At 69.6% G+C, this 56379-nt stretch carries 53 protein-coding genes and 1 riboswitch (1 of these 54 running past the window's edge); of the genes, 28 read left to right on the top strand and 25 right to left on the bottom strand.

Annotated features, from left to right (window positions below):
* Positions 1–83 precede the first annotated feature (83 nt).
* Both ACZ1DY_RS39840 and ACZ1DY_RS39835 read left to right on the top strand, forming a co-directional pair.
* Positions 84–839, top strand: coding sequence for a GntR family transcriptional regulator (locus tag ACZ1DY_RS39840; protein ID WP_465482717.1), 756 nt, complete (start codon positions 84–86; stop codon positions 837–839).
* Between the two features lie 91 nt (positions 840–930).
* Complete coding sequence (locus ACZ1DY_RS39835; protein WP_465482716.1) at positions 931–2448, top strand: MFS transporter; 1518 nt, start codon at positions 931–933, stop codon at positions 2446–2448.
* A gap of 79 nt (positions 2449–2527) precedes the next feature.
* Here ACZ1DY_RS39835 and ACZ1DY_RS39830 read toward each other — a convergent pair whose 3' ends face one another.
* Positions 2528–3466 (bottom strand): threonine ammonia-lyase, encoded by a 939-nt coding sequence (locus ACZ1DY_RS39830; RefSeq protein WP_257484008.1) that lies wholly within the window; start codon positions 3464–3466, stop codon positions 2528–2530.
* Positions 3467–3615: 149 nt separating this feature from the next.
* On the opposite strand from ACZ1DY_RS39830, the gene ACZ1DY_RS39825 reads away from it, so the two are divergent.
* Positions 3616–4320 carry a hypothetical protein gene (locus ACZ1DY_RS39825; RefSeq protein ID WP_465482715.1) on the top strand — a complete coding sequence of 235 codons (705 nt, stop codon included), beginning with the start codon at positions 3616–3618 and terminating at the stop codon, positions 4318–4320.
* 79 nt (positions 4321–4399) lie between these two features.
* On the opposite strand, the gene thiE is transcribed toward ACZ1DY_RS39825, so the two are convergent.
* Positions 4400–5065, bottom strand: a complete 666-nt coding sequence (gene thiE / locus ACZ1DY_RS39820; protein ID WP_465482714.1) for a thiamine phosphate synthase — start codon at positions 5063–5065, stop codon at positions 4400–4402.
* Between the two features lie 30 nt (positions 5066–5095).
* Positions 5096–5203: riboswitch (TPP riboswitch) on the top strand.
* Between thiE and thiO the strand changes: the two genes are divergently transcribed.
* From thiO to ACZ1DY_RS39800, 4 genes are all read left to right on the top strand, one after another.
* A complete protein-coding gene (thiO, locus tag ACZ1DY_RS39815) occupies positions 5197–6267 on the top strand; it encodes a glycine oxidase ThiO (RefSeq protein ID WP_465482713.1) in 1071 nt (356 codons plus the stop codon). It overlaps the preceding riboswitch by 7 nt.
* On the top strand, positions 6267–6467 hold the full coding sequence (gene thiS / locus ACZ1DY_RS39810; RefSeq protein ID WP_007033436.1) for a sulfur carrier protein ThiS: 201 nt from the start codon (positions 6267–6269) through the stop codon (positions 6465–6467). The genes thiO and thiS overlap by 1 nt, the downstream gene beginning before the upstream one ends.
* A 1-nt stretch (position 6468) precedes the next feature.
* On the top strand, positions 6469–7227 hold the full coding sequence (gene thiG, locus ACZ1DY_RS39805; protein ID WP_126730661.1) for a thiazole synthase: 759 nt from the start codon (positions 6469–6471) through the stop codon (positions 7225–7227).
* A gap of 110 nt (positions 7228–7337) precedes the next feature.
* Entirely contained in the window at positions 7338–7772 is a 435-nt protein-coding gene (locus ACZ1DY_RS39800; RefSeq protein ID WP_126730334.1) for a MarR family winged helix-turn-helix transcriptional regulator, read from the top strand.
* Here ACZ1DY_RS39800 and ACZ1DY_RS39795 read toward each other — a convergent pair.
* The 3 genes from ACZ1DY_RS39795 to ACZ1DY_RS39785 are packed head-to-tail and all read right to left on the bottom strand — an operon-like array spanning position 7750 to position 10351.
* Positions 7750–8547, bottom strand: coding sequence for an ion transporter (locus ACZ1DY_RS39795; protein ID WP_465482712.1), 798 nt, complete (start codon positions 8545–8547; stop codon positions 7750–7752). The two genes, ACZ1DY_RS39800 and ACZ1DY_RS39795, sit on opposite strands and share 23 nt — an antisense overlap.
* A gap of 26 nt (positions 8548–8573) precedes the next feature.
* Positions 8574–9404, bottom strand: coding sequence for a bifunctional hydroxymethylpyrimidine kinase/phosphomethylpyrimidine kinase (gene thiD, locus ACZ1DY_RS39790; RefSeq protein ID WP_034308254.1), 831 nt, complete (start codon positions 9402–9404; stop codon positions 8574–8576).
* A 23-nt stretch (positions 9405–9427) separates the two neighbouring features.
* Positions 9428–10351: an NADP-dependent oxidoreductase gene (locus ACZ1DY_RS39785; protein WP_465482711.1), complete on the bottom strand. Its 924-nt coding sequence runs from the start codon at positions 10349–10351 to the stop codon at positions 9428–9430.
* An 88-nt stretch (positions 10352–10439) separates the two neighbouring features.
* Between ACZ1DY_RS39785 and ACZ1DY_RS39780 the strand changes: the two genes are divergently transcribed.
* Complete coding sequence (locus ACZ1DY_RS39780; protein WP_172843557.1) at positions 10440–10838, top strand: winged helix-turn-helix transcriptional regulator; 399 nt, start codon at positions 10440–10442, stop codon at positions 10836–10838.
* Positions 10839–10933: 95 nt separating this feature from the next.
* A complete protein-coding gene (locus ACZ1DY_RS39775) occupies positions 10934–12451 on the top strand; it encodes an alkaline phosphatase family protein (protein WP_465482710.1) in 1518 nt (505 codons plus the stop codon).
* 209 nt (positions 12452–12660) lie between these two features.
* Here ACZ1DY_RS39775 and thiD (ACZ1DY_RS39770) read toward each other — a convergent pair whose 3' ends face one another.
* The 3 genes from thiD (ACZ1DY_RS39770) to ACZ1DY_RS39760 all read right to left on the bottom strand — a co-directional run bounded on the left by thiD (ACZ1DY_RS39770) (position 12661) and on the right by ACZ1DY_RS39760 (position 15907).
* On the bottom strand, positions 12661–13476 hold the full coding sequence (thiD, locus tag ACZ1DY_RS39770; RefSeq protein ID WP_465482709.1) for a bifunctional hydroxymethylpyrimidine kinase/phosphomethylpyrimidine kinase: 816 nt from the start codon (positions 13474–13476) through the stop codon (positions 12661–12663).
* A gap of 34 nt (positions 13477–13510) precedes the next feature.
* Entirely contained in the window at positions 13511–15154 is a 1644-nt protein-coding gene (gene thiC / locus ACZ1DY_RS39765) for a phosphomethylpyrimidine synthase ThiC (protein WP_465482708.1), read from the bottom strand.
* Positions 15155–15313: 159 nt separating this feature from the next.
* The gene (locus ACZ1DY_RS39760) at positions 15314–15907 is read right to left on the bottom strand and encodes a LysE family translocator (RefSeq protein ID WP_257484016.1); all 594 of its coding nucleotides are present in this window, start codon (positions 15905–15907) and stop codon (positions 15314–15316) included.
* 157 nt (positions 15908–16064) lie between these two features.
* Here ACZ1DY_RS39760 and ACZ1DY_RS39755 point away from each other — a divergent pair, with 157 nt between their 5' ends.
* A complete protein-coding gene (locus ACZ1DY_RS39755; RefSeq protein WP_465485775.1) occupies positions 16065–18233 on the top strand; it encodes a glycoside hydrolase family 15 protein in 2169 nt (722 codons plus the stop codon).
* A 56-nt stretch (positions 18234–18289) separates the two neighbouring features.
* Here the strand turns inward: ACZ1DY_RS39755 and ACZ1DY_RS39750 are convergent, their stop codons facing one another.
* Positions 18290–18856 (bottom strand): peptide deformylase, encoded by a 567-nt coding sequence (locus ACZ1DY_RS39750; protein WP_126730344.1) that lies wholly within the window; start codon positions 18854–18856, stop codon positions 18290–18292.
* Positions 18857–19014: 158 nt separating this feature from the next.
* On the opposite strand from ACZ1DY_RS39750, the gene ACZ1DY_RS39745 reads away from it, so the two are divergent.
* Both ACZ1DY_RS39745 and ACZ1DY_RS39740 read left to right on the top strand, forming a co-directional pair.
* A complete protein-coding gene (locus ACZ1DY_RS39745) occupies positions 19015–19326 on the top strand; it encodes a DUF3263 domain-containing protein (RefSeq protein WP_005160574.1) in 312 nt (103 codons plus the stop codon).
* Entirely contained in the window at positions 19323–19976 is a 654-nt protein-coding gene (locus ACZ1DY_RS39740) for a LytR C-terminal domain-containing protein (protein WP_465482707.1), read from the top strand. The genes ACZ1DY_RS39745 and ACZ1DY_RS39740 overlap by 4 nt, the downstream gene beginning before the upstream one ends.
* Positions 19977–20029: 53 nt before the next feature.
* On the opposite strand, the gene ACZ1DY_RS39735 is transcribed toward ACZ1DY_RS39740, so the two are convergent.
* From ACZ1DY_RS39735 to ACZ1DY_RS39720, 4 genes are all read right to left on the bottom strand, one after another.
* On the bottom strand, positions 20030–22309 hold the full coding sequence (locus ACZ1DY_RS39735) for an AAA family ATPase (RefSeq protein WP_465482706.1): 2280 nt from the start codon (positions 22307–22309) through the stop codon (positions 20030–20032).
* Between the two features lie 286 nt (positions 22310–22595).
* Complete coding sequence (gene pssA, locus ACZ1DY_RS39730; protein ID WP_125683793.1) at positions 22596–23567, bottom strand: CDP-diacylglycerol--serine O-phosphatidyltransferase; 972 nt, start codon at positions 23565–23567, stop codon at positions 22596–22598.
* A 3-nt stretch (positions 23568–23570) separates the two neighbouring features.
* On the bottom strand, positions 23571–24299 hold the full coding sequence (locus ACZ1DY_RS39725; RefSeq protein WP_126730354.1) for a phosphatidylserine decarboxylase: 729 nt from the start codon (positions 24297–24299) through the stop codon (positions 23571–23573).
* Between the two features lie 465 nt (positions 24300–24764).
* Positions 24765–25046: a GlsB/YeaQ/YmgE family stress response membrane protein gene (locus ACZ1DY_RS39720; RefSeq protein WP_039923570.1), complete on the bottom strand. Its 282-nt coding sequence runs from the start codon at positions 25044–25046 to the stop codon at positions 24765–24767.
* Positions 25047–25227: 181 nt separating this feature from the next.
* Here ACZ1DY_RS39720 and ACZ1DY_RS39715 point away from each other — a divergent pair, with 181 nt between their 5' ends.
* A complete protein-coding gene (locus tag ACZ1DY_RS39715; protein WP_465482705.1) occupies positions 25228–25791 on the top strand; it encodes an ArsR/SmtB family transcription factor in 564 nt (187 codons plus the stop codon).
* Positions 25788–27032, top strand: coding sequence for an MFS transporter (locus ACZ1DY_RS39710; RefSeq protein WP_465482704.1), 1245 nt, complete (start codon positions 25788–25790; stop codon positions 27030–27032). The genes ACZ1DY_RS39715 and ACZ1DY_RS39710 overlap by 4 nt, the downstream gene beginning before the upstream one ends.
* A gap of 15 nt (positions 27033–27047) precedes the next feature.
* Here ACZ1DY_RS39710 and moeA read toward each other — a convergent pair whose 3' ends face one another.
* On the bottom strand, positions 27048–28241 hold the full coding sequence (gene moeA / locus ACZ1DY_RS39705; protein WP_465482703.1) for a molybdopterin molybdotransferase MoeA: 1194 nt from the start codon (positions 28239–28241) through the stop codon (positions 27048–27050).
* A gap of 73 nt (positions 28242–28314) precedes the next feature.
* Here moeA and ACZ1DY_RS39700 point away from each other — a divergent pair, with 73 nt between their 5' ends.
* The 5 genes from ACZ1DY_RS39700 to groL all read left to right on the top strand — a co-directional run bounded on the left by ACZ1DY_RS39700 (position 28315) and on the right by groL (position 33318).
* The gene (locus tag ACZ1DY_RS39700; protein WP_034308282.1) at positions 28315–28992 is read left to right on the top strand and encodes a TIGR00266 family protein; all 678 of its coding nucleotides are present in this window, start codon (positions 28315–28317) and stop codon (positions 28990–28992) included.
* Positions 28993–28996: 4 nt separating this feature from the next.
* Entirely contained in the window at positions 28997–29620 is a 624-nt protein-coding gene (locus ACZ1DY_RS39695; protein ID WP_465482702.1) for an AIM24 family protein, read from the top strand.
* A gap of 114 nt (positions 29621–29734) precedes the next feature.
* Complete coding sequence (locus tag ACZ1DY_RS39690; RefSeq protein ID WP_005164266.1) at positions 29735–29941, top strand: cold-shock protein; 207 nt, start codon at positions 29735–29737, stop codon at positions 29939–29941.
* A 56-nt stretch (positions 29942–29997) separates the two neighbouring features.
* Positions 29998–31440, top strand: coding sequence for a serine/threonine-protein kinase (locus ACZ1DY_RS39685; RefSeq protein WP_465482701.1), 1443 nt, complete (start codon positions 29998–30000; stop codon positions 31438–31440).
* A 249-nt stretch (positions 31441–31689) separates the two neighbouring features.
* On the top strand, positions 31690–33318 hold the full coding sequence (gene groL / locus ACZ1DY_RS39680) for a chaperonin GroEL (protein ID WP_005164277.1): 1629 nt from the start codon (positions 31690–31692) through the stop codon (positions 33316–33318).
* 300 nt (positions 33319–33618) lie between these two features.
* Here groL and ACZ1DY_RS39675 read toward each other — a convergent pair whose 3' ends face one another.
* Positions 33619–33843, bottom strand: a complete 225-nt coding sequence (locus ACZ1DY_RS39675) for a PspC domain-containing protein (RefSeq protein ID WP_126730366.1) — start codon at positions 33841–33843, stop codon at positions 33619–33621.
* Positions 33844–33971: 128 nt separating this feature from the next.
* On the opposite strand from ACZ1DY_RS39675, the gene ACZ1DY_RS39670 reads away from it, so the two are divergent.
* The 4 genes from ACZ1DY_RS39670 to ACZ1DY_RS39655 all read left to right on the top strand — a co-directional run bounded on the left by ACZ1DY_RS39670 (position 33972) and on the right by ACZ1DY_RS39655 (position 37280).
* Positions 33972–34742 carry a nucleotidyltransferase domain-containing protein gene (locus tag ACZ1DY_RS39670; protein WP_465482700.1) on the top strand — a complete coding sequence of 257 codons (771 nt, stop codon included), beginning with the start codon at positions 33972–33974 and terminating at the stop codon, positions 34740–34742.
* On the top strand, positions 34742–35536 hold the full coding sequence (locus ACZ1DY_RS39665; RefSeq protein WP_257484027.1) for a transporter substrate-binding domain-containing protein: 795 nt from the start codon (positions 34742–34744) through the stop codon (positions 35534–35536). The genes ACZ1DY_RS39670 and ACZ1DY_RS39665 overlap by 1 nt, the downstream gene beginning before the upstream one ends.
* A gap of 78 nt (positions 35537–35614) precedes the next feature.
* On the top strand, positions 35615–36214 hold the full coding sequence (locus tag ACZ1DY_RS39660; RefSeq protein WP_465482699.1) for an RlpA-like double-psi beta-barrel domain-containing protein: 600 nt from the start codon (positions 35615–35617) through the stop codon (positions 36212–36214).
* 157 nt (positions 36215–36371) lie between these two features.
* Entirely contained in the window at positions 36372–37280 is a 909-nt protein-coding gene (locus ACZ1DY_RS39655) for a M23 family metallopeptidase (RefSeq protein ID WP_257484028.1), read from the top strand.
* 48 nt (positions 37281–37328) lie between these two features.
* Here the strand turns inward: ACZ1DY_RS39655 and ACZ1DY_RS39650 are convergent, their stop codons facing one another.
* Positions 37329–38273, bottom strand: a complete 945-nt coding sequence (locus ACZ1DY_RS39650) for an o-succinylbenzoate synthase (RefSeq protein ID WP_465482698.1) — start codon at positions 38271–38273, stop codon at positions 37329–37331.
* Positions 38274–38339: 66 nt separating this feature from the next.
* Here ACZ1DY_RS39650 and ACZ1DY_RS39645 point away from each other — a divergent pair, with 66 nt between their 5' ends.
* A complete protein-coding gene (locus ACZ1DY_RS39645) occupies positions 38340–41153 on the top strand; it encodes an AfsR/SARP family transcriptional regulator (protein ID WP_465482697.1) in 2814 nt (937 codons plus the stop codon).
* 115 nt (positions 41154–41268) lie between these two features.
* Here ACZ1DY_RS39645 and ACZ1DY_RS39640 read toward each other — a convergent pair whose 3' ends face one another.
* From ACZ1DY_RS39640 to ACZ1DY_RS39630, 3 genes are all read right to left on the bottom strand, one after another.
* Entirely contained in the window at positions 41269–42084 is an 816-nt protein-coding gene (locus tag ACZ1DY_RS39640) for a DUF72 domain-containing protein (protein ID WP_465482696.1), read from the bottom strand.
* A 52-nt stretch (positions 42085–42136) separates the two neighbouring features.
* Complete coding sequence (locus tag ACZ1DY_RS39635; protein ID WP_126730376.1) at positions 42137–42892, bottom strand: DUF4253 domain-containing protein; 756 nt, start codon at positions 42890–42892, stop codon at positions 42137–42139.
* Between the two features lie 572 nt (positions 42893–43464).
* Positions 43465–45111, bottom strand: a complete 1647-nt coding sequence (locus ACZ1DY_RS39630; protein WP_219147873.1) for a DNA repair helicase XPB — start codon at positions 45109–45111, stop codon at positions 43465–43467.
* Between the two features lie 85 nt (positions 45112–45196).
* Between ACZ1DY_RS39630 and ACZ1DY_RS39625 the strand changes: the two genes are divergently transcribed.
* Positions 45197–45832 carry an LppU/SCO3897 family protein gene (locus ACZ1DY_RS39625; RefSeq protein ID WP_257484032.1) on the top strand — a complete coding sequence of 212 codons (636 nt, stop codon included), beginning with the start codon at positions 45197–45199 and terminating at the stop codon, positions 45830–45832.
* Here ACZ1DY_RS39625 and ACZ1DY_RS39620 read toward each other — a convergent pair.
* A complete protein-coding gene (locus tag ACZ1DY_RS39620; RefSeq protein ID WP_257484033.1) occupies positions 45829–46788 on the bottom strand; it encodes an ABC transporter substrate-binding protein in 960 nt (319 codons plus the stop codon). The genes ACZ1DY_RS39625 and ACZ1DY_RS39620 overlap by 4 nt on opposite strands.
* 191 nt (positions 46789–46979) lie before the next feature.
* On the opposite strand from ACZ1DY_RS39620, the gene ACZ1DY_RS39615 reads away from it, so the two are divergent.
* The 3 genes from ACZ1DY_RS39615 (at position 46980) to mdlC (ending at position 52071) form a co-directional block, all read left to right on the top strand.
* Positions 46980–49649: a sensor histidine kinase gene (locus ACZ1DY_RS39615; protein ID WP_465482695.1), complete on the top strand. Its 2670-nt coding sequence runs from the start codon at positions 46980–46982 to the stop codon at positions 49647–49649.
* Between the two features lie 16 nt (positions 49650–49665).
* Complete coding sequence (locus tag ACZ1DY_RS39610; protein ID WP_465482694.1) at positions 49666–50352, top strand: copper homeostasis protein CutC; 687 nt, start codon at positions 49666–49668, stop codon at positions 50350–50352.
* Positions 50353–50487: 135 nt separating this feature from the next.
* Positions 50488–52071 carry a benzoylformate decarboxylase gene (gene mdlC, locus ACZ1DY_RS39605; RefSeq protein WP_465482693.1) on the top strand — a complete coding sequence of 528 codons (1584 nt, stop codon included), beginning with the start codon at positions 50488–50490 and terminating at the stop codon, positions 52069–52071.
* A gap of 84 nt (positions 52072–52155) precedes the next feature.
* On the opposite strand, the gene ACZ1DY_RS39600 is transcribed toward mdlC, so the two are convergent.
* The 5 genes from ACZ1DY_RS39600 to ACZ1DY_RS39580 all read right to left on the bottom strand — a co-directional run.
* Entirely contained in the window at positions 52156–53031 is an 876-nt protein-coding gene (locus ACZ1DY_RS39600; RefSeq protein ID WP_257484037.1) for an ABC transporter ATP-binding protein, read from the bottom strand.
* Between the two features lie 19 nt (positions 53032–53050).
* Positions 53051–53884, bottom strand: coding sequence for an ABC transporter permease (locus ACZ1DY_RS39595; RefSeq protein ID WP_125683838.1), 834 nt, complete (start codon positions 53882–53884; stop codon positions 53051–53053).
* The gene (locus ACZ1DY_RS39590) at positions 53881–54651 is read right to left on the bottom strand and encodes an ABC transporter permease (RefSeq protein ID WP_126730393.1); all 771 of its coding nucleotides are present in this window, start codon (positions 54649–54651) and stop codon (positions 53881–53883) included. Before ACZ1DY_RS39590 ends, ACZ1DY_RS39595 begins: the two co-directional genes overlap by 4 nt.
* 8 nt (positions 54652–54659) lie before the next feature.
* A complete protein-coding gene (locus tag ACZ1DY_RS39585; RefSeq protein ID WP_321183049.1) occupies positions 54660–55664 on the bottom strand; it encodes an ABC transporter substrate-binding protein in 1005 nt (334 codons plus the stop codon).
* A 248-nt stretch (positions 55665–55912) separates the two neighbouring features.
* Positions 55913–56379, bottom strand: partial view of an ABC transporter substrate-binding protein gene (locus ACZ1DY_RS39580; protein ID WP_257484038.1) — the 3' portion only. Its footprint extends 376 nt past the window's final position; only the last 467 of its 843 coding nucleotides appear in the window; its start codon lies off the right edge, out of view — the gene reads right to left on this strand; it ends in the stop codon at positions 55913–55915.

The following is a 56379-nucleotide window of genomic DNA, read 5'->3' as shown; positions in this document are numbered from 1 at the left end:
GCCCGAATGGACGTTTGTGGTGAAGGGTACGTTTCCTAGCGGGGACGGTGCGCGTTTGAGTGGGAAGGCTTAGGGAGTCGGTCATGTTGGAGACAACCACCGCGGGTGAGGCGAGCGCTACGGCAGGGATGCGCGGACAGCGCGAACCGAAGTACTGGGCGCTGAAACAGCATCTGCTCGATCTGCTCGACGCGTTGCCGCCCGGCTCGCCGATTCCGACGGAACGGGCACTGGCGGGGGAATTCACCGTTTCGCGCACCACCGTCCGGCAGGCGCTCGCCGATCTCACCGCCGAGGGCAGGCTCCACCGCGTTCAGGGCAAGGGCACCTTCGCCGCCGAGCCGAAACTCGCGCAGCGCCTGCAGTTGTCGTCCTACACCGAGGACATGCGCAAGCAGGGGCTCAAGCCGTCGTCCAAGCTGCTGGAGATCGACGAACTGCCCGTCGAGGCCGATCTGGCGAAGCTGCTCGGAATCCGCGTCGGCGCGAAGATCCTTCGCCTTCGCCGTCTCAGGCTGGCCGATTCGCAGCCGATGGCACTGGAGACCACGCATCTCCCGCTCGGTCGCTTCCGCGGTTTGCGCAAACACGTTTCCGCAGGTGGTTCGCTGTACGCCGTGCTGAGGGAGCACTACGGCGTCGAGCTGGAAAGGGCCGAGGAAACGATCGAGACCGCCCTCGCCGGACCGCACGAGGCGGAGATGCTCGGCGCCGACGTCGGAATGCCGATGTTGCTCCTTTCGAGGCATTCCTTCGCCACCGATGGAAAACCGGTCGAGTTCGCGCGTGCGATCTACCGGGGTGACCGTTACAAATTCGTCACCACGCTACTTCCCTGACGAGTCAGGTAATTCCGGGAAAGATCGCTTTCCCGGAATTCATCCCTATTTCGCGGTGGCCCGGCCCCGGCCGTCGTGATTCAGTCGTCCCATGACTGACACGGCGGCGGGGATCCGGTGGGGGACGCCGGTGGCGCGGGGCGTGCTCGCCACCACGATCGTGGGCTCGGGCATGGCGATGCTCGACGGGACGATCATCAACGTCGCGCTCCCGAGGATCGGCGACGAGCTCGACGCGTCCGTCGCGGGCCTGCAATGGATCCTCGACGGCTACCTGCTCGCGCTCGCCGCGCTGATCCTCGTCGCCGGATCGCTCGGCGACCGCTACGGCCGCCGCCGCGTGTTCATCGTCGGCGTCGTCTGGTTCGGGGTCGCCTCCGGGCTGTGCGCCGCCGCGACGACCACCGAGCTGCTCGTCGTGACCCGGATCCTCCAGGGGATCGGGGGAGCTTTGCTCACGCCCGGCTCGCTGGCGATCCTCCAGGCGTCGTTCACCCATGAGGACCGGGCCCGCGCGATCGGCGCCTGGTCCGGGCTCGGCGGTATCGCGGCGGCGATCGGCCCGCTGCTCGGCGGCGTCCTCGTGCAGGTGTGGTCATGGCGGCTGGCGTTCCTGATCAACCTGCCGCTCGCCGCGGTCTGCGTCCTGCTCGCCCGGCGCTACGTGCCCGAGTCCCGCGACGAGGAGGCGACCGGGCATCCCGACTTCCTCGCGGCCGCCGTCGGCGCGATCGGGCTGGCCGGGCTGACCGGTGCGCTGGTCGAAGCGCCCGGACGCGGTATCGGTGACGTCGTCGTCCTGATCGCCATCGTGCTCGGCGTCGCGGGGCTGGGGGCGTTCCTGGTGATGCAGCACCGCTCGGCCGACCCGCTGGTACCGCCGAAACTGTTCCGCGACCGGACGTTCAGCCTCGCCAACGCGCTGACCTTCGTCGTCTACGCGGCGCTCGGCGGCGTGATGATGCTGATGGTCATGCAGCTACAGGTGTCGCTGGGCTACTCGCCGACCGCGGCCGGGCTCGCCGGGCTGCCGATCACCGTCATCATGCTGCTGTTCTCCGGCCGGTCCGGCGCGCTCGCGCAGAAGATCGGGCCGCGTACGCAACTCGTCGCCGGCCCGATCCTGGTCGGCGTCGGCATGCTCCTGCTGATGCGGGTCGGGCCGGGGTCCTCGTATCTGGGGTCGGTGCTGCCCGCCGTCGTCGTGTTCGGTGCCGGGCTGGCGACGGTCGTCGCGCCGGTGACGGCGACTGTGCTGGCCGCCGCGCCGGACCGGTACGCCGGCGTCGCCTCCGGGGTCAACAACGCCATCGCCCGGTCGGGTGGCCTGCTCGCGATCGCCGTCCTGCCCGCCGTCGCCGGGCTGTCCGGTGCCGCCTACGCCGATCCGGTGGCACTGACCGCGGGCTGGCGGACGGCGTTGCTCGTCTGCGCGGCGCTGGCGATCGGCGGCGGGCTGATCGCGCTCGGCATCCACAACGGTGTCCTCGACACACCTTCCGACGACACCGACGACACCGCCGAGTCGCCGCACCCCGGCGAATGCCTCCACTGCGGCGTCGACTCGCCCCCGACGCACGTCCACCCCGGGCGTCACACGCGTGATTGAAGGCGTAACTCACGTGATTGGAGCCGTAACTCACGAGTTACGCCTCCAATCACGCGAGTTACGCCCCTGATCACGCGAGTTACGCCAGTAGGCCGGCCAGGGTCGCCGGGTCCAGGTTCCCGCCCGAAACGACGGAAACGACCTTGCCCGGCGGTAGCGCGTCCCGGTGGGAGAGGAACGCGGCGGTCGCGGTGGCGCCGCTCGGCTCGGCGACCAGACGGGCCCGGTGCGCCAGCGTCCGGACGGCCTCCCGGATCTCCTCCTCCGAAACGGTGATGACGTCGTCGAGCACCGCCTGGAGGTGGGCGAAGGTCAGGTCCGACGGCTGGGCGCGCAGGCCGTCGGCGCTGGTGCGCGCCCGCAGCTCCATCGGCCACTCGATCCGCCTGCCCGCGCGCAGGCCCTCGGCGGTGTCGCCCGCCAGTTCCGGCTCGACGCCGATGACCTTCGCGTCCGGCAGCAGTTCCTTGATCGCCGTGCCGACGCCCGAGGCCAGCCCGCCGCCGCTGAGCGGCACGAGTACGACGCCGGCGTCCGGCAGGTCTTCGGCGATCTCCAGGCCGACGGTGCCCTGCCCGGCGATGACGTCGCGGTGGTCGAACGGCGGGATCATGGTGAGCCCGCGTTCCTCGGCGACGGCGAGTGCGGAGGACTCCTGCGCGTCGATGGGGACCTCGATGACTTCGGCGCCGAGCGCCTTGGTGGCCTCGACCTTGGCGCGCGGGGCGACGTCCGGAATGAGGATCACCGCGGGAATCCCGAATCGCTTCGCCGAGTACGCGACCGCTTGCGCGTGGTTGCCACTGGAAAACGCGACGACGCCGCGAGCGCGCTGATCCTCGGTCAGCGCGGCGATCGCGTTGTAGGCCCCGCGCACCTTGAAAGCACCGATCGGCTGGAGGCTTTCCGGCTTGAGCCACAACGGCGCCCACCCTTGTTCCAGCAGCGGGGTGCGCACCGCGACGCCTTTGACACGGCTCGCCGCGTCGCGGATTTCCTCGATCGAGACCAGGTTCATACGTCCGATTATGTCAAGGAGTTGTGAGCCATGGACAGTCCTTTTTGGACAGAGAGGGTGGCGCTCCTCACGTGCGGACAACGCGGGGAGCATCCCGTGCGCCTTAGTCGTTAGGACCGGTGAGGACCGACTAGCAGCAGAACGGGATCATGACCAAGGAGAGCACGGAGAAAACCGAAAAGACGGAAAAGCAGGGCCGGATCATCCAGGTGACGGCGGCCGCGATGGCCGCGATCACCGCGGCGCTGCTGGGTTCCACCCTCGGCGTGGCCGGCACGGTGGCGGGCGCCGGGCTGGCGAGTGTGATCACGACGCTCGGCGGCGAGCTGTACCTGCGTTCGCTGCAGCGGACGAAGGACGCGGCGCTGAAGGCGCGAGTGGTGCTGACCGTCCCCGGGCGCCGCAAGGTGCTCGACCCGGCGGAGCAGGAGACCGTCCGCATCACCCAGGCGGAGGACGAAGAGCCGTCCGGGCGGAAGTTCAAGCCGCGCTGGGCGGTGATCGCCGGTGTCAGCGTGGTGGCGTTCGCGGTGGCGCTCGTCGCGATCACCGGTTTCGAGGGGGCGACCGGGAAGACCTTCGGCGGTGGAACCGGGACCACCATAGGGAAGATCATCGGCGGCGGTCAGGCGCAGGATCGGCAGGACAAGCACGACACCCCGCCTGCGACGACCCCGACGGAGACTCCGGGCGACCAGCCCGAGAAGACGCCGTCGACCACGCCGACCCCCTCGACGACGCCCACCACCACGACGCAGGCACCCCCGACGACGCAGTCCACGGCGCCGTCGACCTCCCAGGCGCCTTCGACGACCGCCTCGGCTCCGCCTGCCTCGAACACCCCCGTGCCCTGATCCCCTGCCCGCGTTTCGTCCTCTGGATGCGGTAGTTCGCGCTGCCGACTACCGCGTTCAGAGGACGAAACGCATGGGGTCAGGAGAGGGCGGAACGAAGCGTGCGGGCGGCCGCTTCGGGGTCTTCGGCCTCGGTGATCGCGCGGACGACGACGATCCGCGACGCCCCCGCGTCCAGCACCTCGGGCAGCCGCTCGACGTCGATCCCGCCGATCGCGAACCACGGCCGCGCCGTCCCGGACGCGGCCGTCGAGCGCGCCAGGTCGAGCCCCGGGGCGGACCGGCCGGGCTTCGTCGGGGTCGGCCAGCACGGGCCGGTGCAGAAGTAGTCCACGCCGGGTTCTTCGGCGGCGGCCGCGGCCTGTTCGGCCGAATGGGTGGACCGGCCGATCACCACGTCGTCCCCGAGCACCCGGCGCGCCAGCGACACCGGGATGTCGTCCTGGCCGAGGTGCAGCACGTGCGCGCCGACGCCGAGCGCGACGTCCGCGCGGTCGTTCACCGCCAGCAGCTTGTCGTGCTTCTCGCACGCCTCGGCCAGCACTTCCAGGGCGGCGATCTCGTGTTTCGCCTCGATCGGCGCACCGCCGGTCTTGTCCCTCAGCTGGATGATGTCGACGCCGCCCGCCAACGCGGCGTCGGCGAATTCGGCGAGATCGCCGCGGCCGGACCGGGCGTCGGTGCAGAGGTACAGGCGGGCGTCCGCGAGCCGGGCGCGGATCAGCGAACCAGACAGGGTGGGCATGGCGGCGACGGTACTCGCGCGCTACGGTGGGGTGGTCCGCACGGGAGCCCGAGGACGGGCTGAGAGGGAGCCGGGACCGCTCCGACCGTGGAACCTGATCCGGGTCATGCCGGCGCAGGGAGCGTGATTCCATGAAGGAACTTTCGGTTGTCGGCGGCGGGGTCATCGGCCTCTCGGTCGCTTGGCGCGCGTCCGCGCGCGGTCATCGCGTCACCGTGTATGACCCCGATCCGGGGCGCGGCGCGTCGTGGCTCGCGGGCGGCATGCTCGCGCCGGTCACCGAGGCCTGGCCGGGCGAGGAGGACGTCCTCGCGCTCGGCGAAGCGTCCCTGCGGCGCTGGCCGGATTTCGCCCGTGAGCTGGCGGAAGAGGGCGTCGACCCGGGACTTTCACCGCACGGCACGCTCGTCGTCGCGCTGGACAGCGCCGACGCGGGCAACCTCGAAATGCTGGCCGCGTACCTCGCCGAGCTCGGCCGCGAGGTCGAGCGGCTGACCGGCCGTGAGGCCCGCCGCGCCGAACCCGGCCTCGCCGGATCCGTCCGAAGTGGACTCCTGGTGCCCGGGGATCTGGCCGTGGACAACAGAAGGCTGTTGCGCGCGCTCGAACACGCCTGTCGAGTGCGCGGCGTCGAGTTCCGCCACGAGACGGTCACCGAGCTCAACGGATTGGGTGACGTCGTCCTCGCCGCCGGCGCCTGGACCGGACGGCTGCATCCCGCGCTCGACGGCGCCGTCCGCCCGCTCAAGGGCGAGATCCTCCGCCTCCGGCCGCGACGGGGTTGCCTGCCGCCCCCGAAACGCACCGTCCGCGCGATGGTCGAAGGACGCCCGATCTACCTCGTCCCTCGTGACGACGGTCAGCTCGTACTCGGCGCGACCCAGTACGAGGCCGGTTTCGACGAGACCGTCACCGTCCGAGGCGTTCGTGAGTTGCTCGAAGGCGCGGAGCGCGTCTTCCCGGGCCTCACCGAGTACGAACTCGTCGAGACCGCCGCCGGGCTTCGCGCGGCGAGTGTCGACACGATGCCCTTCATCGGTGAGCTGGGCGAAGGCGTCTTCGCCGCGACAGGTCACCATCGCAACGGCCTCCTGATGGCCCCGGTCACCGCGGACGCCGCGGTCGCCTGGCTGGACGGAGTGCCGTTGCCGGACGAGGTCGCGGCGGCAACGCCGTCGCGGCGAAGCGAGGAGCGGGTGTGATGGAGATCCAGGTCAACGGCCAGTGGCGCGAATTCCCCGACGGCACCACCGTCGAGGGCGTGCTGGAGGCGCTGGGTACGGCGACACAGGGCGTCGCGGTCGCGGTGGACGGCGTGGTCGTCCGGCGCGGCGAATGGCCGGAAGCGGTGGTGCGCAAGGGCGCCAGCGTCGACATCCTCACCGCTGTGCAAGGAGGCTGAAATGGACGGCGACCACCTCGTCATCGGCGAGCACAAGCTCTCGTCGCGGTTGATCATCGGCACCGGCGGCGCGGGCAACCTCGCCGTGCTGGAACGCGCGCTGGTCGCGTCCGGGACGGAACTGACCACCGTCGCGATGCGCAAGGCCGACGCCGAAGGCGGCTCCGGCGTCCTCGAACTGCTTCGCCGCCTCGGCATCCGCCTGCTGCCCAACACCGCCGGTTGCCGGACGGCCGCCGAAGCGGTCCTCACCGCGCAGCTCGCCCGCGAAGCGCTCGAGACCGACCTCGTCAAGCTGGAGGTCCACGCCGACGACCGCACCCTGCTGCCGGATCCGTTCGAGACCCTCGAAGCGGCCGAACGGCTCGCCGCGGACGGCTTCACCGTGCTCGTGTACACCAACGACGATCCGGTGCTGGCGCTGCGGCTGGAGGAGGCGGGCTGCGCGGCGGTGATGCCGCTCGGCGCGCCCATCGGCACCGGTCTCGGCATCCGGAACCCGCACAACATCGAGCTGATCGTGTCCCGCGCGGGGGTGCCGGTGATCCTCGACGCCGGGATCGGCACGGCTTCCGACGCGACACTGGCGATGGAGCTCGGCTGCGACGCGGTCCTGCTTTCCACCGCCGTGACCAGGGCCGCGGACCCCGAACGGATGGCGTCGGCGATGCGGGCCGCCGTCACCGCGGGGCGGCTGGCGGCCGGCGCGGGGCGGATCCCGCAGCGGTTCTGGGCGCACGCGTCGAGCCCGCCCCGGTAACCCTTTTGTACGGTTCACGGCCTTGACGGCGAGTTCGCACCCGGAGCCCGTATGGTTGACGGCACCTTTCCGGAGGCGCACCCGCCGCCGTGTACCCAGAGGAGCCAGTGGTGACCACGTCAGCGGTCCAGGACGTTTCGGGCAGGTTGTTCCTGGCGGTGGGCAGGCTGTCCCGGTCGCTGCGCCAGGCCGGTGTGCCCGGGCCGGGCCACGGCGCGATCTCGGCGCTCGCCACGCTCGTGCACTACGGCCAGCTCCGCCTGGGTGATCTCGCGGCGAAGGAAGGCGTCGCCGCGGCCACCATGTCGAGGATCGTCGCTTCGCTGGTCGAAGCGGGCTACGTCAGCCGTGAATCGGACCCGATCGACAGGCGTGCCTGGCTCGCGGAGGCCACCGAAGAGGGGGCGAGGCTGGTTTCCGGCGTCCGGTCGACCCGGGTGAACGAGCTGAGCAAACGCCTCGAACGGCTGACGCCGGAGCATCAGGCGGCGCTGGCGGCGGCTCTTCCCGCCCTCGAAGCGCTCATTGCCGACGAAGAGCGCTGACTTCCTCGCGAAGAGCGCGAAGCTCGTCGAGGATCTCCTTGTTCGCCAGAGCCTGCGTTTCGGCCTGCTTCGCCTCTTCCTCGCGGATGTCCTGGCGAAGCTCGTCCTCCATCCCGCTGACCACCACGGCGATGAAGAGGTTCAGCACCGCGAAGCTGGACACGAGGATGTAGACCACGAAGAACACCCAGGCCATGGGCGCTTCCCGCATGACCTCCTTGGCGATGTCCGGCCAGGCCTCGCCGGTCATCACCTGGAACAGCGTGAACAGCGAAGTGCCGAGGTCGCCGAAGTTCTCCGGCGAGATCGCGCCGAACAGCTTCGTCGCCATCACCCCCGCGACGAAGATGATCAGCGCGAGGAGCGCGGCGATCGAAGCCATCCCGGGGATCGCCGCGAGCAGGCCGGTGACGACCTTCCGCATCGACGGCACGACCGAGATCAGCCGCAGCACCCGCAGGACCCGCAACGCCCGCAGCACCGCGAACGGGCCGGTCGTGGGGATCACCGCGATCCCGACGACTACCAGATCGAAGATGTTCCACGGGTCACGGAAGAACTTTCCGCGATAGGCGTAGAGCTTCGCGCCGAGTTCGAGGACGAAGATCCCGAGCGCGATGTAGTCGACCGTGTGCAGCAGCGTCCCGTGCTCCGCGACCATCCTGGTCGAGGTCTCCAGGCCGAGTGTGACGGCGTTGAAGACGATCACCGCGATGATGAAGTTCTGGAAGCGGCGGTCTTCGACGACCCTGGCCACCGTCTCGCGTCCCGTCACGGCGCAGATCGTAACCGGACGGGTGCTCAGTGCTCGGGCGCAAGCCGCCAGAACGCCGAAACCGGACCGACCTTCGCGCCCATCGGGTAGGCGTTTTCGACCGCGTGTGAAACGAACCACTTGCCGTAGCGCGCGGCCTCCACGACGGACATGCCCTTAGCGAGCCCCGCCGTCAGCGCCGACGCCATCGTGTCCCCGGCGCCGTGCGTGTGCTGCGTGGCGAACCGCTCGCCCGGCAGCTCGACGAACGTGGAGCCGTCGAAGAGCACGTCGACGCATTCCGGGTCGGAGACGAGGTGGCCGCTCTTGACGAGCACGTACTTCGGCCCGAGCCGGTGCAGCACGACGGCCGCCTGGTGCATCTGCTCGCGGGTGGTCACGGTCATCCCGGTGAGCAGGCGGACCTCGTCGAGGTTCGGCGTGAGGACGGTCGCGCGCGGCAGGAGCTCGTCGCGCAGCGCCACCAGCCCGGCCTCGTCGAACAGCGGATGCCCGTGCATCGACGCCGCGACCGGGTCGACCACGAACGGCACCTTGCTGTCGCGGCCGATCTCGGCCTTGTCGCACGCGGCGGCGACGGCGTGGATGATCTCGGCCGAAGCGAGCATGCCGGTCTTCGCCGCGTTGACGCCCATGTCGGCCGCGACCGCCTCGATCTGCCCGGCGACGATGCTCGCCGGGATGTCGGTGCGGTCGTGCACGCCGAGCGTGTTCTGGACGGTCACGGCGGTGACCGCGACCAGGCCGTGCACGCCACAGGTGAGGAACGTGCGCAGATCCGCCTGAAGGCCGGCGGCGCCGCCGGAGTCGGACCCCGCGATGGTCAGCGCCGACGGCGGGCTCGGGTTCTCGCTCATGGGTTCATTTTCCACGCGCGTTCTCAGAGGGTCAGGACGAGCTTCCCGGTCACCCTGCCGCCTTCGCCGACTTCGTGTGCCTTCGCGACGTCTTCCAGGGGGAAGGTCTGGTCGACGTGGACGCGCAGTTCACCCTTCTCGATCAGGCCGGTCAACGCCAGGAGACCGATCTCGTCGGGTTCGGCGAGCATTCCCGACGTCCGCACGCCGAGCTTCTCCGCCTTCGCCACGACAGCTTCGCTCGGGCCTCCGGGGACCGCGATCAGCAGGCCGCCCGGTTTCACCGCGTCCAGCCAGCGCAGGTCGCTCTGCTCGCCGACCAGCCCGAACACGACGTCCACCCCGGACGCGGTCGCGGCCTGGTCGCGGTAGTCGATCGGCTCGTCGACACCGAGTTCGCGGAGGAAGTCGTGCTTCCCGGCGCTCGCCGTGCCGAGGACGTACGCGCCGCGCGCCTTCGCCACCTGCACGGCGAGGTGCCCGACGCCGCCCGCGGCCGCGTCGATCAGCACACGCTGGCCAGGCTGGACGCCGGCGATGTCCACGAGGCCCTGCCAGGCGGTGAGCCCGGCGAGCGGCAGCCCGGCGGCCTCCTCGTGGGTGAGGCTCGCGGGTTTGCGCACGAACTGGCGGGCGGGCGCCGTCACGTACTCGCCGTAGCCGCCTGCCTGCCGGGGAAACCACGGGAAGCCGAGGACCTCGTCGCCGACGGCGAACCGCGTGGTGCCGACACCGAGCTCCTCCACCACCCCGGAGACGTCCCAGCCGAGGACGAACGGCGGCTCGCCCATGAAGACGCCGTAGGCCCGGGTCTTCCAGTCGACCGGGTTGATCCCGGCCGCGCGCACGCGCACGAGCACCTCCGTCGGTGCGGGGGACGGCCGATCGGTTTCGGTCACCTCCAGCACTTCCGGGCCACCAAGCCGCTGCTGGGTCACGACGCGCATCGAAAGCTCCTTCGTTGTTGGTGCTGTCCATGCTCGGCCGCTTGGTCTCTTTTCGCTAGAAGGCACTTATAGGTAAACTAGGTACCTGATGGAAACCACCTGTGAAGTGCCGGAATCCCCGTGGGACATCTACCTGCGGAACTGCCCGTGCCGAGACGTCCTCGATCTGCTCGCCAACAAGTGGACCGCGCTCGTGCTCGGCGCGCTGTCGCGGCGGCCGCACCGGTTCGGTGAGCTGCGCCGCGCCGTCGGCGGGATCAGCCAGAAGATGCTGACGCAGAACCTGCGCGCCTTCGAACGCGACGGCCTGGTCACGCGCACGGTCTTCCCGACCACGCCGCCGACCGTCGAGTACGCGCTGACCGAACGCGGGGCGAGCGCGGGCACGCTGCTGATGGCGGTCAGCGAATGGTCGGTCGCGAATTTCGACGGGATCCTCGAATCGCGGAAGGAGTACGACTCGCGGGTGATGGAGCCCGTCGGCTGAAGTCCCCCGGGGCGGCACGCGGACTTCATCGGGAAGTCAGTTCGGCGCACTAACTTGACGAACAATTGGTTCGAACAAGTTACCTGGAGGCTTTCGTGCGCAGAACGCTTTCCCTCCTGTCGGTCTTGGTGGCCGTCGCCGGACTGACGTCCGGTGTCGCCGTCGCCGCGGCCAAGACACCAAAAGTGCTGGTCATCGGCCTGGACGGCGCCCGCTTCGACAAGCTGATGGCCGCCGACACCCCCAACGTCCACGCGCTGGCGGAGCGTGGCTACGCGTCGCGCAGTTCCTTGTACGGCAGCGGGATGGCGCCGACGGTGAGCGGTCCCGGATGGTCCACGATCCTCACCGGCGTCTGGCCGGACAAGCACAAGGTGAAGGACAACTCCTTCTCTGGCAACGATCTCGCTTCGCATCCGAGCTGGCTCGCCCGCGCCGAAACCGCGAACCCTGCGCTCGACACCTACGCGGCGGTCGACTGGACACCGATCAGCGACCGGATCCTGCGCACCGGCCAGGACCGCAAGTTCGTCCTGAACGGTGACAGCGCCGGCTACGAGAAGACCGACGAGCAGGTCGCCGTCGACGCGGAGAAACACCTCAAGCAGGACAAGGCCGACGCCTCGTTCGTCTACTTCGGACAGACGGATATCGCGGGCCACGACCACGGCGCGGATTCCCCGGAGTACGAAGCCAGCCTGCGCACCGACGACGCGTTGATCGGCCGCCTGCTCGCCGCCGTCGACGCGCGCGCGAACCGCGCGAACGAAGACTGGCTGATCATGATCTCCTCGGACCACGGCCACACGCCGTCGGGCGGGCACGGTGGTGACACGCCCGAGGAACGGATGACGTTCGTGATCGCCGCCGGTGGGACGGTTCCTGCCGGAACTCCCGCCGTGGCACCGAAGATCGTGGATATCGCGCCGACGGTGCTGCGGCACCTCGGCATCGCGGCTCCGGCTGTCTACGACGGCTACGCGCTCGGCGCCGCGCCTTCGGACGTCTTCGACACGGCCGTCTTGAAGGCGCGGCAGGACGAAACCGGTGTCCCGGCGGGCGTCCTCGGCTGGACGCACGACGCGCCCGGAGGCTGGAGCGTGCGCAACGCGTCCGGTATGCCCGCCGGTGTGACGGAGTGGCAAGGCTGGTCCTTCACCACCGACGACTTCTGGACTCGCACCGCCCCTGGTCAGCAGCGCGAGGCGAACGCCCGCGCGCGTGGCGTCTTCGCGGTCGCGGACCCGGATGAATGGGACGACAAGGGCTCGCCCTCTTCGCGCGGCACCTTCGACTCTTCCCTGGCTTCGCCTTCGCTCGACGTCACCGGAAGGTCCACTGTGGACGTCTCGTTCGTCTCGCACTACCGGCAGGACGGCACGCAGCGGGGCGCGCTGACCGCGTCGTTCGACGGCGGCCCCGAGCAGAACGTGCTGGCCTACGGGCCGGAATCGGGTACGGCGAACAAGGGCGGTGACGTGCTTTCGGTGCCGACGGCGGCTTCGGTCAAGGTGCCCGCCGGGGCCCGATCGGTGAAGCTGACCTGGCGGCTCTACGCGGCGGGGAACAACTGGTATTGGGCGGTGGACGCTCCTCGCCTCAGCGCCCGCTAACGGATGTCACCGGACCCGGCCGACGTTGCGAAAGCCACTTTCACAACGTTGAAGGTTGCGAAGGTGGCTTTCGCAACCTCCCGGTAGGGCGCTTCGCCCAGCAGGACCCCGCAGAACATGAAGGCCCCCTCCCTTGCGCCTAGGTACAGGAAGGGGGCCTTCATGTACTTGGCAAGGGGCTTCACGGACCTCCGGCACTGGCCGGATGGTTACCGCAGCCGCCAGAACGGCGACACGGGCCCCACCCCGGCCCCCAGCGGATACGACTCCGCGACGCATCGCTCGATGAACCGCTTCCCCTCAGCGACGGCCGTCGGCACGTCCGCCCCCTTCGCCAGCGAAGACGTGATCGCCGAAGCCATCGTGTCCCCGCCGCCGTGGGTATTCCTGGTGTCGAAGCGCGGGCCGCTCAGCTCGACCCAGGATTCGCCGTCCGACAACAGGTCCACGCAGTCCTGAGCGGCGTCGAGGTGCCCGCCCTTCACCAGCACCCACTCGGAACCGAACTCCAGCAACGCTTCCGCCGCTTCCCGCTGGGTTCCGGGCCCGGTGACCTCCACGCCGGTCAGCAGCCGGACCTCGTCCAGGTTCGGCGTGATCAGCGTGGCGCGCGGGAAAAGCTCGGTGCGGATCGCTTCCAGTGCCTCTTCTCGCAGCAACGCGTGCCCGGTCATCGAAGCGGCGACCGGGTCGACGACGAACGGCGTGTCCGATGAGCGTCCGATGTGGACCTCGTCGAGCGTCTTCGCGACGGCGTTGATGATCTCGGCCGTCGCGAGCATCCCGGTCTTCGCCGCGTCGACGCCCATGTCCGTGGCGACGGCCTTGATCTGCCCGGTGACGACGTCGACCGGGATCTCGCTGAACCCCTGCACGCCCAGCGAGTTCTGCACGGTGACCGCGGTGAGCGCGACCATCCCGTGCACCCCGTTGGCGAAGAAGGTGCGCAGGTCGGCCTGGATGCCCGCACCACCACCGGAATCCGATCCGGCGATGGTGAGGGCCGTCCTGGGTGCTGTGTTCACGGCGCCTCCGCGGGAGGGAGTACGTCGGCGCGTGTCACTGATTGACCACCGGCAGGTACACCTTGTTGCCCTGCTCGGCGAACTCGTTCGACTTCTCCTCCATGCCTGCCTCGATGGCCTCCACAGTGGACAGTCCATGTTCCTCGGCGTACTTGCGGACGTCCTGCGTGATGCGCATCGAGCAGAACTTCGGGCCGCACATCGAGCAGAAGTGCGCCGTCTTCGCCGGCTCCGCGGGCAGCGTCTCGTCGTGGTACGCGCGGGCGGTGTCGGGGTCCAGCGACAGGTTGAACTGGTCGTTCCAGCGGAATTCGAAGCGGGCCTTGGAAAGCTCGTCGTCCCACTCCTGCGCGTACTGGTGCCCCTTGGCGAGGTCGGCGGCATGCGCGGCGATCTTGTACGTGATCACGCCGGTCTTCACGTCGTCGCGGTTCGGCAGGCCGAGGTGCTCCTTCGGCGTGACGTAGCAGAGCATCGCCGTGCCGTACCAGCCGATCTGTGCCGCGCCGATGGCCGAAGTGATGTGGTCGTACGCAGGCGCGATGTCGGTCGCGAGCGGGCCGAGGGTGTAGAACGGCGCCTCGCCGGTCAGCTTCTCCTCGAGTTCGACGTTCTCCTTGATCTTGTGCATCGGCACGTGGCCGGGACCCTCGATCATCACCTGGACGTCGTGCTCGCGGGCGATATGCGTGAGCTCGCCCAGCGTCTCCAGTTCGGCGAACTGCGCGCGGTCGTTGGCGTCGGCGATCGAGCCGGGCCGCAGGCCGTCACCGAGCGAGAACGTGACGTCGTACTCGCGCAGGATCTCGCAGAGCTCGGCGAAATTGGTGTACAGGAACGATTCCTTGTGGTGCGCGAGGCACCACGCCGCCATGATCGAGCCGCCGCGCGAGACGATGCCGGTGACGCGGCGCGCGGTCAGCGGGATGTAGCGCAGCAGCACCCCGGCGTGCACGGTGACGTAGTCGACGCCCTGCTCGCACTGCTCGACGATGGTGTCGCGGTAGACCTCCCACGACAGCTTTTCGGGCTCCCCGTTGACCTTCTCGAGCGCCTGGTAGATCGGCACGGTGCCGACCGGCACCGGCGAGTTGCGGATGATCCACTCGCGCGTCTCGTGGATCCGCTTGCCGGTGGAGAGATCCATGATCGTGTCGGCGCCCCAGCGGGTGGCCCACACCATCTTGTCGACCTCCTCCTCCACGGAGGACCAGACGGCCGAGTTGCCCATGTTGGCGTTGATCTTCACCAGGAATTTCTTGCCGATGATCATCGGCTCGGTCTCCGGGTGCTTGCGATTGGCGGGGATCACCGCACGACCGCGCGCGACCTCGTCCCGCACGAATTCCGGCGAGCAGCGCTCGCGTGCCGCGACGTACTCCATCTCGCGGGTGATGACGCCCTGTTTCGCCCAGCCGAGCTGGGTGTTGTGCTCACGACCGTCGGCCCAGCCGGCGCGCAGCCGATGCAGTCCACTGTGGACATCGATCTGCGCGTCGTCGTCGGTGTACGGGCCGGAGGTGTCGTAAACGTCGAAATGCTCGCCGTTCGAAAGATCGATCCGCCGCGCGGGGACCCGGAGACCGGATTCCGTCTGGTGATAGACCTTGCGGGAACCGGTGATCGGCCCGGTGGTCACGGTCGGCGTGATGCCCTGGGCATTCTCAAGCGTCGTCAACGACGTTCACTCCCTACGCCGGCATTACCCGGTCAGGTTCATGCGGTCGGCGGCGCCGGGTCCCTGGAAAGACACCAGCCGCCCTCTCAGCCCGCCATGGCGCGAGCTCCCGCGGTTGTTTGGTTGTGCCCCGACCATGCCACGCCGGGGCTCGGACAATCAACCCTCCAAGGCGACGGTCACTCCGAAGCCGACCAGGACGCCGCCGGACGTGCGCTCCAACCACAGCTTGACGCGATCGCGGCGCAACCACTCACCCAGGCGTGTGACCAGCAAGGCGAGCGACGAATACCAGACGATGTCGACGGCGATCCACACCGCGACGCACAGCAGCAGCGACCACGGCCCGCCGTCGGCGGGAACGAACTGGGGAAGGAACGAGATCGCGAACACGCCCGCCTTCGGGTTGCTCACGTTGATCAGGAAGCCGGAGCGGAAGCCGCGCCCGGCGGGTTCGGCGACCTCGCCGTCGCGCTTGCGGAAGAAGAGCGCCTTGACGCCGAGGTAGATCAGGAAGACCGCGCCCGCGATGCGCAAGACGTCGTAGGCGACCTGCGAGGCGATGAGGAGCGCGGTGAGACCGAACACCGCGGCGAGCCCCCAGAACGCGACACCCGCCTCGATCCCCGCGACGGTGGCGAACGCGTTCCGGCGCGAGCCCTTCGCCGACTGCTTGATCAGCATCACCGTCGCCGGGCCGGGGACCATCGCCATGAGGAACGCGGCGGGGATGAACGCCAGCAGGTTCGGCATTCCCCGATCGTCGGGGACGGGGGCCGCCGTGAGCAACGCGATTTCCGGGCCGACATGTCGACAGCGTTAGCGGTTCACCGGTTTGGAGCATGTGCTCGCTGGGGATTCACGACAGAATCCCGGAGGTTCTGCACCGTTACAGAAGTCTGGGGTGGATATGCGAAAACTCGTGCTCCCGGCACTGGCAGGCGTGCTGATCGCGGGGCTGGTCCCGGCGGTCGCCGCGGCACAGGGCGGTGAGGCGCCCGGTGCGCCCGGCGCCCATCCGAGCTGGCTCCCGGCGGACAAGACCGGCTTCGGCACCGCCCGCGAACGGGCGAGCAACGTCTGGTTCACCCTCCAGGGCGGCCGGATGTCCGAGGTCTACTACCCGGACCTGTCCACGCCGAGCGTCCGCGCGCTCGACCTCGTCGTCACCGACGGGACGAGCTTCGCCACCGTCGATTCCTCGGCGAAGGCACAGCAGGTGCGCCGCACCGGCGGCCTCACCTACGAACAGACGATCACCGACGACCGGCGCCGCTGGAAGCTCCGCAAGACCTACGTCACCGACCCGGCGCGCGCGAGCGTGCTGATCGACGTCGACTTCGTTTCGCTGACCGGCCGCCCCTACCAGGTGTACGCGGTCGCGGATCCCGATCTCACGAACGAGGGCTCCGACGACTCCGCACGCACCGAGGGGGTGAACGCGGTCGCGTCCGACGCGAAGACCTCGGCCGCGCTGGCGGCGGAACCGGCGTTCTCGCGTAGTTCCGTGGGTTACGCGGGTGCCTCCGACGGCATCACGCAGCTGACGAAGTCCTTCACTCTCAAGGATTACGCGACCGCGGCCAAGGGCAACGTGCTGATCACCGGGCAGACGTCCGCAGACGGTGTCCGCTCGCGGGACTTCACGCTTTCGCTGGGCATGGGCGCGAAGGACTCCGACGCGCTCGCCAACGCGAAAGCCTCACTGCGGCGCGGTTTCGCCGATGCCGCCCGCGCGTACGACCGGGGCTGGAAGCACTACCTCCGCCGGCTGAAGGACGCGCCGTCGTCGCTCAAGACCGAGCGGGAACGGGACCTCTACCAGGCGTCCGTGCTCATGCTCGCGGCGAGCGAGGACAAGATCCACCAGGGCGCGCTCATCGCGTCGCCGAGCATGCCGTGGCGGTTCGGGAACAACGACCCGGAATGGTCGCCGTCGGGCACCTATCACCTGGTCTGGCCGCGGGACCTCTACCAGATCGCGACCGGCCTGCTCGCCGCCGGCGACCGCGACGCCGCGAACCGGTCGATCGACTACATGTTCGGGACGCAGCAGCTGCCGGACGGGCATCTGCCGCAGAACAGCCACGTCGACGGCACGCCGTACTGGACGTCCATCCAGCTCGACGAGACCGCGCTGCCGATCGTGCTCGCCCAGCAGCTCGGCCGCACCGACGCCAAGACCTGGACGGGTGTGCGCAAGGCGGCGGAATTCCTCTTGTCCTACAAGGCGGACAACGGGCACGCGTCGCCGTACAGCCAGCAGGAACGCTGGGAGGAACAGGACGGCTACTCGCCCTCGACGATCGCCGCGGTGATCGCCGGGCTGGTCTGCGCGGCCGACATCGCCAAGGCGAACGGCGCCGCCGCGGACGCGAAGCGCTACCTGGACACCGCCGACGCGTTCAAGGCGAAACTCGCCCAGTGGACGGTGACCACGAACGGTCCGCTGTCGAAGGATCCGTACTTCGTCCGGCTGACCAAGGACGGCAACGCGAACAACGGCACGAAGTACAACCTTGGCAACTCCAGCGTGACCATGGACCAGCGTGCCGTGACCGACGCGGGATTCCTCGAACTGGTGAGGCTGGGCATCTACCGCGCCGACGATCCGGTGATCCGCAACAGCGTCGAGGTCACCGACGCCGACATCGCCTTCACCACCCCGACGGGTCAGTTCTGGCACCGATACACGAAGGACGGCTACGGCGAGAAGGCCGACGGCTCGCCATGGGACTACACGTTCCCGGCGGAAAGCCGGACCACTTTCGGGCGACTGTGGCCGCTGCTGGCGGGTGAACGAGGCGAGTACGACCTCGCCAATGGCGACCGGCGTACGGCCGCGAAGCGCCTTCGCGACCTCGGGCGCGTCAGTAGTTCGGGGGACACGATGCCGGAGCAGGTTTGGGACGAGAACGCGCCTTCGGGGCAGCCGGGCTTCCCGGCCGGCACTCCGACCGCGTCCGCCACTCCGCTGGCCTGGACGCACGCCCAGTACCTCCGGCTCGCGTGGTCGGTGGAGGCGGGGAAGGTGATCGAGCAGCCGCGGGTCGTGCGGTGCCACTTCCTGGGCTGCTGACCCTCACGTCTCGTGAGTGGTAAGGACGGTTCTAACCGTCCTTACCACTCACGAGGTCAGTCGTCGGAGGGCCGCGCCTCCGGCAGCCACGAATTGCCCGGAACGCCCCATTTGTTCGCCTTGAGCATCTTCTTCGCCGCGCGGGCGTGCCGCCCGACCAGCCGGTCGAGGTAGATGAAGCCGTCCAGGTGATCGGTCTCGTGCTGCAGGCAGCGCGCGAAGTAACCGGTTCCTTCGACCTCGATCGGATTACCGTCGACGTCGAAACCGGTCACCTTCGCCCACGAAGCGCGTCCGGTCGGGTACGACTCGCCGGGCGCCGAGAGACAGCCTTCCCAGTCGTCGTCCGGATCCGGCATCGTCTCCGGGATCTCCGACGTCTCGAGCTTCGGGTTGACCACGACGCCCTTGTGGCGCGTGCCCTCGTCGTCGGGGCAGTCGTAGACGAACACGCGCAGGTCGAGGCCGATCTGGTTGGCCGCGAGGCCCACCCCTTCGGCGGCGTACATGGTCTCGAACATGTCGTCGATGAGCGTGCGCAGCTTGTCGTCGAACTCGGTGATCTCCCGAGTCGGGTTGTGCAGCACGGGCTCGCCGGCGATCACGATGGGATGGACGGTCACGCGCGCAGTTTAGTCGGACCCTTCTGGTACACCCTTACCCATGACGCGCCGACGTCGTTACCGAGGCCGGGCGCCGCATCCGTGGTCTAATGGCGCCGCGGAATGACAAGCCTGTGGTTTCACGCCCGCCGAGCACTGACCTGATTGCGAGGAGTCGGATGGACGCCGCGGAGTCGATGGCCGAGCCCGACCAGCCGTCCCCGTCGGAGACCGTGAACGGCCTCAGCGAGCGCGAGCTCGACATGCTCGCGTTCGAACGTCAGTGGTGGAAGTACGCCGGCGCGAAGGAACAGGCCATCCGCGAACGCTTCTCTATGTCGTCGACGCGCTACTACCAGTTGCTGAACCGGCTGCTCGAGAAGACCGAAGCCATGCAGGCCGATCCGATGCTGGTGAAGCGCCTGCGAAAGACGCGAGCGGCCCGGCAGCGCAATCGCGCGGCCCGGCGACTGGGGATCGATCTCTCATGAGTCTGTTTTCGGGTCTGTCCCGGCCGATGAAGGCCGCCGGACTGGCCTTGGTCGGTGTCGCCGTGATCGCCGCCGTGATCGGCGGTATCACCCTGACCAGTGGCGGCGGTGACTCGGACACCGCGACTCCGCCCGGCAGCACGCCCACCACGGCGCCGTCTTCGGACGGCGCGACGCAGCCCTCGTCTCCCGCACCGGGTTCGCCGTCGGCAAGCACGCCGCCCGCGTCGTCGGCGCCGCCGTCGAGCGCGCCCGCGAGTTCCGCGCCGCCGGCGAGCCAGCCTGGGCAGACGGGGCAGCCCGGCCAGCCCGGTCCGGGTCAGCCAGGCGGTGATCAGCAGGCGTCGCACAAGTGGGTGACGGTGCGCGTCTACAACAACAGCACGATCCAGGGCCTCGCCGAGCAGGCCGCGAAGGACTTCCGCGCCTCGGGCTGGAACGTCTCCGAGGTCAAGGGCTATCCGGGCAGGCTGCCCGAGACGGTGGCCTACTACCGGCCGGGCACCGACGAGGAAGCGGCGGCGAAGGCGCTGGCGCTGGAGTTCGGTTTCCGTGCCGAGCCGAGGTTCGAGGAGATCAAGAACATCGGTCCCGGCGTGATCGTCATCCTCACCAAGGACTACAAGACCAACGACAAGGACGGCTCCTAGCCCGTACGCGAAAAGGCCCGCTTCCTCACGAGGAAGCGGGCCTTTTCACATTCTCAGACCTGGGTCTGCGCGTAGGCCTCCAGCGCCGCGAGCTGGGCCGGGTCGAGCGACGGGCGCACGGCCTGCGCCGCCTTCGTCAGATGCTCGGCGGTGACCTCCTTGGCCTCCAGCGACTCGCGCATCGCGGTCAGCGCGGCCTCCCGGATCAGCGCCGCACAGTCCGCCGCCGAGTAACCGTCCAAAGTGGCCGCATACGCCGCGAGGTCCACATCGGACGCGAGCGGCGTGTTCTTGGCGCTGGCGGCCAGGATCGCCTCGCGGGCGTGCGCGTCCGGCGGCGGGACGTAGACGCGGCGCTCCAGCCGTCCCGGCCGCAGCAGGGCCGGGTCGACCAGTTCCGGCCGGTTCGTCGCACCGAGGACGACGACCTCGCGCATCGGCTCGACACCGTCCAATTCGGTCAGCAGGGCCGCGACCACGCGGTCCGACACGCCGGAGTCCGAAGACTGGCCGCGGCGTGGGGCGAGCGCGTCGATCTCGTCGAGGAAGATCAGCGACGGCGCGGCTTCGGCGGCGCGGCGGAAGAGTTCCCGCACGGCACGCTCGGACTCGCCGACCCATTTGTCCATCAGTTCGGCGCCCTTGACCGCGAAGACGTTCAGCGCGCCGGTGCCCGCGAGCGCGCGGACCAGGAACGTCTTGCCGCCGCCGGGCGGCCCGTACAGGAGCACGCCGCGCGGCGGGTCGACGCCGAGGCGGGCGAACGAGTCCGGGTAGCGCAGCGGCCACAGCACCGCCTCGGTGAGCGACTGCTTGACGTCGGTCATGTTGCCGACGTCGTCCAGCGTCAGCCCGCCGGTGGCCAGATTGTCCGAAGTGGACATCGAAATGGGACGGACGGTGGTCAGCGCGTCGAGCAGATCCTGCTGGGAGATCCGGGGTTCGTCGGCCTCGCGTTGCCGCAGCGCGGCGCGGAGGGCGGCGTCGCGGCGGAGCGCGATGAGGTCCGCGGCCACGAAACCGGGGGTGCGCTCGGCGATCGGGCCGACGTCGACGCCGGACTCCAGCGGGGCTTCGCGCAGGAGCACGCGCAGCAGTTCCGTGCGGGTCTTCGAGTCCGGGAGCGGCAGGCCGAGTTCGCGGTCGAGCAGGTCGGCGGCGCGCAGCCGCGGATCGGTGGACTCGGCCCGCCCGGTGGTGGCGACGACGGCGAATCCCTTGTGGCGCAAGGCTTTTCGCAGGTCATCGAGGACCACCGTTGCGAGTGGCGGCGGCTGCGACGCGGGCAGCAGGGCGTCGATGTCGGTGATCAGCAGGACAGCGGGGTCTTCGTCACGGGTGGCCTGCTCGATCGCCTCCCGCAGGCGCGCCGCGGCGACGCTCGGTTCGAGGACGGCGATGTTCGGCGCCGCGAGCGACACCACCCGCACCTTCTCGGCCTGGGCCACGGCGCGGACCAGGGTCGCCTTCCCGACGCCTTCGGGCCCGGACAGCAAGACGCCGAGATGCGCCGACGTCCCGAGTTTCGCCAGCAGCTCCGGGCGATGGAAGGCCAGGTCGAACCATTCGGCGAGCTTGCGCGCGGCCGCTTCGGAACCGGCGAGGTCCGACAACGGCGGCACGGTCTCCTCGGCGGCCTCGTCGATCCGCTCGTCTTCGACGATCTCGGCGTCGATGAAGTCCTCGTGTGGCGTGGAGGGCGTGCTGCGCACCAGCGTCGTCCCGGCGCGGGCCGGGGCGGCGGCGGGCGCGGCCTCGCCGGTGCGGGCGCCATCCCGCCAGCTGACCACAGTGGACGGTCCGACGGCGACCGGCCCCGACGGCTCGGTGGCCGTGACGGTGAGCAGCTCGTTGGTCCACGTCATCCCGATGGCGCGGGAGAGCTGGCCGCGGACCGCGGAGACGTCCGAGCCCGGTGCGGGCGCGAGATCCTGGGGCAGCAGGGAAACGGCGTCGCCGACGGTCAGGACCTTGCCGATCAGGGCGAGCCGCAGGGTGTGCGGGGAGAGCGACACGCTCGCGATACGCGAACCCGCCACGGTGACCGTCTTCGCGGCCGACACCTCCGCCGGCGCGACGACGACCTCCGACCCCTCGGTCACGCCGAGGTTCGACATGGTGACGTCGTCGAGGAGGATCACCCCCGGGATCCCCTCCGCGTCGGACGGGGCGGCCAGCGCCGAGCTGACGCGCGCGCCGGTGACGCGGACGGCGTCCCAGGCCATCAGGCCGAGCGCGTCGAGGACTTCGGGGTGCAGCCGGACGACGCCGCGGCGGGAGTCCAGTGCGGACGGGGTGTGCCGGACGGTCAGCGTGATCTGGGGTGCGCTCACCCCGCCACCCTATCTACGCGGACCGGGCCCAGCGGTCGAAGGACAGGATCTCCCCGGCGGGTCGCCGGGCGGCGGGGGAGAAGCCGCGCCCAGGTCGGCCGGGGGGTGTCGCGAAAGCCACTTTCGGGACACGAGACGTCTCGAAAGTGGCTTTCGCGACACCCTGCGTTCCCGGCGATCCCCAAGTTGTCCACAGCTTCACCCACTTGTGGACAACCCGGACATCTGATCCCGTTTCCAGTTCGGGTCGTGACCGAGGCGCGCCTGCCTCGAGGTTCTGGCAGGCTCAGCGTTTCCGGAGGCCGATCCGGCGCCACGAGCGGCGTCGCGGGCCCCGGCCGTTGTCCCGGTCCTTGTCGGTGCTGATGGTGCGCGGAGTCCGCGCGACGTGCTGTTCGCCCCGCTGGAGCCGGACCCGCTGAGCGGCGCCGGCCACCACCCGCCGCAGCGGCGGCCGCAGGCCGAGACGGCGGCGGCTCGAACGCCGCCGGATCGCGCGCCGTTCCCGCGGCGGCGCCATCCACGCCTCCGGGTGGTTCGCCAGCCACCGTTGCCGGTACACCGAGTACGGGATGTGCGCCAGGTACAGGATCAACGCGATCGCCAGCGCCACCAGCGGGAACTGGATGATCGCGGCGGCCAGCAGGCCCACCCCGACCAACAGTGGCGCGATCGCCTTGGGCGGCGCCTTCACCGTCTTCAGTGACAGCGTCGGGATCCGGCTGATCAGCAACGCGGCCACGGCGATCGTCCACACCCACACCACGTACTGGTGCGACCACCAGCCCTGCCCGAACTGCAGCTCCAGGATCAGCGGCAGCATCGCCAGCAGACCACCGGCGGGCGCGGGCACACCGACGAAGAACTCGCCCGCGTACGGCGGCTGCTCGGTGTCCTCGATCAGCGTGTTGAACCGCGCCAGCCGCAGGATCATGCAGACCGCGAAGATCAGCGACGCCACCCAGCCGATCCGCTCGCCCTCCGCGTGCCAGACGTACAGCACCAGCGCGGGCGCGACACCGAACGAGATCCCGTCCGACAGCGAGTCGAGCTCCTGCCCCATCTTCGACGTCGCGTCCAGCAGCCGCGCGATCCGGCCGTCGAGACTGTCGAGCACCGCGGCGATCCCGATCGACGCGATCGCCATCGGGTAATTGCCGATCAGCGCGAACTGCACCGACGACAGACCGGCGCACAGGGCGAGCACCGTGATGGCGTTCGGCAGCAGCCGCACGCCGGGAGTGGTCACGCGGACCATGGATCAGCCTTCCGGGTGCGGCGCCGTGGGCAGCTCGGCGATCGGCGTCTCGCCGCCGATCGTGCGCTGGCCCTTCGAGACGAGGACCTTGCTGCCCGGCGGCAGGTACAGGTCGACTCGCGAGCCGAAGCGGATGATGCCGTACGTCGCGCCGACGCCGACCTTGTCACCCTCGCGGATCTCACAGAGGATGCGCCGGGCCACCAGGCCCGCGATCTGCACCACGACGAGCTCGTGACCGTCGTCGGTGCGCATGAGCACGGAGTTGCGCTCGTTGTCCTCGCTCGCCTTGTCCAGGTCCGCGGACAGGAACTTCCCTGGCCGGTACGCGACCCGCTCGATCACGCCCGACGCCGGAACCCGCTGGACGTGCACGTCGAACACCGACAGGAACACGCTCACCCGCATCCGCGGTTCGGCGGGCAGCCCCAGCTCGGGCGGCGGCACGGCCTCCTCGATCAACGAGACCAGACCGTCCGCCGACGCGACCGCGAGGCCGGACTGGGCGGGCGGGACGCGCTTCGGCTCACGGAAGAACGCGGCCGTGGCGGCCGTCGCGAGCGCGCCGACGACGCCGAGGCGCTTGGAGAACCTCCGCAGCACCAGCGTCGCGGCGAGACCGCCGAACACGAACGGCCTGCCGGCCGGGTGCATCGGCGGGACGGTCTCGCGGGCGAGTTTCACGGCGTGCGCGAGGGGGTTACCAGTGGCTTCCGGCCGGTTGCCGCTCATTGGTCGGGTTCACCGCAGTTCGTGTCGGGGGGTCGGGACAGGAAGAGCCACCACGCTACCGCCCTGTCCGGAGCCGGGCCGTGGCCTCCCCCGGAAGGGTTTCCCCGGGCCGGGTGGGCGGGGCCACATCCCGGTAACGGTAGGTGGAAATCAGCGATAACTCTAGGTAGTTGATGCCGATCACCGACCTGGAGGACCCTCGAATGCCCGCCAGTCCGGACCCCGCAGGCGAGCGACTCGCCGAGCTGTTCCGCGCCTGGAAGAGGGACATTTCGGCGGCGCCGATGCCTCCGCTCGTCGATCCCGTCCGCGCCGTCTCGGTCATCGCCGAAGCACGCGCGTCCGGGCGCATATGCCCCCCGACGGCACATGCGACCGGACGCGGCCGCTGGAACTGAGCGAAACTCCCACTGTAGTTCGCCGGACGCTCTTGATCACCGATCGCGAGAAAACCGTTACCAACGGTCATCGGCGATAAGAGTCGCTCCGCCCCGAGCCACGCACCAATCGCAGCAGGGCGAGCAGCACGATCGAACCGAGGATGGCGACGCCGAAGCTGGGGAAGTCGAACTCGAAGGTCCTCTCGGTGCCGGTGGCGAGCCGGTAGATGAAGCCGCCGAGCGCCGCGCCCAGCACGCCGATCAGGATGCTGAACAGGCAGCCACCCCGCCGGTCCGGGCCGCCGACCACGACGTTGGCCAGCCAGCCGGCGATGGCGCCGAACACGATCCACGAGAAGAAACCCATGCCATCGAGGTTACGTGGGCTGCCCGGGCCTGCCCCGGTGGCGCCGTCGCCCGGGGTGGTCGTGAGCGGCGATTCGGCTTAGAACCCGAATCGCCACTCACGACCACCCCGACCCACGCCTTTCCCGCAGTTGCACAAGCAGACTTGTACAAGAAGTCTTGTGCAACTACTGTTGTGCGTCATGGCCGACCGTGAAGTCCACGAAGTCCACGATTCGAAGGTTCTCGCCGCGATGTCGCATCCGCTGCGGCGCCGCCTGCTCGACGTCCTCCGCCTCGACGGCCCGTGCACCGCGTCCGTGCTCGCCGAGCGGACCGGGCAGGCGGTCGGGAACGTCAGCCACCACCTGAAGGTGCTGGCCGCCAGCGACCTGGTCGAGGAAGCGCCGGAGCTCGCCCGCGACCGCCGGGAACGCTGGTGGCGCCGCGTCGGCTACGCGGTTTCCTGGTCACCGTCGGACTTCCCCGACGACCCGGTCGCGGCCGCCGCCGAATCCCTCGCCCTCGAACGCCAGGTTTCCATGGCGCGCCAATGGTTCGCCGAACGCGAGACCTATCCGGCGGAGTGGCATCGCGCCGCCTTCGCCACCGACAGCTGGGCGAAGATGTCGGTCGCCGAACTGGCCGAACTCGAACAAAAGGTCCACGAGCTGATCAAGTCCTACAGCGGCCGTGAGATCCCGGACGACGGCCAGGAACGCCGCCCCGTCTTCATCGCCACCCGCGCCGTCCCGGCCCGCCCGTGACCACCCGCGAACGCGGCGGATTGCTGCGCTCGAGGGATTTCCGGCTGCTGTGGACGGGCGAGACGACCAGCGTGCTCGGCAGTTCCATCGCCGTCGTCGCGTTGCCGCTCGTCGCGGTGGTCACCCTGCAGGCCAGCACGTTCGCCGTCGGGCTGCTGACCGCGGCCGCCTGGCTGCCGTGGCTGCTGATCGGCCTGCCCGCCGGCGCCTGGGTCGACCGACGGCCGAAACGCCCGATCATGCTGGTGTGCAACGGCATTTCCATGCTGGTGTTCCTGAGCGTTCCGGTCGCGGCCTGGTTCGGCCTGCTCACGATGACCCAGCTCATCGTCGTCGCCCTGGCCGGCGGCGTCGCGAAGGTGTTCTTCAACGTCGCGTACCGCGCGTATTTGCCTTCGCTGGTCGAGAAGGACCAACTCCAGGAAGCCAATGAAAAGCTGCAGGGCAGCGAATCCGCCGCGCAGATCGGCGGACCGGGGCTCGCCGGCCTGCTCGCGCACTGGTTCGGTGCCGTCTCCGGAGTGCTCGCCGACGCGATCAGCTTCGGGATCTCCGTGCTGTGCCTGCGATCCATCCGCCACCGCGAGCCCGAGCGCCCGGCGAAGACGCGTTCGCGGCTGCGGGACGAGATCCGCGACGGGCTCGATTTCGTCGTCCGCGACCCGTATCTGCGTGTCCTGGCGGTCTTCGGCGCGATCTCGAACGTCGCGCTGATGGGCTACCAGTCGATCGAGGTCGTCTTCCTCGTCCGTGACCTCGGCGTCGGGGAGGGCACCGCCGGGCTCGTGCTCGCGCTCGCCGGCGCGGGCGGCGTCTTCGGTGCCGCGCTGTCGGGAAGACTCGCCGCGCGGATCGGCACGGCGCGTGCCTTCGTGCTGTGCGAAGCCTTCGGCGCGTTGATGATGCTGCTCGGCCCGCTCGCGAACGGCGGCTGGGGACTCGCGTTCTTCGCCGCCGCCGGGTTCTCGCTCAGCGCCGGCGTCGTCGGTTCGAACGTCCTCAACGCCACCTTCAAACAGCGGTACGTCCCGGCGGCGATGTTCGGCAGGGTCACCGCGAGCATGTCCGTGCTCAGCTTCGGCGCGATCGCGCTCGGCGGCCTGCTCGGCGGGCTCCTCGGGGAGATCGCCGGTGTGCGGCAGACGCTGGGCCTGATGGCCGGGCTGGAGGTGATCGCCGTCTTCGCCCTGCTGTTCACGCCGATCGGCCGGTGCCGCGACTTCCCGCCGGATCGCGTTTAGCCCGCTAAACGCAGGTCAGAGCAGGAGGACGGACACCTCGTCGCCCTGCTCGACCGAGTCCACGTCCTCCGGCAGCACGATCAGGCAGTTCGCCTGCGTGAACGACGCCAGCAGATGCGAACCCGGCCCGCCGCGCGGACCGACGATCCCGGTGACCTCGCCCTCGGAATGCGTGTAGAAGCCCCGCCGGAACTGACGCCGCCCGGCGGGCGAGGTCATCGCCTCGGTCAGCCGGGCCCGCACCTGCTGCCGGTCGACCCCCGTGTGCCCCATCGCCGAGAGCAGCGCTGGCCGCAGGAACGCTTCGAAGGAGACGAGCACGCTCACCGGATTGCCCGGCAGCGTCACCACCGGCACTCCGTCCCAGCGTCCGCAACCCTGCGGCCCGCCCGGCTGCATCGCGACCTTCCGGAACTCCACGCCCTGCCCGGTCAGCGCGTCCTTCACCACTTCGTACGCGCCCGCGCTGACCCCGCCCGAGGTCACCAGCAGATCCGCGTCCGCCAGCCGCGGCTCGATCACCGAACGGAACTCGTCCACGTCGTCGACCACACTGCGCACGACCTCGGCCTCGCAGCCGAGCGCGCGGATCGCCGACGCCAGCATGATGCTGTTCGACTCGTAGATCTGCCCGTGCCGCAACGGTTCCGGCGCGTCGACGAGTTCGGTGCCGGTGGACACGACGAGCACCTTCAGCGGCCGGTACACGGGAACCTCGGCGAGCCCGACGGCCGCCGCGAGGCCCAGTTGCGCCGGGCCGAGCACGGTCCCGGCCGAAAGCGCCACGGTGCCCTCGACGACGTCTTCGCCCCGGCGCCGGATATGCGTGCCCGGGACGACTGTCCGGAGAATCCGGACATCCGTCACACCACCGTCCGTGTGCTCCACCATCACCACCGCGTCGGCGCCGGGCGGCAACGGGGCACCGGTCATGATGCGGTGCGCGGTGCCCGGCTCCAGCTTCGTGATGTCGACCCGGCCCGCGGGGATGTCTTCGGCGACCGGCAGCGTCACCGGTGCCTCGGCGACATCTTCGGCGCGGACGGCGTAACCGTCCATCGCCGAGTTGTCGAACGGCGGCAGCGAAACCCCCGCGCGCACGTCCTCGGCCAGGACGAGCCCGGCGGCGGAGGCGAGCGGAAGGCGGATGACAGGGGCGTTTCCGAGCAGGCCGGTGACGGTCTCCCGGTGGGCGTCGACGGAGATCACCGGACCATCCTCCTCGGTCGGGGGTCGCATGCAAGACTCTGCGCGTCACAACCACCACCGGGGAGAAGAAGACATGCAGGTTCAGATCCGTCACCAGCCCTCGTTCGCGGTGGCGAGGCTCATGCTCGCCCCGGGTGAGCCGGCGCAGGTCGAGTCGGGCGCGATGATGGCGACGAGCTACGGCGTGCAGGTCCAGTCCCAGGCGCAGGGCGGGATCATGAAGGGGCTCGGCCGTGCCTTCCTGTCCGGCGAGTCGTTCTTCATCTCCACCTACACCGCCCCGCAGAACGGCGGCTGGGTCGACGTCGCCGCGAACCTGCCGGGCGACATGCAGATCATCAACCTCGACGGCCGCACCGGCTGGTGCGTCACCCGCGGCTCGTGGCTCGCGTCGTCGCACGGCGTGCAGACCGAGACCAAATGGGGCGGGCTCAAGAACCTCGTCGGCGGCGAGGGCGGCTTCCTGACCCACGCGACGGGACAGGGCCCGCTGGTCGTGGCCTGCTACGGCGCGCTGGAGACGGTGACCCTGCAGCAGGGCGAGGTGATCACCATCGACACCGGGCACGTCGTCGCGTTCGCCGACACCCTGCAGTACCAGATCCGCAAGGTCGCCACCGGCGTCATCCAGTCGATGAAGAGCGGTGAAGGCCTCGTCTTCGACTTCGCCGGTCCCGGCCAGCTGCTCACCCAGACCCGCAACCCGTCGGCGCTGTCCGCCTGGGTGATCGCCCAGGTCCCCTCCCGCTGAGCGCATGCGGGTCCAGACGAGGCACACCCCGAACTTCGGGGTCGCACGAGTGCTGTTGTCCCCCGGCGAGGCCGTCCAGGCCGCCGGGGACACCATGCTGGCCAGCAGTTTCGGCATCACCGAAACCGCTCCCTCCCGCGGCGGTTCGCGGGCGGGCAAGGGCGCGCCGTCGGTGTTCAACGCGCCCGAGGGCGGCGGTTGGATCGACTTCGCGCCGCTGACGGCCGGCGACGTCTATCCGCTGGAATTCACCGGCGGGGAGGGCTGGTGCGTGAACCGGGAGGCGATCCTCGCCCGGCCGGCGACCGTCCGGCACGACGCCGGCTGGGCGCCGCTGCGGACGCTCTTCGGGGCCGACTCCGGCTTCCTGGAGCACTACAGCGGAACCGGGCCGCTCGTACTGGCCGCGCAGGGCCCGGTCGACGCCTTCGAACTCACCGCGGGCGAGCTCGTCACCGTCCGGCCGGACTTCCTGCTGGCCTACCCGGACACCGTGCAGTGCCGTCTCCGCGCGGTCGACCCGTCCGGCCCGCAGTCGGTCCGCACCGGCGAAGGGCTCGCGCTGGACTTCGCGGGACCAGGACGCGTCCTTGTGCAAGCGCGCAATAGGCGGCTTTCCCGCGGATGACCTTCGGACGAATTGAGCATTGCCGACGCCGGTAATTCGGGTAGCGTGAACTGCACTCGAAACCGCCGGCCGGGGCAGAGAAGGCCGTCGGATCCTGTGCTGAGGGAGTGCGCCGTGGCAGTCGGCACCGTCAAGTGGTTCAACTCGGAAAAGGGCTACGGATTCATCGAATCCACCGAAGGGCCCGATGTCTTCGTCCACTACTCGGCCATTCAGGCCGACGGATTCCGGACGCTCGACGAGGGTGATCGCGTGGAATTCGAAGTCCAGTCCGGCCGTGATGGGCGGAGTCAGGCGGCGGACGTCCGCAAGGTCTCTTAAGAGGACTTCGGCCGACCCCCGGCGGCCTCCGGAACTGGCGCGTTAGGCTGCGCTGCGTGACAGGCGATGAGTCGGGGGACCTGACCGGTCGCCGGCTGGGCAACTACCGCATCGACGGAGTGCTCGGCAAGGGCGGCATGAGCGTGACCTACAAGGCCACGGACGTGCGGCTCGGACGCAAGGTGGCACTGAAGGTCATCGGTGATCACCTGGGCGCCGACGCCGAGTTCCGCGAGCGCTTCGTCGACGAGGCGCGGAACACGTCCGCGATCGACCATGCCAACGTCGTGCCCTTGTACGACTTCGGCGAGCTCGAAGGCATGCTCTACATCGCCATGCGGATGGTCGACGGCGGCGACCTCGCCGGCCTGATCTCCGGCGGCCCGATCGCGCCCGCCCGCGCGCTCAACATGCTCGACCAGGTCGCCGACGCGCTCGACACCCTGCACAACCGGGGTCTCGTGCACCTCGACGTCAAACCGGCGAATGTCCTGGTCACCAGCAAGGAGACCTCGCGCGAGCACGTCTACGTCGCCGACTTCGGCCTGACGCGCCGCGGCGCCACCGGACACCGGACCCGCGGCGGCGACTTCCTCGGTTCGCCGACGTACGCGGCCCCCGAGCACCTGCGCGGCGAGCCGCTCGACGGCCGCACCGACCAGTACGCGCTCACCTGCGTCCTCTACGCCTGCCTGACCGGCAGCCCGCCCTTCAAGGGCGACGTGCAGACGGTCATCAAGGGGCACCTGAACGGCGAGCCCCCGGCCATCTCGCGGATCGTCGGCCTGCCGGGCGGGATCGACGAGGTCGTCCGGAAGGGAATGGCGAAGAATCCCGCCGAGCGCTACCCCAACTGTGTTGAGATGATCGCGGCCGCCAGGCGCGCGCTCGGTCCGCTCGCGACTTCGAACGAGCCTCCCGGCCCGCCAGGGGCCGCGGCGCCGGTCCAGCAGACCGCGCCCCAGCAGGCGCCAAGGCAGAACACGCCGCCACAGGGAGAGGGGGGCCCCGTGCACCCGTACGGAGGACAGCAGCCCGGCTACGGCCAGCAGGGACCGGGACCGCAGGGTCCCCCGCCCCAGCAGGGCCCGCCGCCCGGGTACGGCCCGCCCCCGCAGCAGGGTGGCTACCAGCAGGGCGGTTTCCAGCAGGGGCCGCCTCCGGGTTACGGCCCGCCGCCGCAGCAAGGCGGTTTCCAGCAGGGTGGCTTCCAGCAGGGGCCGCCGCCCGGCTACGGCCCGCCGCAGCAGCAGAGCGGTTTCCAGCAGCAGCCCAAGAAGGGCGGCGGCGCCAAGTGGATCTGGATCATCGTCGGTGCCCTCGTGGTCGCGGGCGCGATCGTCGCCGCGATCTTCGTCTTCGGTGACTCGAGCGGCGGCAACGGCCCGCAGACCACCGCGCCGAACATCCCGGTCGGCCCCGGCGGCTCGCAGTCGCAGGCCCCCGGCTCGTCCCTGAAGCCGCCACCGTCGTCGATCTCGATCAAGCCGAGCAACTGAATACCACCGCGCTGACCTGCGGTTCTTGCACTCTCCCCTGGAGAGTGCTAAACACGACATTGGCACTCGACGCCGTCGAGTGCCAGGCAGAGCGGTCACCGATCGCTCGCCTGAAGGTCGGGACGGTGAGGCCGCACCCTTGATCGGGTGGGTCGTCCGTCGCGGGCACCGAGCCTGGCCGAGGAAGAGTCCTGCCGCCGCGCTGTAGTAGGCGTGCGGCGGCGCCCAATACCGGAGGACCACACCGCAATGGCCAAACTGATCGCGTTCGACGAGGACGCCCGCCGCGGTCTTGAGCGCGGCTTGAACACCCTCGCCGAAGCCGTCAAGGTGACCCTCGGCCCGCGGGGCCGGAACGTCGTGCTCGAAAAGAAGTGGGGCGCGCCGACGATCACCAACGACGGTGTCTCCATCGCCAAGGAGATCGAGCTCGAGGACCCGTGGGAGAAGATCGGGGCCGAGCTCGTCAAGGAAGTTGCCAAGAAGACCGACGACGTCGCGGGTGACGGCACCACCACCGCCACCGTGCTCGCCCAGGCTCTCGTCCGCGAGGGTCTGCGCAACGTCGCCGCCGGGGCCGACCCCATCAGCCTGAAGCGCGGCATCGAGGCGGCCGTCGAGGCCATCACCGAGCAGCTGCACAAGGCCGCCGTCCAGATCGAGACCAAGGAGCAGATCGCCGCCACCGCGTCGATCTCCGCCGCGGACCGCACCATCGGTGAGCTCATCGCCGAGGCGCTGGACAAGGTCGGCAAGGAAGGCGTCGTCACCGTCGAGGAGAGCAACACCTTCGGGCTCGAGCTCGAGCTCACCGAGGGTATGCGCTTCGACAAGGGCTACATCTCCGGTTACTTCGTGACCGACCCGGAGCGTCAGGAAGCCGAGCTCGAGGACCCGTACGTCCTCCTCTTCGGTTCCAAGATCTCCACCGTCAAGGACGTCCTGCCGCTGCTGGAGAAGGTCATCCAGTCCGGCAAGCCGCTGCTGATCATCGCCGAGGACGTCGAGGGCGAGGCCCTGGCCACCCTCATCGTCAACAAGATGCGTGGCACCTTCAAGTCCGTCGCCGTCAAGGCCCCGGGCTTCGGTGACCGCCGCAAGGCGATCCTGCAGGACATCGCGATCCTGACCGGTGGCCAGGTCATCTCCGAGGACGTCGGCCTCAAGCTGGAGAACGCGGACCTTTCCCTGCTGGGCAAGGCGCGCAAGGCCGTCATCACCAAGGACGAGACCACCATCGTCGAGGGTGCGGGCGACGCCGACCAGATCCAGGGTCGCGTCAACCAGATCCGCGCCGAGATCGACAACTCGGACTCGGACTACGACCGCGAGAAGCTGCAGGAGCGGCTGGCGAAGCTGGCCGGCGGCGTGGCCGTCATCAAGGCCGGTGCCGCCACCGAGGTCGAGCTGAAGGAGCGCAAGCACCGCATCGAGGACGCGGTGCGCAACGCCAAGGCCGCCGTCGAAGAGGGCATCGTCGCCGGTGGTGGCGTCGCTCTCATCCAGGCCGCCGAGGCCGCCTTCGCCGGTCTGAAGCTCGAGGGCGACGAGGCCACTGGTGCCAACATCGTCAAGGTCGCCGTCGAGGCGCCGCTCAAGCAGATCGCGATCAACGCCGGCCTCGAAGGCGGCGTCGTGGCGGAGAAGGTCAAGTCCCTCCCGCAGGGCCACGGCCTCAACGCCGCCACCGGTGTCTACGAGGACCTGCTCGCCGCCGGCGTGCCGGACCCCACGAAGGTCACCCGCTCCGCGCTCCAGAACGCCGCTTCCATCGCGGCGCTGTTCCTGACCACCGAAGCCGTCGTGGCGGACAAGCCGGAGAAGGCCTCGGCCGCTCCCGCCGACCCGTCCGGTGGCATGGGCGGCATGGACTTCTGAGTTCGAGCCTGTAGCACCACCGGAAAGCCCGGACGCGCCTCGCGCGTCCGGGCTTTTCCTTTGCCTCGTTCCCGTAACTCGCGTGTTTGGGGCCGTAACTCGCGTGATTGGAGCCGTAACTCGCCAACCGGGCGTGATACGGCTCCGATCACGCGAGTTACGCCTCTGGACACGCGAGTTACGGCCTCAGTCACGCGAGTTACGGCGAAAGGAAAGGCCCGGGCATCCCCATGCCCGGGCCTTTCCTCTGTCCCCCTGCCCCTTCGGACGCCGCGCCCCCTGCGCGCGGCGTCCGCCCCGTCAGGATTCGCCGGGCTGTTCCGGGGTCAAGAGCCAAGCGGCGGCGTAGAGCGGGATCGCGAAGCCGGCGGTGAAGAAGACGCCCGCCACGAGCGCGATGCGCAGGATCGCGGCGTCGACGCCGAGGTAGGCGGCCCAGCCGCCGGCGACGCCCGCGACCATCTTGTCGGTGCGGCTGCGGTAGAGCTTCTTGGTGGCCTGGGGGGTGTACACGCTGTTGGTCATGGCTCCATGCTCGTTCCGGAACGGCCCCCGGCGCATCGGGGAACGGCCCCGAGCCGACCCTGGAATCCGACCCTGAGGGGCCGAAAACCGGATGCCCCGGGAAAGCTCGCGCTGGTACGACTTCTCCGGTGAAACACGACAGCCCCGAATTCGCCGCCATCGCCGAGCAGGGCACCATCCTGCGGTGCCAGGTCGGTTCCGGTCTGCACGGCACCGCCGTGCTCGGCCAGGACGACCGCGACGAACTCGGCATCTGCGTCGAGCCGCCGGACCACGTCATCGGCCTGAAGCGGTTCGAGCAGTACATCTTCCGCACGCAGCCCGAAGGCGTCCGGTCCGGTCCCGGCGATCTCGACCTGATCGTCTACTCGTTGCGCAAATGGCTGCGGCTCGTGCTCAACGGGAACCCGACCGTGCTGCTGCCGCTGTTCGCGCCCGAGGCCGAGATCGTGGCGATCGACGAGCTCGGTGCCGAACTGCGCGAGAACGCGCACCGGATCGTCTCGCGCCGTGCGGGCCTGCGGTTCCTCGGCTACTCCCGTGCGCAGCGCGAGCGGATGCTGGGGCTGCGTGGCAAGGCCGGGCGGCCGGAGCTGATCGAGAAGTACGGCTTCGACACGAAGTTCGCCATGCACATGGTGCGCCTCGGCGTCCAGGGCGTGGAGCTGCTGGAGACCGGGCGGATCACGTTGCCGGTCCCCGAACCGTGGCTCGGCTGGCTCCGCGATCTGAGGCAGGGCGAGAAAACCCGCGAGGAAGCCTTGGAAGCGGCCGAGTCCCTCGAGAGCCGTCTCGGCGAACTCGTGCGCGGGGCGTCGCCGCTGCCGGAGGAGCCCGACACCGCCTGGGTCGACGCTTGGCTCGTGCAGGCCTACCTCCGGGCGTGGAAAATGCCTTGATGACGATCAAAGCGAAAGTGCTCACGTTCGGGGTCGCGGTGCTGACCGTGCTGGGAATCGGCACGGCCGGCGCCGCGCCCGAAGGTCATGGCGCGCAGAACAGGCTCGACCTCGTCCAGGCTCGCGGCGAGATCCGCGTGTGTTCGACGGGCGACTATCGCCCGTTCACCCATCGCGACGCGGCGGGCGCGTGGAGCGGGATCGACATCGACCTCGCGGGCGACCTCGCGAAGCGGCTCGGCGTCCGGCTCCAGCTGGTCCAGACCACCTGGAAGGCGATCGCCGACGACGTCGGGCGGAAATGCGATCTGGCGATGGGCGGGGTGTCGGTGACGCTGGACCGCGCGAAGAAGGGGTTCTACACCGTTCCCTATCTCCGGGATGGCAAGACGCCGATCACCTTGTGCGAGAACGAAAAACGGTTCCAGACGCTGGAGCAGATCGACCAGCCGGGCGTCCGGGCGATCGTGAATCCGGGTGGTACCAACGAACAGTTCGCCGACGCCAATCTCAAGCGCGCGACCATCGTGCGGCATCCGGACAACAACACGATCTTCGCCGAGATCCTGGCGGGCCGGGCCGATCTGATGATCACCGACGCGACCGAAACCCGTTGGCAGGCAAAGCAGAACCCGCGGCTGTGCGCGGTGCATCCCGACGAGCCGTTCACCTTTTCGGAGAAGGCGTACCTGATGCCGCGCGACATCGTGTTCAAGGAGTGGGCCGACCAGTGGCTGCATCTCGCGCTCAACGACGGCACCTACGCGCGGATCGCGAAACCCTGGCTCGGCTGAAATCGGTTTGAACCACTTCCGTTACCCGGCCGTATCCCTGGATGTGGGTGAGGAGGAACCAGACCGGAGGAAGCACCGATGATGAACAGTGCCGGGAAACACCGCAAGCGTGCGACGATCGGCATCGCGTCCGTTCTCGGCGTGGCCGCCATCGCCGCGGCGATGTTCGCGATCAGCACTCCGGACGGGCAGGCCGCGGAAAGCTGCCAGGGACTGGACACCGCCCTGCGGAACAACCTGAACTTCATCGCGGGCCAGCAGGCGGATCCGGACGCGCAGTCCGCGGCGCGGATCGCGAACCGGCAGGCCGTCGTCGACCTCATCCAGCAGCGTCGCGAAGCCGCGGGGTGCACCGAGGACGTACAGGCCGACGCCGTGAAGCAGGAGCAGGACGACGCCATGGCGGGTGAGGCCGTCGAGCAGGCGGCAGGGGAAGTCGTCTGTCAGGGCTCCACGGTGACGCTGTCCGGCGAGGGCGGTGCGCCCGCGGCGTCCAGCAGCGAATTCCCGGCGGGCACCAAGCTGAAGGTGACGAACCTGGACAACGACAAGTCCACGACCGTCGAGGTCACCGGTGTTTCCGGCAGTTGCGCGCTGCTGAACAACGCGGCCTTCGAACAGGTCCGCGAACCCGGGAAGTTCCTGATCCGCCGGGCCACCATCGAGCGGGTCGGCTGAGACACCCGCGCCGGGGCGGGGAAGACGCGGACGGTCCCGGTGCGGAGGCGGCACGAGTCCTCCTGGTCCCCTCGGCCAGGAGGGCTCGTGGTCGTTTGTATCTCGCTTGTACGGCCTTTCGGGACGCTTCTCGCGAAACGCCGAGAAAGGACAACCGATGAGATTCAGACGAGTGGTCACGGCGGCCGCCACCGCCTTGCTGGGCATGGCCGGGCTGGCGATCACCGCGACGTCGGCCGAGGCCGCCGTCGGACCGCGTCCCAACTTCCAGCTCCCGTTCCCCTGCAACCAGGTGTGGAACGGCGACAACGACAACAGCAGCGCGCACCGGGCGTACGAGATCGACTTCAACCGCGGCAGCTCCGCGGGTGCGGACCTCGGTGACACCGTGGTCGCCGCGGCGGCGGGCAAGGTCGTCATCTCGGCGCACCAGGGTTCGGACAACGGGTTCGGCAACCTGGTGAAGATCGACCACGGTGGGGGGTGGTCGACCTACTACGCGCACCTGAAGGTCCGCTCGGTCGCGCTCAACGCGCAGGTCGCGCAGGGGCAGAAGATCGGTGAGGTCGGCAACACCTCCAAGCCGGGCAACAACATCAGCCCGCACCTGCACTACGAGGTCCGCACCAACGACTCGTCGTGGCCGAGCAACATCCAGCCCGCGTACTTCAACGGCGTGCGGTTCGGCTACCCCAACGCGAACGTGACCTCGAAGAACACCTGCAGCGGCAACGGGAATCCCAACCCGTACGACGCCGTCGAGGTCTGCGGCGACGGCTACAAGGTGATCGACTCGCAGGCGCTCGGCAGCGCCGCGACCGCTTACCTGCTGTACAACTCCGCGAACCAGAACAACTGCGTCACCACCATCAAGGCCACCTCGGTCGGGACGGGCAGCGCGGTTTCCGCCTTCCTCGAAGTCCAAGGCTCGGCGAGGAAGACCGATTCCGGCAGCTTCGAGTACTACGCGGGCCCGGTGAGCGCGGCCGCCGGCGCGAAGTGCGTCCGGTGGGGCGGCTCGGCGGGTTCCAACACCTACGAATCGCCTTTCGAGCACTGCAGCTGAACCCGATGAACGCGTCGTTCCTCGCGAAAGTCGCGAGGAACGACGCGTTCATGGCGTCGGGAGGTGGGTGCGGACGCGGGTGAGCCGGGCCTCCCAGGCTGCCCGGACGTCCGGGCCGGCGGCGTGTGCGGCGAACAGGTCGGGTGCGGGAGCCTGAAGCGGCACCGGCAGTCGTCCGTCCACAGGGGACAGTGATTCGCCACAGACGTCCCCCGTCAGCAAGGACATCGTGCCCAGGCCACAAGCGAAGTCCAATGTGGGCAGTGCGCCCGCGAGGGCCAGCCCGGCGGCGAGGCCGACGCTCGTCTCGACGGCGGACGACACCACGCACGGCAGCCCGCACGCCTCGGCGACCTCCAGCGCGCGCCGGACCCCGCCCAGCGGCGCGACCTTCAGCACGGCGACGTCGGCCGCCCCCGCCACGGCCACCTTGAGCGGATCCTCGGCCCGGCGGATGGATTCGTCCGCGGCGATCCGCACGCCGACCCGGCGCCGGACGTCGGCGAGTTCCTCGATCGACGGGCACGGCTGCTCGACGTATTCCAGCCCGCCCGCCGCGCGGTCCAGTTCACCGATGGCCTTGACCGCGGTGTCCACGTCCCAGGCCATGTTCGCGTCGACGCGGACCGCGCCCCGCGGGCCCAGCGCCGACCGCACCGCCTCCACCCGGGCGCAGTCCTCGGCGAGGCTCACCCGTGGGTCGGCGACCTTCACCTTCGCCGTGCGGCAGCCCGACGCGGACACGAGGTCGTACGCCTTGTCCGGGGACACCACCGGGACGGTCGCGTTCACCTCGACGCTCTCCCGTACCGGCGACGGCCAGCCGCGCTCGCTCGCCTCCAGCGCGGACGCCAGCCACGGCGCGCTCTCGGCGTCGGAGTAGTCGGAGAACGGGCAGAATTCGCCCCAGCCCGCTTCGCCGCGGATCAGCAGTCCTTCACGGACGGTGATGCCGCGGAACCGCGTGCGCAGGGGGATCGCGTAGACGTCCATCGGCACCGATCATGCCACCGCGGGAATCACGTGCCGTTTGTCCGGGTTCCCGACAGAATGAGCGACGTGGCACTCGACTTTCGCGTGCTGGGGCCCACGGAGGTCACGGCGGACGGGCTGCCGGTGCCCTTGGGCGGCAGCAGGCCGCTCATCGTGCTGGCAGGCCTGTTGCTGCGCGCGAACACGGTGGTGCCGGTCGAGGAACTGGGCCGCTGGCTGTGGCCGGACGACCAGCGGCGGTCGAAGGGAGCACTGCAGACCTACGTCCTGCGGGTCCGGCGCGCCCTCGGCGACGAGGTCGCCATCCGCACCGAACGCGGCGGCTACCTGCTCGAACTCGACGAGAAGCTGCTCGACCTCGCCCGGTTCCGGTCACTCGCCGCGGCCGGGACGGAGGCCGCGCGGGACGGTGACCTGCGTGTGGCCGCGGACCGGTTCGCCGCCGCGCTGGCCGAGTGGCGTGGCCCGGCGTTGCAGAACGTCCACTCCGAAGCGCTGCTTCGGGACGAAGCCGACCAGCTGGGCGAAGAGCGGTTACGCGTGCGCGAGCAGTGGGCCGACGCGCTCATCGCCCTCGGCGAGCACGCCACCGTCGTTCCCGAGCTGACCAGGTTGTGCCGCGAACACCCGCTGCGGGAGCGGCTGCACGAACAGCTGATGATCGCGCTCTACCGCTCCGGCAGGCAGGCCGAGGCGCTGGACGTCTACCGCCGGATCGGCGCGGTCCTGGCCGAAGAACTCGGCCTCGACCCCGGCGCGTCGCTGCGGCGGGCGCACCAGGCCATCCTCACCGGTGAAGAGTCCGTCGAGACCACATTGGACTCGGGGCTGACGCGGTACCGGCTCGGCGCCGAACCCTTGATCCCCCGTCAGCTCCCCGCCGATCTGCGGGTGTTCTCCGGCCGCCAACGCGACCTCAAGGCGTTGCACGGCCTCGTCCCGGAGGCGCTGGACACCGAGCGCTCGACGCCCATCGCGTCGATCGAGGGGATGGGCGGTATCGGCAAGACGACCCTCGCCGTCCACTTCGCGCACGAGGTCGGGGACCGCTTCCCCGGCGGACAGGTGTATCTCAACCTGCGCGGCTACGGCCCCGGTGAACCGGTCGAAGCCGCCGCCGCGCTCGAAACCATGCTCGTTTCCCTCGGCGTCCCCGCCGACCGGATCCCCGCCGACGTCGACGGGCGCGCGGCCACGTGGCGCTCCTACAGCGCCGGCCGCCGGATGCTGATCCTGCTCGACAACGCGGGGAGCACCGAGCAGATCAGACCGTTGCTGCCCGGCCCCGGCTGCCTGGTGCTGGTGACCAGCCGATGGCAGCTGCGGGCACTCGTCGCGACCCACGGCGCTCGGCGCGTCGCGCTGGAGGAACTGCCGGACGAGGACGCGATCGCGCTCCTCGCGTCGACGATCGGGCTGGACCGGGTCGCCGAAGATCCCGATGCCACCGAACGATTCGTCCGGTACTGCGGCGGGCTGCCGCTGGCCATCCGGATCCTCGCGGTGCGGGCGGCGCAGTTCCCGGACCTCGGATTGCGGGAGTTCGTCCGGCTGCTGGAAGCCGAACAGGACCGGCTGGGCTCGTTCGACCTCGCCGACGGCGACGAGACGAACATCCGGGCCGTCTTCTCGTACTCGTACCGGGCGCTCGACGAACGCGCCGCACGCCTGCTGCGGCTGCTCGGCCTGCCCACCGGCGGTGACTTCAGCCTGCCCGCGGCCGCGGCGGTGGCCGGGGTGGACATCGCCGAAGCGCAAGAAGATCTGGCGAAACTCGCGTCCGCGCACCTGATCGCGCGGTCCAAGCCCGGCCGCTACCAGTTCCACGACCTGATCCGCGCGTACGCGGCCGAGCTGTCGGCGAAGATCGACGGGTCCGAAGCGCGGACGGCCGTACTCGACAGACTGCTCCACGCCTCCCTGGCCTCGGCGTTGAACGCGTCGAGGCTCCTGCGCCCGGAACGGCACTACCGGCTCGTCGAACCCGAGCGGTTCGACGGCGACGGCCTCAGGTTCGGGCATTACGAGCAGGCGCTCGACTGGTTCGACGAGGAGGCGGGAAACCTCATCGCCGCGGTGAACGTCGCGTACCGGGAGCGGCGGTACCGGGAGTGCTGGCAGCTGGCGTGGCTGCTGCAGTCGTACTTCATCGTGCGGGCACGGCTGGAGGACTGGCGTTCGGTGTTCGGGGTGGCGCTCCGCGCCGCTCGCGACCTGGGGGATCGCTCCGGCGAGGCCGCCATCCTCAGCGGGCTCGGCGTGGCCTGCGGGGTCGCCCGTCAGTACGACGACAGCATCGCCTACCTGAAGCAGGTCGTCGAACTGCAACGCCAGGTCGGCGACCGGCAGGGCGAGGCGCGGGCCCTCTACAACCTCACGCTGGCCAGCCAGGATCCCGAAACCGGGTGGGAATACGGGACACGGGCGTTGCGGCTGATCCGGGAGAGCAACGTCGGCGCCGGCATGGAGGCCAGCGCGTTGCAGGCCCTCGGCGACATCTGCACTCAGGCGGGCCGCTTCCAGCAGGCACTCGACTTCGCCGACCAGGCCCTGGCGCTGGAGGCGCACGGGCTCCCCGACGAAGCCCGCTTCACCCTGCACACCAAGGGGACCGCGCTGGTCGGGCTCGGCCGCGGCGACGAGGGCATCGCCAGTATGCGGCGCGCCGTCGAGATGTTCTTCGCCCACGGCGAGCTCTACGAGGCGGCCGACGTGTTGGCCCAGCTCGGCGGAATCCATCTGCGGCTCGGTGATCCCTCGTCGGCGCGGGAATGCTGGCTGCGTTCGGTCCGGGTGCTGACCGAGCTTTCGCATCCCGACGCCGAAGACGTCCGGACCAAGCTGGCCTCACTCGTCGGCGAAGCGGCCAAGGCGGAGTGAGGCACGGGCGCCCGGCGTGCCGACCCCCAGCCGCAGCACGCGAGTACGCCCGTGCCCGCACACGTCACCTAACAGGACACCGCTCACTGAGCGCTGACTGTGCAGCGTGCGCGGGTCAAGCCAGCAGTTTCGCGAGGGTGATCGCGTTCTTCGGCGCCTCGACCTTGACGTCGTTGTCGAAATAGACGTACGCGTCGCGGCCCCAGCCTTCGATCTTCCGGGCCCACTTCTTCAAGGCCTTGTCGCTGTACCCGCTGACGTACAGTTCCTCGGCGCCGTGCAAGCGGACGTATGCGAACTCGTCGCTCGTCATCTCGTCGATGAACGGGAACTTGCCCGCGGTGTCGGCGACCACGAGGGCGATGCCGTGCTTCCGGAACAGTTCGAGGCTCTCGGGCTCGGCGAAGCTCGGATGCCGTACTTCGACGGCGTGCCGGAGCTTCCGGCGAGGCTTCGGATCGGTGTGCGGCTCGGCCTTCAGCTTGTCGTCGTGCTTGCCCGCGAGCTTGGCGGCGGCGTCACTGGTGCGCGGCAGCAGCTTGAAGAAGGACTCGACGCGCTCGGCGTCGAACGCCAGCCGCGGCGGCAGCTGCCAGAGGAACGGCCCCAGTTTCCGGCCGAGCGCCAGCACGCCGGACGCGAAGAAGTTCGCCAGCGGCGCCTCGACGTCACGCAGCTGCTTCATATGCGTGATGAAGCGGCCGCCCTTGACGGCGAAGACGAAGTCGTCCGGTGTCTCCTCGGCCCACGCCCGGTACCGCTCGGGACGCTGCAGCGAGTAGAACGAGCCGTTGATCTCGGCGGAGTTCATTCGGGACGACAGGTACTCCAGCTCGCGCCGCTGCACCAGGCCGCGAGGGTAGAAGTCCCCGCGCCACGGTGGGTAGCGCCAGCCCGAAGTGCCGATCCTCAGCTCCGCGACGTCGATCACCGCCTTCCCGTGTCGCCCTGATTCCCCCTCTCCGGCCGGTGCAAACGCCCGCTCACGCCCACGAGAACCGCCACCTCCGGGTCTGGACCAGGCCGGCGGCGAACTCGCGGAGATTGCCCGGCTGACCGGCGAACGAGGGCAGGCAGAACGCCCGGTGCTCGGCGGCGACGGTGAGCGCGCGGCCCTGGGTGCGCGGTGGCGCGGCCACCGACAGCTCCATCGAGTCGAAGCCCAGCACCGTGAGCGTCGCGCCGAAACGGTCTTCCCAGCTGCGCAGGACGGCGGACAGCTCGTGGACCTGGTCGGTCGCCTTGATCATGCCCGTCCAGCCGAGGATCGCCGGGATGTCGGCGGGCCGCTCCGTCTGCACCAGCGCCAGCCGATGCGGCCCGCGCGCGGCCAGGATCGAGCCGGTGTTGCCGGCCTCGGCCAGCGGATCCGCCCGGCGCGACGGACGGCGGGCGAGCCCGGGGAACTTCGCGCCGAACGGGCGAAGGCAGGCGCCGTCGCAGCACGACGTGTCCCACCAGCGGGCCAGCACCTCGGCCGGATCCACCGAGGCGATCCGGTGGTCGGCGGGGGCGAGCCTGCCGCGGTCGTCGATCCAGTCCTCGCCGTTGGCAGCGAAGCGCTGGTCGTGCGGGATCAGCACCGGCCACAGACCGGAGCGGTCGAACTCGGCGACACAGCCGGTGTAGCGCTCCGGCCTGGCCAGCGGCAGATCCGAAACCCAGATCCGGCCGTGCCACCGGCCGGGCGGCAGGGTCTGGACGGGCGGCGTACCCGGACGGAACGGTGCGATCGTCATCGGCTTCCCCTCGAACTGGTGTTCGGTCGACTCTACCCGAACACTAGTTCGAAGCACCGACAGTTTTCGATACCCCGTTTGCGGGATCTCGCTACCGGTGCCTCACGCGCCCCTGGTGTCACAGTGGCCACAGGATCTGTCCACAGTGGACATGCCGGGGTGGTGAAGGTGCTGTTGCGAAAGCCACTTTCGCAACGTTGAAGGTTGCGAAAGTGGCTTTCGCAACGCGTCGGCGCAGGATCGCCGTGCCGTGAAGGGCTCCTGCCTACCCTCAAGGTAGTGAAGGAGGCCTTCGCTACCCCGTCGCCAGCAGCCGGACGTACATGAAGGCCCCCTTCCTTGCGCCTAGCGCAAGGAAGGGGGCCTTCATGTACTTACATCGGGCGCAGCAGGTCGTCCGCGTCCACGATCGGCAAGGTGTGAAGGTCGAGTTTCCTCGGCTGAGCCGAGGGAAGGGGTCCTTCACGCGCGGCCGCTGCGGCTGCTGTGGTTGCTGGTGTACCTGGGACGAGAGCGGCACGGCCTTCAAGAGAAAAGCGCGGCGGCGGCACCCGGGCCGAGGACTGCAAGACCTACATCGGGCGCAGCAGGTCGTCCGCGTCCACGATCCGGTACGCGTACCCCTGTTCCGCCAGGAACCGCTGCCGGTGCGCCGCGTACTCCGTGTCGACGGTGTCCCGCGAGACGACCGAGTAGAAATGCGCCTGCCGTCCGTCGCCCTTGGGCCGCAGCAGCCGCCCGAGCCGCTGCGCCTCTTCCTGCCGCGAGCCGAACGTGCCGGAGATCTGGATCGCGACCGACGCCTCCGGCAGGTCGATCGAGAAGTTCGCGACCTTCGAAACGACCAGCGTCCTGATCTCCCCGCGCCGGAACGCGTCGAACAGTTCCTCGCGTTCCTTGTTCCGTGTCGCGCCCTGGATCACCGGGGCGTCGAGTTCGTCGCCGATCATCTCCAGCTGGTCGAGATAGGCCCCGATGACCAGCGTCGGCTCGCCGGGATGCCGGTCGACCAGCGATTTGATCACCTTGGTCTTGGTGTCCGCGGTCGCCGCCAGCTTGTATCGCTCCTCGGCCTCTGCGGTCGCGTACGCGAGCCTCTCGGCGTCGGTCAGCGTCACCCGGACCTCGGTGCATTCCGCCGGCGCGATCCAGCCCTGCGCCTCGATGTCGCGCCACGGGACGTCGTATCGCTTCGGGCCGATCAGCGAGAACACGTCGCCCTCGCGCCCGTCCTCGCGCACCAGGGTCGCGGTCAGCCCGAGCCGCCGCCGCGACTGCAGGTCCGCGGTCATCCGGAACACCGGCGCGGGCAGCAGGTGGACCTCGTCGTAGACGACCAGGCCCCAGTCCCGCGAATCGAACAGGTCCAGATGCTTGTACTCGCCCTTGGTCTTGCGCGTGACCACCTGGTACGTGGCGATGGTGACCGGCCGGATCTCCTTCTTCTCCCCGGAGTACTCGCCGATCTCCTCCTCGGTGAGCGACGTCCGCGCGACCAGCTCCCGCTTCCACTGCCGTCCGGCGACGGTGTTGGTCACCAGGATCAGCGTGGTCGCCTTCGCGTGCGCCATGGCCGCGGCGCCGACCAGCGTCTTGCCCGCGCCGCACGGCAGCACGACGACGCCGGACCCGCCCGCCCAGAACGCCTCGGCGGCCTTGCGCTGGTAGTCGCGCAGCTCCCAGTCGACCTCGGCGAGGTCGATCGGGTGCGCCTCGCCGTCGACGTAACCGGCGAGGTCCTCCGCGGGCCAGCCGACCTTCAGCAGCGCTTGCTTGAGCCGCCCGCGTTCGGACGGGTGCACGATGACGGTGTCCTCGTCGATGCGCGCGCCCAGCATCGGGCTGATCTTCTTGTGCCGGAGGATCTCCTCCAGCACCGCGCGGTCGATGGTCGACATCACCAGGCCGTGCGCCGGGTGGTTCGCGATCTGCAGCCGCCCGAACCGGCCCATCGTGTCCACGATGTCGATGAGCAGCGGCTGGGGGACGGGGAAGCGCGAGTACGTCGTCAGCGCGTCGACGACCTGTTCGGCGTCGTGGCCCGCCGCGCGGGCGTTCCACAACGCCAGTGGCGTGATCCGGTAGGTGTGGACGTGCTCGGGCGCGCGTTCCAGTTCGGCGAACGGCGCGATGGCGATCCGCGCGTCGTCGGCCTGGCTGTTGTCGACCTCGAGGAGCACGGTCTTGTCGGATTGGACGATCAGCGGGCCATCGGTCACATCCTCCTTTATACGTTCCGGCCACACCGGCTCCCGCCGCGGCACCGCTGGTGGAAGGATGTGCGGAAGGTGACTGGAGGGGACCTTGACGACTACACCGACCGGCGGGATGCCCGAGTACGACCCGTATAACGCGCCCGCGCCGCTGCCGTCGATGCCGGAGGCGGTACCGCCGACACCGTTCCCCAAGCCGCCGCCGCTGAGCGTGCTGGCCAAGGCCTCGATCGTGCTGGGCGTCGTCGCCGCGCTGGGCCTGGGGAGCCTGTTCGCCTTCGGGATCTCGCAGTCGAGCCGGTTCACCAAGGTCGAGGCGGGCAAATGCCTGTATCTGACCGACGAGGCGGGCGGCAACCAGAGCTACACGACGGCCAGCTGCTCGTCGGATCGCGCGACCTTCCGGGTCGACGAGGTGCGGACGGGCTCGTCGGACTGCCGTAGCGCCGACTACATCCAGTTCGAGCTGTACGGGGGTTCGTCGAGCAAGAGGGCGGAAAAGACGCTCTGTCTCGCGTTGAACGTCGAAAGCGGGGACTGCCTGCGCGACGTCGTGCACGAGACGCGGATCGCGAAGGTCCGCTGCAGTGACATCAGTGCGGAGGCGCGCGCGACGGTGATGCGGGGCTCGACGGAGTACACCTGTTCGTCGGACGACACCGCCCTGCACTACACCGGACCGCCCGAGCGCACCGTGTGCCTGAGGCCGACCGGGGAGAACATCTAGGGCCGCGCCACCATCGACTGCACGTCGAGCCGCGCGCCGAGCATGCCGGAGTTGTGCATCAGGTCGGCCACGCGTTGCAGCCGGATGCCGTTGAGGGACACCGGGTACGTCCCGAGCGAGATCAGTGAGGCCGTCGTCCGGTCGATGTCGGAGAACGACGGCAGCGCGTCGCGGACGACGGCGGGATCGGCCGCCCGCACCTGCGCTTCGCCGAGCACCTTGCGGAAGACCGCGAGTGTGCGGGCGTTGGCCTGCCCGAAGGCTCCCGTCGAAACGTAGGACGACATGGGGAAGTCCAGCGTCGCGCCGCGGGCGCCGTCGGCGAGGATGCTCGCCCCGAGCTCCTTCTCGGCCCTGGTGATGTACGGCTCGACCATCCACGCGGCGTCGGCCTCGCCCGCCTGCAACGCCTGGGGCATCCGGTCGAACGGGTGCTGTTTGAACTGGATGCGGGTCGCGTCGACGCCCGCGGTCGCCAGTACCGATCGCGCCGCCAGCACGCCGACGTCGTCGAGCATGTTCACCGCGATCTTCGGTGACTTCTTGAGGGTGGGCTCGGTGTAGTCGGAGCCGGGAAGTGTGACGAGCGCCATGGTGTTGCGGCCGGCGGTGTACGCCTCGCCCTGCAACTGGAGCGCCGTCCCGGCCGCGGCGGCGCGGAAGATCGACACGTCGCTGGCGAACGCCAGGTCGACCTCGCCGGCGGAGAGCTTGCCGATCGCCTGGTCGGCGGGAACTTCGACGAGGGTCACGGACAGGCCGGCCGCGGTGAACTTCCCCTCGGCGACGGCGACCCGCAACGGCGCGGTGTCGATGGGGCTCCCGACGCCGATGCGCAGTTCCGTCCGTTCGAGTGGCGCGTCGGTGCTTGCGTCACCACCGGAAAACACTCCGCAACCGGCGGTCGCCAGCAGCGCCGCTACCAGCGGAATCGCCAAGACGCGCATCTTCGTCACCGCTCACCTACCGAGAGAATGTGCTCCTCCTGCTGGATCGTATGGTCCGCGCCCCATACGATCGCCTGCGGGAGGCGCCCGACGGCGCGGCTTTCGATCGTTCTCGAACCTTGTTACTCTACAGTAGGTTCGGGCTCTCGTCCCCGATGTCAGCCATGGGAAAGGGTCCCGTGGTGGGAAAAGGAAACCAGGTGGCCCGTCGCGACAAGCGTCCCCGTGGGGGCGACGCGGCGGAACGGCATCCTCGTGTCGGCGGACGCTGGCGGCTGCGGAACTGGCACCTGCGTACCAAACTCTTCGTGGTACTCCTGATTCCCGCGCTCGCGGTGGTCGCCCTCGTCGGGCTCCGGGTCAACTCCGATCTTCGGGACGCGCGGCAGCTGGCCGAGTTCGCCACCCGCGGCCGCGTCGACAGCACCGTCGCCGAAGCCGTGCACCAGCTCCAGCGCGAACGGGACCTCACCGTCCGGTTCGTCGCCGGCGACCGCAAGGGCGACCTTTCCGAACTGACCGAGCAGCGCAAGCGCGTCGACGAGGCCATCGGCACCTTCGACCGCACGCTCGGCGAGAGCAAGAGCAGGCTCGGCGGCAACACCGCGACCAGCCTGCAGCAGACCAGCGACCGGCTGCGCGTGCTGACCGGGCTCCGGTTTTCCGCGGAACACTCCGCTTTTCCCGCCGACGCGGTGCTGCGTTCCTACAGCGACCTGATCTCCGGCCTGCTCGACATCAGCGATTCCACCGCCGCCGACGTCTCCGACCCGGATCTGGGGAAGCTCCGCCTCGCGGGCAACGCGCTCGCGCGGGTCAAGGACCAGATGTCGGTCAAACGCGCGATCATGGCGGCCGCGCTCGCGGAGGGCGGTCTCAGCCGGGACCGGACCCGCGCGCTGCTCGGCGCGGAGGCCGAACTCGCCGCCGCCCGCAACGACTACCGCACGTTCGCGACCCCCGAGCAGCAGCGGATGTACGACGACACGGTCATCGGCCTGATCGTCGACATCGGCAACGACATGGTCGAATCGGCGCTCATCCGCGCGGAGAACGATCAGGGACTCGGCGGGCTGGACCCGAACCAGTGGGACACCTCGGCCACGTACACGGTGAACCTGGCCCACCAGGTGCAGCAGGCGCTGCTCGTCCAGCTTCAGGAACGCACCGACGCCCTCGCGGCACGGGCGAGGACGTCCGCGATCTGGGACGGCGGGATCGTGCTCGGCGTGCTGGTCGTCGCCGGGGTGCTCTCGGTGATCATCGCGCGTTCGCTGTTGCGGCCGCTGAGGATCCTGCGCCGCAGCGCGCTCCACGTCGCCGAACACCAGCTGCCGGCGGCCGTCGAAGGACTGCTGAGCGATCCCGAGCCGCAGCCCGAAAACCTGCGTCGGCGCTTGGCCGTCGCCCCGGTCCCGGTGTTCAGCCGTGAGGAACTCGGCCAGGTGGCGCGCGCGTTCGACGCGGTGCACGGCGAGGCCGTCCGGCTCGCCGGGGAACAGGCGATGCTGCGGGAGAACATCAACGCGATGTTCGTGAACCTGTCGCAGCGGAGCCAGGATCTGGTCGAACGGCAGCTGTCCGTGCTGGACCGCATGGAGGCCGACGAACAGGATCCCGACACGCTCGCCGGGCTCTTCGAACTCGACCATCTCGCGACCCGGATGCGCCGCAACAGCGAGAACCTGCTGGTGCTGTCCGGAACCGACGTCGTCCGTGAGGACGGCGGCGCCGTCGTCGCCGACGAGATCATCGGCGCCGCGCTCTCGGAGGTCGAGCACTACCAGCGGATCGAGCTCGGCCCGGCGCCGCGGATCGCGGTGCGCGGGGAGGCCGTCAACGACCTCGTGCACGTGGTCTCGGAGCTGCTGGAGAACGCCACCCGCTATTCGGACCAGAGCACGATGGTGCAGGTCGAGGGGCACGAGACCGGCCGCGGGGAATGGCAGATCGAGATCACCGACCACGGCGCCGGGATGCCGCAGGCCGAGATCGACCGGACCAACGCGCGGCTGGCGAACCCGCCGGACGTCGACGTCGAGGTCTCCCGACGGATGGGGCTGTTCGTGGTCGCGACGCTGGCGATCCGGCACCACATCGACGTCCGGCTCCGGTCCGCCGACGGCGGCGGGATCACCGCGGAGGTCGTCGTCCCCGCCGAGCTCATCGTCGAAGCGCCCCGGCCCGCGCCGCTACCGGAACCCGTGCCCGTCACCGTCGTCGCCCCGGAGCCGGAACCCGAGCCGCCGCTGGAGGTCCCGCCGCTGCCCGAGCCGGAAGAGAGCGCCGAGGAGTCGCGGTTCGCGCCGGTGCTGGATCCCGGCCCGCTGCGGCGTGCCCCGGTCGTCGAGCGCGAGACCCAGCCGGAATGGCCGTCTTCGGACGACGACGCCGTCGACCATCTGGAGCTGGACGCGCCGACCGAGCGGATGCCCAAGTACCAGAGCGTGCTTTCGCAGTGGTTCGACCACGGAGGCCCGCGCGAAGGGCCTTCGCCCGCGGAGCCCGGCCCGCCTTCCTTGCCTTCGTTCGAGCCGGTCAAGAACACCGTGCCCGAGGAACCCGAGCCGGATCCGGACGAGCCGACCGAGCCGACGCTGAAGCCGGTGGAACCGAAGGAAAAGGAACCGGAACCGGCGTGGCCGACGCCCGCCGAACTGGAACAGGAGGACGGGGCGGAGGAGACCTGGCCGGTGCTGCCCGCCGTCGTTCCCGAGGCCCGATCGCAGGACGACAGGCCGGAGAAGCCGCGAGGGGAGAGGCCGATACTCTCACTTTCCCCCGAAGCGGTCCGCGAACGGATGACCAGCCTGCAAGGCGGATTCCGGCGCGGTCGCCACGCCAGGGGTGACGACAACCCCTCGGCATAAGCGAATTGGAAGGTCCATGAGTTCGAAAACCGGCCTGCTGGAAGTGATCGCGCTGACCGCGGTGGACGCGGAGCGCGCGCAGGAGGGCGGGGCCGATCGCCTCGAACTGGTCAGCGACATGGCCAGCGACGGTCTCACTCCGTCGGTCGAGACGCTGCGCGACGTGCTCGGCGCCACCGATCTCCCGGTGCGGGTCATGCTGCGCGACAACATGTCCTTCGCCGCCGGCGACCTCGACGGGCTGCGTGCGGACACGGTGCGCCTGATCGACGCGGGCGCGCGGGAGTTCGTCTTCGGTTTCCTGGACCTGGAAAGCGAAATCGACGTCGAGGCCTGCGAGACACTGGTCAAGGAGCTCGACGGGCTGCCGTGGACGTTCCACCGCGCCATCGACCGCGCGCGGGACCCGTTGCGCGCCTACGACCAGTTGGTCGCCCTGGGCTGCGACACGGTGCTCGCGGCCGGGCATCCGCACGGCGTCGCGCACGGGCTTTCGGTGCTGCAGCGGCTCGCCCGGCGTGAGGACGGGCCCCGGCTGCTGGTCGGCGGCGGCCTCCGGGCGCAGCAGGTGCACCTGTTGCGAGCGGGCGGGGTCGGCGCTTTCCACGTCGGCAGCGCGGTCCGGCCGGGCGGCTGGGAGTCCGGCATGGACACTGTGGACGTCGCCGCCGTTCGCGAGTGGGCGGCGCTGGTCAAGGAGTAGGCCGCGCGTGCAAGTACCGCATTCAGAGGACGAAATGCGGGGCGTGGGCGTACGCGGGGGGTCAGGTCCAGACCACACACGGTGATACGAGGTTGCATCTTCAACTATCCGGTGCGGACGAGATAGCGTGTGGCCATGGCTACCCGCACCGTACGTGACGCGACCAGGGAACTGCTGCGCGATCTGGGCCTGACCACCGTTTTCGGCAATCCCGGCACGACCGAGATCGCCTTCCTGACGGAATGGCCAGACGACTTCACCTACGTGCTCGCGCTCCACGAGGCGTCCGTCGTCGCGATGGCCGACGGGTACGCGCGCGCGAGCAGGCGCGCGGCGCTGGTGAACCTGCACTCCGCCGGCGGGGTCGGCCACGCGCTCGGGCATATCTTCACCGCGTACCGCAACAACGCCCCGCTGATCATCCTGGCCGGTCAGCAGACCAGGTCGCTGCTGCCGGACGATCCGTTCCTCGGGGCCGTCGAGGCGGCGAACTTCCCCAAGCCGTACGTGAAGTGGAGCTGCGAGCCCGCCAGGGCCGAGGACGTCCCGGCGGCGCTGGCGCGGGCGTACCACATCGCGACGCAGGCACCCATGGGTCCGGTGTTCGTCTCGGTGCCGGTGGACGACTGGGACGTCGAGACCACGAAGCCGATCATCTCGCGGCCGCAGATCCGGGGTTTCGCGCCCGATCCGTCCGCTTTGGACGAACTGGTGTCCGCCTTGGACGCCGCCGAACGCCCGGCGATCGTGGTCGGCCCCGGGATCGACGGCGAGGGCGCCGTGCCCGACGTCGTCGAGCTGGCCGAGAAGGTCGGCGCCGGGGTCTGGGCGCCGCCGATGGGGGCGCGCTGCTCCTTCCCCGAGGACCACCCGCAGTTCTTCGGATTCCTGCAGCCGGAACGGAAAGCGCTCGCGAGCGCGCTGACCGAGCACGATCTCGTGGTCGTCATCGGCGCACCGGCGTTCACCTACCACGTGTACCGGGGCGAGTCGGAAACCGCGCTGCCGCCGCTGTTCCTGGTCAGCGACGACGAACAGATCCTCGCCAGGGCCGCGGAAGGCACCGGTATCCGCGCGACGCCGAAGCTCGCGATCCGCGCGCTGCTGGACCGCGCCGCGCCGCGTGAGGCGCCGAAACCCCGCACCAGGCTGGAAAAGCCCGCCGCGGTCACGCCGATCACCCCGGCCTTCGCCTACTCCGTGATCTCGGAGGTGCTGCCGGACGACGCGATCGTCGTCGAAGAGACGCCGAGCCACCGCAACGAACTGCACGACCACCTGCCGATCAAGTCGACCGACACCGGCTTCCTCACCGTCGCCAGCGGCACGCTGGGCTACGGCCTCCCGGCCGCCGTCGGTGCCGCGCTGGCCCGGCCGGACCGCAAGGTCGTCGCGATCCTCGGCGACGGGTCGAGCATGTACTGCGTCCAGGCACTGTGGACGGCGGCGCAGCACAACCTGCCGGTGACGTTCGTGATCTTCGACAATTCGCAGTACGCCGCCGTGCGCATCCTCGGCGAGGCGGCGGGCGGCGAGAAGGTGCCGGGCGTCGACCTCGGCGGCATCGATTTCCCCGCGCTGGCGACGAGCCTGGGGCTGCGGACGTCGGTCGTCGAGAAGGCCGAGGAGCTCAAGCCGACGCTGGAGGCCGCGCTGCCGGACGAGCGGCCGCATCTGGTGCACGTCCGCATCGACGCGAACCCGCGCACGCTGTACTGAGAGAGGCCGCCGGGGCCACTCCAAGAAGTACGTGAAGGCCCCCTTCACTGCGCCTAGCGCAATGAAGGGGGCCTTCACGTACTTTCAGCTCTTGGCGCGCACCTCGGACTCGGCGGCCTCGGCGTCGGCAGCGGCCTCCTGCTGCGCCAGCTCGTACTCGGCCGCGTCCGAAGCGGCGGTGACGGCCTCCGGAGCACCGCCGTGCAGCAGCCGCGCCACCTCGCCGCGCAGCGTCACGAACTCCGCCGACTCGCGCGTGGTGATCTGGTCCCGCTCCGCGGGCAGCCCGACCGGCAGGTCCGCGACGATCTTCGCGGGCGACTTCGACAGCACCAGCACCCGGTCCGACAGGTAGACGCTCTCGTCGATGTCGTGCGTGACGACGAGGACCGTGCTGCCGTTCTCACGCTGCACGCGCCGCGTCAGGTCTTCGAGCTCGAACCGCGTCTGCGCGTCGACCGACGCGAACGGCTCGTCCATCAGCAGCAGGGCCGGACGGCTGGCCAGCGCCCGCGCGATCGACACGCGCTGCTGCATACCGCCCGAGAGCTGCCACGGGAACTTCGAACCGACCCCGGACAGGCCGACCGACTCCAGCGCCTCCTGAGCCCGCGTGCGGCGCTCCGAGCGGCTCAAGTTGCGCCACCGCAAGGGGAACTCGACGTTCTTCTCGACCGAGAGCCAGGGGAACAGCGAGCGGCTGTAGTCCTGGAACACCACGGCGAGATCCTCCGGCACGCCGGAGACGTCGTCACCGTGCAGGCTGACGCGGCCGGACGTCGGCTTGATCAGCCCGGCGATGCAGCGCAGGAGCGTGGACTTGCCGCAGCCCGACGGGCCGACGATGCTCGCGAGCTGTCCCGCTTCGACGGTGAACGACAGGTCGTTGACCGCGACGTGCGCCTTTTCTCCCGCGCCGTACCGGTGGTTCAGCCCGGAGACTTCGAGCATGGTTGACATCTTGCTGACCCTTCGAAAACTAGAGACGGCCGTTGCGGGTGGGCTGCCAGCGAAGCACTCTCTGCTCCACCGCGAGGAACGCCGCGTTGAACCCGAAGCCGAGGAGCCCGAGCAGGACCAGCCACGACCACATGAGCGGGAAGTCGAACGCCTGCTGGGCGTCCATCAGGGACCGGCCGATGCCGTTGTAGGAGCCGACCAGCTCCGAGATCACCATCAGCAGCAAGGAGATGGAGAGGCTCAGCCGCAGGCCAGCGAAGATCTTCGGCCCGGCGGCGGGCAGCACGATCGAGCGGACCCAGTACGACCTGGGCGTCCGGAACGATTTCGCGGTGTCGATCTTCACCTGGTCCACCGAGCGGACGCCGTCCACGGTGTTGAGCAGCACCGGCCAGATCGCGCCGAAGATGATCGAGCCGGTCTGCATCCCCGGCCCGAGTCCGAAAAGGACGATGAACACCGGGATCAGCGCGGGCGGCGGCACCGAGCGGAAGAACGCGAAAAGCGGTCCGACGTAGTCCATCCCGGTCTTGGACCGTCCCAAGAGGACACCCAGCGCGACACCGAGGGCGCCGGCCAGCAGCCAGCCGCCGAGCGTCCGGCCGAGGCTCGGCAGGACGTTGTCGAACACGGTGTCGGTCAGGAACAGCTGTGAGGCCGGGCCGGTGAACCAGAGTTTCACCGACGCGGACAGGATCTCGGTCGGCGGCGGGAAGAACGGGCTTTCCGCGAGCCGGGTCGCGAGCTCCCAGATCCCCAGTAGCGCGAAGAAGAGCAGCCAGTTGCGGACCAGGATGCCGATACCCCGGCCCACGCGCCTGCCGACGCGGCTGGTCAGCGTGAGGGTCGTCACGAGACCGCCTCCCGGTCGACCGTGCTCCAGCGGAACGCCCGCCTGCCGATCATCTCGAGCCCGCCGTTGATGAGGAAGCCGAGCGCGCCGACCACCACGGTGCCGGCGAGCACGAGGTCGAACCTGGTGGAGCCGGTGCTGGCCTGCATGATGAAGTTGCCGATGCCGAGTTTGGCGCCGGCGAGGAATTCGGTACTGACCACCGCGATCAGCGCGATGTTGGCCGACAGCCGCACCCCGGTGAACACGAACGGCGCGGTATGCGGCAGCGCCACCGACGTCAACGTCCGGAACTTGCTGGTACCGCAGGCTTTCGCGGTCTCCTGCAGCACGGGGTCGATCTCGCCGAGCGCGTAGATCGTGTTGAACATGATGGGCCACAACGACGCGTACACGGCCAGCGTGATCTTCGCTTCGGGGCCACCGCCGATCAGCAGGAGCACCAGCGGGATCAGCGCGACGGCGGGGATCGGCCGCAGGAACTCGATGACGACCGCGGTCGCGGTGCGCAGGCCGGGGATGCTGCCCAGCAGCAGGCCGGCGGGCACGGCGATGGCGACCGCGATCAGCAGGGCGATCGCCCACGCGAGGAACGTGGCGATCAGGTCCCGGACGAACTGGGTCTCGCCGAACTGTTCGAAGATCGTCACGAGGACGACGGACGGCGGGGGGAGGAACTCTTTACGGACCAGGCCGGCCTGGACGATCACTTCCCAGACGAGGAAGAAACCGGCCAGACCGGCCAGGGCACGGAGAAGTCGTGGCACCTTGACCTTTATCCAGCTTGAGGGGCGAGCATCGGAGCGGCGTCGAGCTTGGCCGTGATCACTCCGGTCTGCAGCAGCAGATCCGGCACTCGCTGCAGGCGACGGGCGTCCAGTGTGGACCCGAACGTCGGCAGCGTGAGCAGTGAGGCGGTTTCCGCGTCGACCTTGGCGTACTTGACGATCAGGGGTTCGATCTTGGAGCGGTCGGCCGAGTCGCGCACGGCCTTGCCCAGTGCACGCTGGAACGCGGCCAGCGTCTTGGGGTTCTTGTCCACGAAGGAGCCGAGCGCGCCGAAGCCCGCCAGGGGGAAGTCCTGGGTGGCACCGGTCGAGATGTCGACGACCGGGGTCGCGCCGACGACCTTCGAGGCCTGGGTCAGGAACGGCTCGGGCAGGTAGCCCGCGTCGACCTGGCCCGACGAGAGCGCCGCGGCGATGTTCGGCAGGGCCATGGGCACCCACTGGACCTTGCTGGTGTCCACGCCGTGGTCCTTCATCACCGAGACGGTGAGCAGGTGGGAGGCGGTGTTCTTGTCGGTGATCGCGATCTTCTTGCCCGCGAGGTCGTTGATCGTCTTGACCGAGGAGGTCGGCACGGTGACGACCGCGTTGCTCTTGGGGCTGGCCGAAACCGAGTCGGCGACGAGCCGGATGTCGGCCGCGCCCTTGCTCTTCGCGACGAAGAACGGCATGTAGGTGGAGAACGCGATGTCGACCTCGCCACCGATCATCTTGGTCATCGCCTGCTGGCCACTCGGGGCGTCGACCGCTTCGACCTCGAGACCTTCGGCCTTGAAGTACCCGCCTTCCTGCGCCAGCCGCAGCGGCGCGAGGTCGACGACGGGCAGCAGGGCCACCTTGATCTTCGGCTTCTCCAGTCCGCCTTCGCCGCCCGACGCCTTCGACGTGTCCTCGCCGCCGAGTGCGCCACAGGCGCCCAACGTGGCCAGCATGAGCGCGCTCAGGGCGACGCCGACGGCACCCCGTCCTCTACGTGCACCGCTCCTGCTCATGGCGTTTCGAAACAAAGCCAGCTCCTCGGAAACAATGAATCACCGTTGGGGTTTTTTCATCCGTGTCGTGGCTTCATTTCGCCAGGCACGCGGTCACCTTAGAGATTTGCCCACCTGCTCACAATGGGTGTCGTGAGCGGGTGATCATTTTAGGCCATTCGCCCGATCACCTGATCACCCGCTTGGACAACATTACTTTCAGTGATCGAATTCCGCGTGGATGGGCAATTCGAGGTGACCGCGAGTCATCAACTCGTGGCCTGGGCCGCGATCATCGGGCCGACGTCGATCTTGCTCTGGATCGCGCCCATCTGCAGGAGCAGGTCCGGAACGCGCTGGATACGGCGCGGGTCCAGGGTGGACTGGAACGTCAGCAGCGTGGTCAGCGCGGCGGTGTCCTGGTCGATCTTGGCGTACTTGACCAGCAGCGGCTCGATCTTGGAGCGGTCCGCCGCGTCCCGGGTGGCCTTCTGCATGGCGCGCTGGAAGGCGGCAACGGTCTTCGGGTTCTCCGAGACGAACTTGCCGAGCGAGCCGTAGCCCGCGGTGGGGAAGTCCTGGGTGGCGCCGGTGGCGGTGTCCACGACCGGGACGGTGCCCGCCTGCTTCGCGGTCTGGGTGATGAAGGGTTCGGTCAGGAAGCCGGCGTCGATGTCGCCGTTCTTGAGCGCGGTCCCGACGTTCGGCAGCGGGATCGGCACCCACTGGACCTTGC

Source organism: Amycolatopsis sp. PSD-21 (genome assembly GCF_055561455.1).
The sequence above is the reverse complement of the archived record's forward strand: the minus strand, read 5'-3'. Positions and strand labels throughout refer to the sequence as shown.

Coding starts and splice junctions, on each gene's coding strand:
- ACZ1DY_RS39675 (WP_126730366.1), bottom strand. CDS start 33,843: ATGACCAACAGCGTGTACACCCCCCAGGCCACCAAGAAGCTCTACCGC.
- pssA (WP_125683793.1), bottom strand. CDS start 23,567: ATGGTCCGCGTGACCACTCCCGGCGTGCGGCTGCTGCCGAACGCCATC.
- thiD (WP_034308254.1), bottom strand. CDS start 9,404: ATGAGCGAGAACCCGAGCCCGCCGTCGGCGCTGACCATCGCGGGGTCC.
- thiO (WP_465482713.1), top strand. CDS start 5,197: ATGAAGGAACTTTCGGTTGTCGGCGGCGGGGTCATCGGCCTCTCGGTC.
- ACZ1DY_RS39745 (WP_005160574.1), top strand. CDS start 19,015: ATGGACGCCGCGGAGTCGATGGCCGAGCCCGACCAGCCGTCCCCGTCG.
- thiE (WP_465482714.1), bottom strand. CDS start 5,065: ATGCCCACCCTGTCTGGTTCGCTGATCCGCGCCCGGCTCGCGGACGCC.
- ACZ1DY_RS39585 (WP_321183049.1), bottom strand. CDS start 55,664: ATGAGCAGGAGCGGTGCACGTAGAGGACGGGGTGCCGTCGGCGTCGCC.
- ACZ1DY_RS39660 (WP_465482699.1), top strand. CDS start 35,615: ATGATGAACAGTGCCGGGAAACACCGCAAGCGTGCGACGATCGGCATC.
- ACZ1DY_RS39655 (WP_257484028.1), top strand. CDS start 36,372: ATGAGATTCAGACGAGTGGTCACGGCGGCCGCCACCGCCTTGCTGGGC.
- thiG (WP_126730661.1), top strand. CDS start 6,469: ATGGACGGCGACCACCTCGTCATCGGCGAGCACAAGCTCTCGTCGCGG.
- groL (WP_005164277.1), top strand. CDS start 31,690: ATGGCCAAACTGATCGCGTTCGACGAGGACGCCCGCCGCGGTCTTGAG.
- ACZ1DY_RS39650 (WP_465482698.1), bottom strand. CDS start 38,273: ATGGACGTCTACGCGATCCCCCTGCGCACGCGGTTCCGCGGCATCACC.
- ACZ1DY_RS39740 (WP_465482707.1), top strand. CDS start 19,323: ATGAGTCTGTTTTCGGGTCTGTCCCGGCCGATGAAGGCCGCCGGACTG.
- mdlC (WP_465482693.1), top strand. CDS start 50,488: ATGGCTACCCGCACCGTACGTGACGCGACCAGGGAACTGCTGCGCGAT.
- ACZ1DY_RS39785 (WP_465482711.1), bottom strand. CDS start 10,351: ATGCGCGTCGTGACCCAGCAGCGGCTTGGTGGCCCGGAAGTGCTGGAG.
- ACZ1DY_RS39725 (WP_126730354.1), bottom strand. CDS start 24,299: ATGAGCGGCAACCGGCCGGAAGCCACTGGTAACCCCCTCGCGCACGCC.
- ACZ1DY_RS39840 (WP_465482717.1), top strand. CDS start 84: ATGTTGGAGACAACCACCGCGGGTGAGGCGAGCGCTACGGCAGGGATG.
- ACZ1DY_RS39610 (WP_465482694.1), top strand. CDS start 49,666: ATGAGTTCGAAAACCGGCCTGCTGGAAGTGATCGCGCTGACCGCGGTG.
- ACZ1DY_RS39835 (WP_465482716.1), top strand. CDS start 931: ATGACTGACACGGCGGCGGGGATCCGGTGGGGGACGCCGGTGGCGCGG.
- ACZ1DY_RS39600 (WP_257484037.1), bottom strand. CDS start 53,031: ATGTCAACCATGCTCGAAGTCTCCGGGCTGAACCACCGGTACGGCGCG.
- ACZ1DY_RS39755 (WP_465485775.1), top strand. CDS start 16,065: ATGCGAAAACTCGTGCTCCCGGCACTGGCAGGCGTGCTGATCGCGGGG.
- thiS (WP_007033436.1), top strand. CDS start 6,267: ATGGAGATCCAGGTCAACGGCCAGTGGCGCGAATTCCCCGACGGCACC.
- ACZ1DY_RS39665 (WP_257484027.1), top strand. CDS start 34,742: ATGACGATCAAAGCGAAAGTGCTCACGTTCGGGGTCGCGGTGCTGACC.
- ACZ1DY_RS39830 (WP_257484008.1), bottom strand. CDS start 3,466: ATGAACCTGGTCTCGATCGAGGAAATCCGCGACGCGGCGAGCCGTGTC.
- ACZ1DY_RS39720 (WP_039923570.1), bottom strand. CDS start 25,046: ATGGGTTTCTTCTCGTGGATCGTGTTCGGCGCCATCGCCGGCTGGCTG.
- ACZ1DY_RS39695 (WP_465482702.1), top strand. CDS start 28,997: ATGCGGGTCCAGACGAGGCACACCCCGAACTTCGGGGTCGCACGAGTG.
- ACZ1DY_RS39700 (WP_034308282.1), top strand. CDS start 28,315: ATGCAGGTTCAGATCCGTCACCAGCCCTCGTTCGCGGTGGCGAGGCTC.
- ACZ1DY_RS39780 (WP_172843557.1), top strand. CDS start 10,440: ATGGAAACCACCTGTGAAGTGCCGGAATCCCCGTGGGACATCTACCTG.
- ACZ1DY_RS39760 (WP_257484016.1), bottom strand. CDS start 15,907: ATGCCGAACCTGCTGGCGTTCATCCCCGCCGCGTTCCTCATGGCGATG.
- ACZ1DY_RS39635 (WP_126730376.1), bottom strand. CDS start 42,892: ATGACGATCGCACCGTTCCGTCCGGGTACGCCGCCCGTCCAGACCCTG.
- ACZ1DY_RS39715 (WP_465482705.1), top strand. CDS start 25,228: ATGGCCGACCGTGAAGTCCACGAAGTCCACGATTCGAAGGTTCTCGCC.
- ACZ1DY_RS39825 (WP_465482715.1), top strand. CDS start 3,616: ATGACCAAGGAGAGCACGGAGAAAACCGAAAAGACGGAAAAGCAGGGC.